Raw genomic sequence first — 55,166 nt, 5'->3', positions numbered from 1 at the left:
GTCCGTGTTCAACGGCAAGAACTTCGGCCTGACCATCGTCAGCCATACCGAACCGATGGACATCGGCATCTACGCCAACCCCGATTACTATTTCCAGTATGACAATGCGGCGCTTCAGGAGCTGATGAAAACGCTCAACGCCACGACCGATCCCGCCAAACGGACCGAGTTGCTTACGCAGGCGCAGAACATCATCGCCGAAGACTACGTCAACGCGTATCTGTTCCAGCTTGCAGCCCTTTCGGTCGCCAAGGCCGGCCTGCAAGGGCTGTGGTCGAACGCGCCGACCCAGGCCAATGATCTGACGGCGGTCAGTTGGGCGGAATAAGGCGCAATTCGCCCAGAAATAACCCCAAAAAGGCCCCGCAACGCGGGGTCTTTTTTCATAAGCTGATGCCCAATGGCAGCAACACGGCTTTAATTGATGGCACTTTCGGTACTCTTTGCACTTCTCTACATTGGCTTCATCAATACGGTGACCTATCGCGCTTTCGCCGCGGACAAGCGCAGCGCAATCGCGGATGAACAACGTATCCCCGAAGCCGACCTGTTGTATCTGGCCCATATCGGCGGATGGAGCGGTGCGAAATTCGCCCAGCACAGATTGCGGCACAAGACCCGGAAACAGCCTTTCGCCCATCGGCTCAACGTCATCGGCGTGTTGCATGTCGCCTTGGTAATGACCTTTCTGGGTGTGATCGGCCTACTCGCGCTTGTGCCAGCGCCGGGCGCGGTTATCGCAGGGACCGCGCAGGCAACGGCTGCCGTGCAAGGACTGCCACCCGCTGAAGGACAGCTTGCGATATCTCTGCGTCCTCCTGCGGGGCGTCCCGCAGAGTTTTGAACCAGTGCTCCGGCGGGTTGCGCCCGCGCCGGTTTCCCTCAAACGTCAGCGCGCGCAGGACCGTCTGCGCCGCCTGCGGCACCGTTCCGGCGGGATCATACCCGTTCAACACGCCCCAAATCCCCGTCCACAACCGCCCGACGGTCCAGGGGTTGTAGCCACCGCCGCCCAGCACCAGCAGACGCGGCGCGCCCAGATCCATCAAGCCGCGCAATATCTCCCAATGCGCATTGTTGCTCAGCGACAGATGCGCAAGCGGATCTTCCTCCACCGCATCGGCACCGCACAGGAAAACGATCGCCTCGGGACGGAACGCAGCTACCTTGGGCAGGATCAGCTCTTCGCGCACAAAGGCCATTTCGGCATCGTTGAACCCGCGCGGCACCGGCAGGTTCACGGCATTGCCGCCCGCATCGTCCTCAAGCACACCAGTCCGGGGCCACAAGCCTTCTTCGTGCACCGAAACCATCAGGCAATCGGCATCCCCCGAAAACGCCTCGGCCACTCCGTCGCAATGATGCGCGTCGATGTCGATATAGGCGATGCGCCGCACGCCATGGTGGCGCAGGGACAGCATCGCCAGAACCGGATCGTTGAGATAGCAAAATCCGTTCGCCCGCGCGCGCATGCCATGATGCGTACCGCCAGCCGGGTTGTAGATGACACCACCCCCGGCCAGCAGTTCACCGGCAAGGATCGACCCACCCGCCGCCGTTGCGGGACGGCGAAAAATCTCGCCGAACACCGGATTGGTCACACTGCCGATGTCGTAGCGCGCCAGATCATCGGGCGTTGCATGCTGCTCCGCCTCGATCCGCTGAAGCGCCGCGATATAGTCGGGATCGTGCCAGCCGGTCAACGCCTTGGGCTTGGCGCGCGGCGATGTGATGTATTGCGTATCGGGCAGCCACCCCATCGCGCGCGACAGATCCATCACCGTCGACACGCGCGGCACCCGCAACGGGTGCCATCGCCCATAGCTGGAGCCGCGAAAGATCTCGTGCCCTATGAAAATCGGGGTGTCCACGCGCGAAACCTAAACCGCGTGCGCCAAAAGAAAAGCGGGCGCATCGCTGCACCCGCCTCCCGTCACTCAGTCGTCAATCGCCCTTCGGCGCAAGTCGGACTGTCTTAGTCGGTGCCGGCCTGACCGGAAGCCGCCTCGATCACTGTCGCGTCGAGGCTGCGTTCGCATGTGCGCATCAGCAGTTCGGCACGACCTTCATCGCCGCCTTCGCCGATTTCGGACAGGGCCATCTCGGCCACTTTCGCCTGATCTGCGGCTTCCAGTTCGTTGAACTCGGCGCAGTTCATGGTGCTTGCATCAATGTGTGCGGCTGCGAATGCGGGTGCTGCAAGTGTTGCCATCAAGGATGCGGCGGCGGCTGTTTTCAGAAACGTGTTCATTGTTAAACTCCAGTAAATTTTATGTTGTTTGCTTGTCATTGCGAAAGGAGAACGTCACCTCTCAGCACTTCGTTCCCGCGAAAAGAGGCTTGAGATATAACGATTTATTGACCACCCCTGCCCTTTAATCTTTCGACGGCGCGCTACTGGCTGGACGGCGGGTGGAACTTGGGCATAACCTCCGCCTTATGCTGCGGTATTTTCTCAAAAGACTGCTTTCACTGATCATCAGTCTCGCCGTTGCGTCGCTGGTGATTTTTGCCGTGATCGAGGTCGCGCCGGGCGATCCCGCGGCATTCATGCTGGGCATGAACGCCCAGCCGGAGACCCTTGCCGCGCTGCGCAGCGAACTGGGCCTCGACGCCTCCAAACCGCAGCGGTATCTGGCATGGGTCGGCGGTATGCTGACCGGTGATTTCGGCACCTCCTACACCTACCGCACGCCGGTCGCCGATATGGTGGCGCAGCGGTTGTGGGTGTCGCTGCCGCTGGCGCTTTATGCTCTGGCGCTGTCCACGCTCATCGCCTTTCCCGCCGGAATCTACGCAGCGGCCCGTCGCGGGCGCGCGGGCGACATGGGCGTCATGGCGGCGACGCAACTGGGCGTGGCGATCCCGAATTTCTGGTTCGCAATGATGCTGGTGCTCCTGTTCGCGATCAAACTGCGCTGGTTCGCCGCAGGCGGTTTTGCCGGGTGGCAGGATGGCCCCCTGCCCGCCCTGCGCTCTCTCACGCTTCCCGCGATCGCACTTGCCCTGCCGCAGGCCGCGATCCTCGCGCGGGTCATGCGCTCGGCGCTGCTGGATGTTCTGGGCGAGGATTTCATGCGTACCGCGCGCGCCAAGGGGCTCAGCGCGCGGCAGGCGCTGTGGCGTCACGGTCTGCGCAACGCCATGATCCCGGTGCTGACCATCATCGGCCTGCAATTTTCGTTTCTATTGGCGGGGGGCATCATCATCGAGCAGGTTTTCTATCTTCCCGGCCTGGGGCGGCTCATCTTCCAGTCCATCTCGGCGCGCGATCTGATCGTGGTGGAAAGCGTGACGATGCTCCTGGTCTTCGCCGTCATCTTCGTGAACTTCGCCGTCGATCTGGCCTATGCCTCCGTCGATCCACGACTGAGAGCGCGCGCATGAATCGCAACCTGATCCTCGGCGGGCTCCTGACCGCGGTTTTCGTGATCGCCGCGCTGATGTCGTTCGTCTGGACCCCTCATTCCTATACCGGCCTCGATATTCCCGCGCGCCTGCTGCCGCCTGGTGGCGCGCATCCGCTGGGCACCGATCACTTCGGGCGCGACATCCTCAGCCTGATCATGGTCGGCGCGCGCACGTCCCTCGCCGTGGCGGTGGTGGCGGTCGGCATCGGAATGCTGCTCGGCGTGCCCTTGGGTCTGTGGGCGGCGGCCCGGCGCGGATCGCTGGTGGACGAGATCATCATGCGCGGCAACGATCTGGTCTTCGCCTTTCCCAGCCTGGTCATTGCCATCCTGATCACCGCCGTCTTCGGCGCCGGTGCCATCAACGCGATCATCGCCATCGGCATCTTCAACATCCCCGTTTTCGCCCGCATTACACGCGGCGCCGCGCTGTCGCTGTGGGAACGTGAATTCATCCTTGCCGCGCGGGTCGCGGGCAAATCCAGCCTGCGCATCTCGTTCGAACACATCCTGCCCAACGTCACCAATCTGCTGATCGTTCAGGGCACGATCCAGTTCTCGCTGGGCATCCTCGCCGAGGCGGGGCTAAGCTATGTGGGCCTCGGCGCGCAACCTCCGACGCCAAGCTGGGGCAGGATGCTGGCCGACGCGCAGACGATGGTCTCGATCGCGCCGCACATAGCGTTGATGCCCGGTTTCGCCATCATCCTGGCGGTGCTGGGTCTCAACCTGATGGGCGACGGGCTGCGCGACTACCTCGATCCACGCCTGCGGGTGGCGCGGGTATGAGCCTTCTGTCCTTCGATAACGTCAGCCTGTCGATCCACAGCTACGCGATCCTGCGCGGCATCACCTTCGACATCGCGGCGGGGGAAATCGTGGCCGTCACCGGCGAAAGCGGGTCCGGCAAATCCATGACCGCGCTCGCCGCCATGCAGCTGTTGCCGCAAGGGGCGCAAACCAGTGGCCAGATCATCCTGGGCGACCGGGATCTGACGACGCTCAGCGAAACACAGCTCTGCGCAATCCGGGGCAATGAGATCGGCATGGTGTTTCAGGAACCGATGACCGCGCTCAACCCGGTCAAGACCATCGGCGATCAGGTCGCCGAAACGGTCCTGTTGCATGAACGCACCAGCAAGGCGGACGCCAGCAAACGCGCCGCCGAGACGCTCTTGCGTGTTGGTCTGCCACCGGAACAGTTCCCCCTGTCGCGCTTTCCGCATGAATTGTCGGGCGGCCAGCGCCAGCGTGTCGTCATCGCGATGGCGATCGCACGCCACCCGCGCCTGCTGATCGCGGACGAGCCGACGACGGCGCTGGATGTCACCACACAGGCGCAGATCCTCGACCTGCTCACCCGGCTGGCGCGCGAGGACGGTATGGGTCTTTTGATGATCACCCACGATCTGGCCGTCGTTGCCGACATGGCAGACCGCATCATCGTCATGCGGCAAGGCGAAATGGTCGAGCAGGGCGAGACCCGTGCGCTTCTGCGCGAGATGCACCACCCCTACACGCGGATGCTGTTCGCGGCCTCGGCCCACCGCGTCACCCTGCCACCGGCCAAAGCCAGCGGCCCGCTTCTCGAAGTGACCGGCGTCTCGCGCGACTATGCCACCCCCCGCAAGACATTATTTGGAAAACCGGGCCGCTTTCGCGCCGTCAACAACGTGAGTTTCACCCTCGATCGGGGCGAGCGGCTGGGGCTGGTGGGCGAGAGTGGCTGTGGGAAATCGACCCTGACGCGGGCACTTCTGGGCCTAGAACAGGCGCAGGAAGGGCAGATCACGCTTGCCGGTGCGCCCGTCTTTACCGCGACCAAGCCCAACCTTGCGGTGCGCCGCCACATGCAGGTCGTGTTTCAGGACCCCTTCGGCAGCTTCAATCCCCGGCACCGCGTCGCCCGCCAGATCTGCGAGCCATTTCACCTGCTCGACGATCCGCCCACCGGTGCGGCACGGCAAAAGGCCATCGACGAGGCGCTGGTTGCCGTCGGCCTGCACCCGTCGGACGCCACCAAGTACATCCACGAGTTTTCCGGCGGACAAAGGCAACGGATCGCCATCGCGCGTGCGCTGATCATCCGCCCGGACCTGATCCTGTTCGACGAGGCGGTGAGCGCGCTCGACGTTTCAGTGCGCGCGCAGATCCTTGATCTGTTGGCCGATCTTTGCACCGCCTACAACCTGAGCTATCTGTTCATCTCCCACGATCTCAGCGTGGTGCGCACCATCACGGACCGGGTTCTGGTGATGAAGTCCGGTGAAATCGTTGAACAGGGTCCGACGGAGGATGTATTCACCGCGCCGCAGCACCCCTACACCCAAACTCTGATCGACGCCGCCCCGACACTGCCCGACATTCAAGGACTGACCGCATGAAGCCGATAAACCTCGCAGACAAGCTCGATCTTGTGACGACGCACTGGGATCCGCACGTAATCGCGCAGTACAACGACAACGATGTGATGGTCGTCAAATTCAGAGGCGAATTTCCGTTCCACCTGCACGAGGACACCGATGATTTCTTTCTCGTGCTTGAGGGGGCGATGACCATGGACATCGAAGACAGCAGCCACACCGTGCGTGCGGGTGAGGTGTTCATCGTGCCGCGCGGCGTGACCCACCGGCCCCGTGCGGACACGGAATGCAAGGTGCTGCTGATCGAACCCGCGGGCACGCCCAACACCGGCGACGCAGCCACCGCCAGCAGCAAGCCACGGATATGACCATGACGCCCGGCCCCACCAACAGCCTGTCCGACATCGCCGGTCTGCGGGTCGGCAATGCGCAGGACGCAAATCTAAAATCCGGCACGACAGTCGTGGTGGGCGACGCGCCCTTTACCGCCTCTGTCGCGGTGATGGGCGGCGCTCCGGGCACGCGTGAGACGGATCTGCTTGCCCCCGACAAATCCGTAGCAGCCGTGGATGCGCTGGTGCTGTCAGGGGGGTCCGCTTTCGGGCTCGATGCCTGTTCGGGCGTCATGGACAGTCTGCGCGCCGACGGGCGTGGCTACGCCATCGGACCGGCCCAGATCCCGCTGGTGCCGGGTGCGATCCTGTTCGACCTGCTCAACGGCGGTAACAAGGGCTGGACCGAGAACCCGTACCGCGCGCTGGGACGCGCGGCCTACGCCAATGCCGCAGCATCGTTCGACATTGGCAGTGTCGGTGCGGGTTCCGGCGCGCTGACGGCGATGCTCAAGGGCGGGCTTGGTACTGCGTCGCTGGTGCTGCCCGATGGCAGCACTGTCGCCGCACTCGTCGCGGCCAACGCGGTCGGGGCCGTCACGACACCGGGCGACCGGCACTTCTATGCCGCCCCTTTCGAGATGGGTGCCGAATTCGGCGGCGTCGGCCCCGATCCGCGCGGCGGTCTGGGCCTGTCGCTCGACAGCCGCAAGACGCGTGCGATGGGCGCGCGCGCCAACACCACGATCGCCATCGTCGCCACCGACGCCGAACTGACCAAGGCGCAGTGCCACCGTGTAGCCACCGCCGCGCACGACGGCATCGCGCGCGCCTGTGTGCCCGCCCATACCCCGCACGACGGGGATCTGGTCTTTGCCCTCACCACCGCTGCGCGGCCCGCCGCCGATGTTATGCTGACCGGGCATGCGGCATCCCTTTGCCTTGCCCGTGCGATCGCGCGCGCGGTTTATGCCGCCACCCCGGCGGACGGCGATGTCATGCCTTGCTGGAGCAGCGCCAATGCCGACATTTGAACGCGACACCGTCAAGATACACTTCGAACGATCAGGCGATGGCCCGCCGCTGCTGCTGATCGCCGGCATGATGAGCGATCATGCAAGCTGGGCACCGCTGGTCCCGCTGCTGGAGCCGCACTTCACGGTGATACGTCTCGACAACCGCACCACCGGGCAGACCGTGCCGTGGAACGCGCCCGCCAGTGTCGACCTGATGGCCGCCGATTGCGCAGGCCTGATCGACAGCGTCAATCTGGGGCGGGCGCATGTCCTTGGTCATTCGATGGGGGGGCTGGTCGGGATGCGGCTAGCACGGCGGTTTCCCGAGACGGTCCGCTCGCTCACGCTGGCCGCCTCCGCACCGCTCAGGCTTGAGCGGAACATCGCGTTTTTTCGCACCTTGCTGGCGGTGCGGCAAAGCAATGCGGCCCCCGCAACCTGGCTGAACGCGCTGTTCCCCTGGCTCTTTTCACCCGCCGCCTACGAGGCCGACGGAATGATCGAGCAGGCGCTCGCAGCCTCGCTTGCCTATCCCTTCGCGCAAACGGCTCCGGCGATGGCGCATCAACTGGCCGCGCTTGACGGCTACGTTGTGGACGCGATCTGCGATCTGCGCTGCCCGGCGCAGGCGCTGCTGGCGCAGGATGATCTGCTGATCCCCGCCGCCCTTGCGCGGCCCGCGCTGGAGGGTATGCCGGTACACATGATCGAAGGTGCCGGCCATTCGATCCATTGGGACCAACCGCAGGCCGTCGTCGACCGCCTGCATGAATTCGCAAACGCCCACTGACATAGGAGACTGCCATGCCCGATGATCTCTATGGACTGCCCGTCACCTGCGACCGCCCCGAAACCCTGTCGGCGATCAACGATTTCATTCACGGCTTCCTCAGCTATCAGCCCAAGGCGGCGAGCGTGATGGCGGCGGCGGACGCCGATCCAGACTGTGCGGTTGCGAATGCCTATGCGGCGCTCTTGTGGATGTTTCTCGAAGCCCCCACCGCCCCGGAAAATGCCGCCCCCTATGTTGCGCGCGCCCGCGCGGCGGCAGATGACATCACGGCGCGCGAGGCTCTGGTGATCGACGCTGCCGCCGCATGGGTGGCGGGTGACGTTCCGGCGCTGCTGAAGATCTGTGACCGTATCACCACGGATCATCCCCGCGATATGGTTATGCAGAAACTGGCGCAGTACCATCTGTTCAACCTTGGCGATGCGCCCGGCATGTTGCGCATTGCGCTCAGGGCGCTGCCGCAGGCCGAGGACAACGCCTATGCCCACGGCATGATCGCCTTCGGCTATGAGCAATGTCACCTGCTGGACCGCGCCGAAGCCGCAGCGCGCCGGGCGATGGAATTGCGGCATGATGAGCCATGGGCGCACCACGCCATCGCGCACGTCATGCTGACGCAAGGCCGGGTAGCCGAAGGTGCGGCGTTCCTTGAAGGTGTGGCAGACACCTGGAGCGGGTTGAACAGTTTCATGCACAGCCACAACTGGTGGCATCTGGCACTGTTCTATCTCAGCCAGGGGCGGCATGACGACGTGCGCCGCGCTTATGACACTCATGTCTGGGGCCTTGAAAAAGGCTATTCCCAGGATCAGGTCGGTGCGACGTCCTTGTTGGCGCGGATGGAGTTCGCCGGTGTCGATGTCGGCGACAGGTGGGGGGACGTGGCCGATCATGTGGCGCAACGCGGCGCCGACACGGTCAATCCGTTTCTCTCGCTTCAATATCTCTACGCGCTTGGGCGGACCGGCAGGCCGGAGGCTACCGCGCTGATGCAGGCGATCGAGGCGCGCGCCGCGGACGTGCAGTGGCACGACCATATTGCATGGCGTGACGTGGCGTTGCCCGCCGCGAGAGGTATTCTTGCCCATGCGAAAGGCGACTGGAATACAGCAATCACGCAGCTTGCGCGGGCGTTGCCACGCATGGCGGAATGCGGCGGCAGTCATGCACAGCGCGATCTGTTCGAGCAGATTCACCTCGATGCGCTGGTGCGTGACGGACGTGCGTCATCCGCGCAGCAGATATTGGAAATGCGCCGGACCTACGATCCCGACGGAGTTCCGCTCAACCTCATGCTGGGTGATGTCTATGCCAGCACCGGCCTTCCCGCGCTGGCACAAGAGGCCCGCGCCCGCGCTGAGCGCACGCTGTCCGCGCAGCGGTCCTGAGGGCAATTGCCGCGCGCCCGAAGGACCGCTACCTTCGCGGAATTGGTATGATGGCTAATTAAAGGAGTCCTGCGCCATGGACAAAGAATGGTATTACGCCGAGGACGGCACGTCGAAAGGGCCGTTGAACCAAGCCGAATTTGACGCCCTGGTCGAGAACGGCACGATCCGCCGCGATACGCTGGTTTGGCAGGAGGGCATGGAAGACTGGCTTCCGCTCGGCACGACCGCGACCCGGACCGGCCAAGACCCGATGCCGCCGGGTGCGCCCCGTGTCGACGCCGAAGACCCCGCGCGCGAAGACGCCAACAGTTTCATGGGCGCGCTGAAGGACGGCTTTGCCCGCTATGTCGATTTCAGGACCCGTTCGACGCGCGCCCAGTTCTGGTGGTGGGTGGTATGGTCGGTCGTGCTCGGCTTTGCCGCATCGATCGTGGATTCGCTGCTGGGGTTGAGCGAGGTCGGCGCGGTGAACGGGCTTGTCTCGCTCGTCTTGTTCCTGCCTTCGATTGCTATATCCGTCCGCCGGCTGCACGACATAGGGCGCACCGGATGGTGGTATCTGATCATTCTGGTCCCGCTGGTCGGATGGATCGTGCTGATCGTTTTCTTCTGCACCGCGACCAAGGAGGAAGTGAACCAGTGGGGTCCGCCGCCGCGCCGTTGATTTGCGGTCAGGAAGTCGCACTTCGAAACATGAGGGGGCCAGCCCCCAGCCGTTCCCCAACGAGGGGAACGGCCCCCCGGGATATTTGGGGCCAAAAGAAATGGGCGCTGGTCAGCTTTGGAGGCCGACCGTCACTTCGAGATCGGCGATGCCGTCGACCCCTCCGGTTATGACATCGCCAGGAACAACCGCGCCGACGCCGGCCGGGGTGCCTGTCATGACCAGATCACCCGGTGCGAGGATCATCGCACGGCTAAGTGTCGAGACGTGTTCGCGTACAGACCAGATCAGATCGGCGATGTCCGCATCCTGCCGGATCTTGCCGTTCACGGCCAGCCAGATGCGTGCCTTGGTGAGGCTTGGGACCTGTGCGATGGGTTTGATCGGCGCGATTGGCGCGGAATGGTCGAAGGCCTTGGCCCAGTCCCAGGGGCGGCCTGTCTTCTTGGCCTCCGCCTGCAGATCCCTGCGGGTGAAATCAATGCCGACGGAGGCACCCCAGATGTGATCCATGACCGCGTCTTCGCGTAAGTCCTTGCCGCCTTTGCCGATCGCAAGGACCAGTTCGATCTCGTAGTGCAGATCCTGCGTAAGGGGCGGATAGGGGAAGGTGCAGGGCGTGTCCATGACCGCGTCTGCGGGTTTGGTGAAGAAGAACGGCGGCTCGCGGTCGGGATCATTGCCCATCTCGCGGGCGTGCGCCTCGTAATTGCGGCCGACACAGAAGATGCGGCGCACGGGAAAACGAGCATCGGTATCCTGAACGGCGAGGCTGGCCTGTGGCGGCGCTGCAAACACATATGACATCAGAGGGCCTTTGGATGGAATGATATGGATTTCAGATAAAGCGCAGGGCGTGTGCGATGTCCACCGCTTCTTTCGCACGCGAAAGGTTTTCTGATTATTAACAATCGGTTAATCGCCGAGTTTGGCGTGCACCTCGTCAAGGTCTATCTCGCCGGTGGGCATCTTGTTTGCCGGGTTCTCGAAGTCGTACTTGAACAGGTTGAAATCGCGTTTGTAGATCTCGTAGACCAGATGCATCGACAGGTCGTCGAAGTAATCTTCGACCGGATGGGCGCGTTTGGGGCCGTGGCCCTCGCTTTCGTTGAACCGGGGAATTTCTTCGAGGTTCAGCGATTTCGGCGTTTCAATGGCGTCCAGAACATCGCGCATGCCGTCGTTGAACGCTTCGGTCCAGATGATGTTGTCGTATTTGCCGCCGTTCACGATGAACGTGCTGACGTGGCCGGACATGGCAGACCAGTGGATGTCGGGATCCATCGGCCGGCGCCAGCGGATCGTGTCGCGCGCGAACAGCAGGAACCGGCGGAAGCTCGCGATCTGGTCGAACTCCTGCTTGCCGTCCTCGCCGCCTACTTCGATGCCGTATTTCTGGATCAGCAGGGGCACCAGATTGCCGCGATAGCGTTTGCCGTTGCGCTGGATCCCGCAAATCTTGTCGAAGAACGAGCTGAGGATGCGGGTGTACGGGTTGCGTACGCAGGTGAAGGAGTAGGAGGTATGGTTCTGCACATTCGTGCTGATCGGCTGCTGGCTCGGCTCCAGCGCCCATTTGTGGAGACCGGATTTCGCGTCATGAATGTCGCCGTCGAAAAACGCGCCGTGGTCGGAATAATACATGATCTGGCCGATGGTAGAGCACGCGCACTTGGGCACAACGCGGTACACCATGCTCTCGCTCTCGGTCATCCAGGTTCCGGGAAAACCCATACGTGCGCGCTCCTGCTCAAGGCTTGCTTCGCCGTCTGCGGCGCCTTTTCCATGACAAAACCAAATTATTGCGGTTTATTCAATCAGTGTTCACGATTATCTATGTAACAATCGAGCAAAAAACAGGTGACTGGTTCCTGAATGGCAAAAATCGCCTACATCCTTCTTTGCCATAAAGATCCCGACTCCATCATCAGGCAGGCGGAGCGTTTGACGGCTGTGGGCGACTACATGTCGATCCATTTCGACGCCTCTGCCGATGCCGCGCATTTCAGCAAGATCCGCGATGCCCTGCGCGACAATCCAAACGTGACCTTCGCGGCCAAACGGATCAAATGCGGCTGGGGCGAATGGTCGCTGGTGCAGGCGACGCTGCACGCGGTGGAGGCGGCGGTCGAGGCGTTTCCGCGCGCGACGCATTTCTACATGCTGTCTGGCGATTGCATGGCGATCAAATCGGCGGAGTACACCCACGGTTTTCTCGACAACGACGATGTCGATTACATCGAGAGCTTTGATTACTTCGAGAGCGACTGGATCAAGACGGGCTGGACCGAGGAGCGGTTGATCTATCGCCACTGGTTCAACGAGCGGACCCAGAAAAAGCGGTTCTACGCGATGTTCGAGTTGCAAAAGCGCCTTGGGCTGACGCGCGACATCCCCAGTGACATTCAGGTGCAGATCGGCAGCCAGTGGTGGTGCCTGCGCAGACGCACGATCGAATGGCTGCTGGAGTTCTGCAAGGAACGGCGCGACGTGATCCGGTTTTTCCGGACCACCTGGATCCCGGACGAGACGTTTTTCCAGACGGTGGTGCGCCACCTGGTGCCCGAAAGGGAGATACGCCCGCGCACGCTGACGTTTCTGATGTTCACCGACTACGGGATGCCGGTGACGTTCTACAACGATCATTACGATCTGTTGCTGGGGCAGGATTATCTGTTCGCGCGCAAGATCAGCGCCGATGCGCAGGATCTCAAGCGGCGGCTGGGACTGCTCTATTCAGCCAAGGGCACGCAGTTCCAGATCAGCAACGAGGGCCGCAGCCTGTTCAGATTTCTGACCGGGCGGGGCCGGATCGGGCGGCGGTTCTCCACCCGCTTCTGGGAGACGGAATCGACCCTTGGCCGCGAGCGCGAGCTATTGGTCGTGGTCTGCAAGAAGTGGCATGTGGCCAAGCGGGTGCTGGAGCGGATCCGCCAGACGACGAACGTGCCCGCCATCGAGTATGTGTTCAACGAAGAGGACGCGCCGCTGCCGGCTCTTGGCGGGATCGAGAAAACACTGGGCAAGCGCACGCGCCATCGCCGCGCCCTGATGCGGATGCTGTTCGATTATTTCGAGACCGACCGCCTGATCGTCTGCATGGACCCGACCAATCTCGAATTGCTCGAAGATTTTGCCGCAGACCGGTCGGTTACGCGGATCCTTGAGATTGAATGTACCTTTACCGACGAGTACCTGATCGGCCATTCGATGCGCGTGGGCCTTGCCGGGGAGCAGACATCGCAAGAGACGCTCGACAGGCTTTTGCCGACGATCCGCAATGACATGACGTTTGAAAGCGACGCGATCCGCGATGCGCAGTTCGAGAACCATAGCCGGATGCGCGAGAGCGCCTCTTCTGCCGAAAACGCGGAAGAGCTGGCCAAATTTCTGGGGGTGAGCGCCGAGAAAGCGCAAGAAATCACCAGTACCGACTACCTGTTTGCCGATTAAGGAATAACACCATGGCTTATCACTATGACGACCAGAATATCTTTGCCAAAATCCTGCGCGGGGAGATCCCCAACGATACCGTGCTGGAGACCGATCACACGCTTGCCTTCCGCGATATCGAACCGCAGGCACCGGTCCATGTGCTGGTGATCCCGAAGGGGGCATATGTCAGCTATGACCATTTTGCAGCTGAGGCGTCGGATGCGGAGATCGTCGATTACACCCGCGCCATTGCCAAGATCTGCGCGCAGGAAGGCGTCAGCATCGATGCCAACGAAGGCTACCGTATCATCAGTAACGCAGGTGCGCACGGCGTGCAGGAAGTGCCGCATTTGCACCTGCATATTCTGGGCGGGCGGCGCATGGGCCGAATGGTACAGCCCGCCAAGTAATGCGGCGGGGCGCCAATCGCCTGCCCGCCCGATCGTTTTGGGCGGGGTAGGCAGGCGGGTGTTGCCGTCTTGCGGTATCAGGCGCGCAGCGCAACAGTATGCGCGGACACCACATCGGGCAGTGGCGCGGCGGAATCGAACAAGCCGAAAGGCGGGACCGCACAGGTCTGTGCACAGCGAAGTACCGCGAAGGTGCGCAGCGAGCGGCGGGACCAGCTTTGGTTACAGGGTGTCGCTTCCGCGTTTCTTTTTCTTGCTGCCAAACCATCCCCGCACAGCCCCGGTGCGTACCGCCAGATCGTCCTCGATCGCTTCCATCGTTGGATCGATGCGCGCCTTTCGGAACCTGCGCCAGCGTACCCAGATGCCATAGACGACCGCCACGAACAGCGTGATGATGATGATATTGAGCCACGGAATGCCTTTGGACGCACCCGGCCCCGAAACGGGCCGGAGTGAGATGGCGTTGGGATAGACCGTCAGGAATTCATTGCGCCAGCCATAGTGTTTCATTGCAAACCACCGTGCGGTTTCGCCCGTCGACGCGGCATCCGCCGCTTCGGCCTGAAGATTGGCTGTGTCGAACTTGAAATACGGCGGCCAGCCCCAGCCGGTGTCTTCGTTGCGGTAGACCATCACATCGCCCTTGGCGCGGCGGGTCTGGATAAAGAAAACGTCGCGGTTCGTAACGGTCGGATCATTGCCGGTATTCGCCCCGGTCCAGAAAATCGAGTTTTCGCCGAAATCCTGTCTCTCTTCATAGGTGTTGATGATCCGCACGATATCCGTCTGCGGCAGTGTATAGTGAAAGAACGCCACCACCAGCGCCCAAACGGTCAACCAGAATGTCCAACGCAGAAGATTAAGCATCTAGGGCCTCTTTAACTAAAATTCGTCAGGTAGATGATCACTGACACAAGGATGACCGGAATGACATAGACCGCGAGGATCAATTTGCGGCGCAGTGACTTGTCGTAGTCTTCTAACCCCTCTTCGAGGAAATGCTCCAGCGGGACATCCTGCGGCCCCTTGTACCATGCCTCGCGCAACTTGTCTTTGCGCACCGCACGCGAATAGAGCGACAGGCACAGGTAAATGACCGAAAGCGCAAGGAAACCGACGACCATAAGGCGGGCAAGGGCAAACATTCTATCTCCTTTTCACAGCGCCCCCAGGGGCCTGACATTGCCACCCGAACGGGCACGGGGGGGTCTCGCGCCGGGGCAGCGGCGGCACCTCCAAAGGTGGCTCATGGCCGAGGAAACCATCGCGCACACCGGTTTTTTCCCACAAGATACTCCGCTGAGAGAAAATCCACCAGATAAGCCTTCTTTGCCTCAACCCAGCGCGCGTAGGTCGCGTAGAAAGATCCTTATGCCAGTTGAAAACCTGACGGATGTCCTTGGGCGCAAGCTTGGCCAGCAGCATGTTGACCAGTTCGGCGTCAGGCGTGTCCGCCGCGCGCAGGATGTGGAAATAGACCGGATCGCTGCTGTCTATCGCCGGAAAGGTACCGCCGATCTCGGCCCAGTTGACCAGCGCGCCCAGCTTGTGAAACTCGGGCGGCAGGATGTCGGCGGGTCGGCGCAGGTCGGCGTGGGTCAAACCGTCCAGCTTGGTCCCCTCCTTCGCCACCGCGTCCATCGTGATGAAATCTATCTTTTGGCGCAGGATCGCCGCCGGGCGAATTCCGCGCGCCTCCAGCACCGTCCCGACCAGCCCGTTGAGCCGCAGGAATTGCGCGATCTCGTTGCGCTGATCGAACGACATTTCCTTGAGCCGCACAGGATTGCGCAACACATCGCCGGTCTTGTGCGCCTGCGCGATCATGTCGAAGATGAGCCCGTCATCGTACCACCCGTCTCGCGGAATGTGTCGACCATCTCTGCCAGTTTGTCCGCGTTGCGCAGGGTGCTCTTGGAGGTGGAGAATCTCGTGTTGAGCAAGGGGTCGGTGCGCTGCTTCATGCTGAGCAGGATGCACTGCCGCTTCACGCCTTTGTGGTTGAGGTAGAGCAGGTCATCCAGTTCCTCCCCGATCTCGGGGGAGTAGCTGGAATTATCGAAGTAGAAATCAGTGAGGGTGGTTTTATGCCCCGTGAGGTGGTGTAGCGCGCTGTTGCACCGCTCGACCAGCGCCGGGAGGAGACATGCAAGAGATTGCCGAACATCAGACCGGCGCGGATGAGGCGGTTCATGTCAGCACCCCCACCCTAGATCTTAAATCGACTTCGATGGCCTTTACTGCTTTGAGTAAGTCTTCTTCAAATTGATCAGAACCACTTTTGCCCTCCAATACAGTACCCCATTCGGCTTCTAGTTGGCCAAGGATTGCACTGCGAAGAGTAGGCTGCATGAAGGGAACAGACGTATATATGGTCTTTAAGAAATTCGAAATCATGCCGACCGAAAAGAACACTTGATTGTACTCAACGCCAAGTTCATTTCCCCAAAGAAATCGTGCACGCTCTATAGATAACTGCAAGGCTCGGACCTTACCCTCTAGTATTCCAAAGCGGTGCTCTAATATTGGTTTAAGTCGTTCAAAGTACTCTAACATTGTACATTCGAATACTTCTTCACCACTCAAATACTGCCTAACCTCTTCACTAGTAACCTTGCGTGTCCGGAAACGAGAAATAGCTTCGCGATACTCTAGGAGGCTTTCAAAGACATCCGATGCCACCTCTCTGTTTATCTTCCATTCTTCTTGCCTCTTCCAAGAGCCCAATCCCTGCAGCGCGACGTATGCGCCAATCATCCCAAGAAAAATAAGTGATACATTTCTCGCGAGTTCAGAAATTTCTATCCAGTTCACCCTCGTCCCCCCCCAAGTACCGCTTCTTCGCCTCTTCCATCCGCAGCATCACCCGCACCGCTCCTTCAATCGCCACCTTGTCCGACTTGTCAGCATAGCGATTGATCTCTTGTATCACCATCTCAACTGCGATCGGCTGGCGCATGTCTTCGATCATCGCTTTCTTCTGGTCATGGGCTTTGAACAGGAACAGGTTGGGCTGTTCCATCCATTCATCGGGGAACCGCGCCGGTGATGTTCTTGATCGCGCGACCGATAAAGCCGTCGTTTAACGATGATCCAGTTTAATTCTCGGCTCCAGGTCCGGATGATCAGGATTGCACCAGATATACTGACCTCCCAATACCTAGCCCGAAGAATTCGAGCACTTGCGGCGGCAGGACGATCAGGAAAATTCCAACGACTAGATCCTTTATCCCCTGGGAAGAAAGCCACGCTTTGGGAATATCCGCCCCGGATTTACGCATCATTCCCCATACGCATTGCTGTCGTGTTTTCGATGATCGGGGCGAAACGCTTGTCGGCCTTGGCTTTTTGGTCCAGCACCTCGCGCTTGGCCGCTTCCATTTCGAGATACTTCTCCAAGTGTAAACGACGTAAGCCTAATCTACATCCACCCGACTGATACATCCCTTCCATGGCACGATGCATGCTGTGCGCGCCCCGAAACAACGTCTTTCGGAGCGTTGCCGCGCATCATTTAAGGCCAAGGGCCGCCTTGACCAGATCGCTTTCGGGGTCCTCAAGCGCGTCGATCACATCGAAATGGTGTTTGCCTTCGGGCACCACCCGCCGCGCGCCCCACGCGCGTGACAGCCCCTCGGCCTGTTCGAGAAACGCCGGACGCTCGTTCGCGCCGACCCATATCGTGACGTCCAGACCGTGCGGGGGCTGCATGTTGACCGGGCTTTCCACCTGCGCCTCTGCAGCGTCGATGCGCAAGATCTCGTTCATGGTCGTGTCCATCAGCGGCACCAGATCCGCCACCGGCGAAATCGGCACAATCTGTTTGATCCGGTCGCGGATCTCCGATGGCAGGATCAGCGGATCGGTCATCCGGCACACAAGCTGACCGCCCGCCGAATGCCCGACCAGTGCGAGCGGCCCGAACGTCCTCTCGGCGATCTTTGTGATGGCGGCGGCGATCTGGGTCGTGATGGTGCCAATCCGCACATCCGGGCACAGGTCATAGCCCGGCATCGCCACCGCCCAGCCGCGCGCCAGCGGACCTGCGGCGAGGTGCGACCAATCGCTTTGATCGAAGGCTTTCCAATATCCGCCATGCACAAAAATTACCGTGCCGCGCGCCACGCCTTCGGGCTGGAAGAAATCGAACGTCTGACGCTGGGACGGGCCATACGACACGCCGGTCTGCGCGCGCGCTCCCAGCTTCTTGCGAAACGCGGCCGCATCTTCGCTCCACCGCGGCGGATAGGCATCCGCATCTGGAATATGGGCCGCGTTGGCATAGGCGTCATCAAGCTTCATCACAGGGGTCCTTTCAAAAGCGAACTGGACAATCATACCCAGACTTGCTTTGGAGACCATAACGATTTGTGGAGATAGACCATGACTGCATCGACGACAGACCTGAAATCAATGCTCAACGACCCCTCCCTTCTGGAAACCCGCGCCTATATCGGAGGCGAGTGGGTGGACGGCGACGACGGCACATTTGACGTGACGAACCCGGCGCGCGGCGACGTGGTGGCAAACGTTGCCAACCTGAGCCGTGCACAAGTCGCCGATGCGATCGCGCAAGCCGAGGACGCCCAGAAGGAATGGGCGCGCTGGACCGGCAAGGAGCGCGCGGCGGTGCTGCGCAAATGGTTCGACCTGATGATGGAAAACCAGGATGATCTGGGCGCTATCCTGACCGCCGAACAGGGCAAACCGCTGGCCGAGGCGAAGGGCGAGATCGCCTATGGCGCGTCGTTCATCGAGTTCTTCGGCGAAGAAGCCAAGCGCGTCTATGGCGAAACCATTCCCGGCCACCAACGCGACAAGCGCATCATGGTGATCAAGCAACCCATCGGTGTTGCCGCGTCGATCACGCCCTGGAACTTCCCCAACGCGATGATCACCCGCAAGGCCGCGCCTGCGCTGGCCGCCGGCTGTGCCTTCGTCGCGCGGCCTGCCAAGGAAACACCGCTGAGCGCGATCGTGATGGGGGTTCTGGCCGAACGCGCGGGCATCCCGGCGGGCGTGTTCAACGTCGTCACATCGTCGTCCTCGTCCGAGGTCGGCAAGGAATTCTGCGAAAACCCTGCCGTGCGCAAGCTGACCTTCACCGGATCGACCGAGGTGGGGCGCATCCTGCTCAAGCAAGCCGCCGATCAGGTGATGAAATGCTCGATGGAGCTGGGCGGCAACGCGCCGTTCATCGTGTTCGACGACGCCGATCTGGATGCCGCCGTCGAGGGGGCGATCCTGTGCAAGTTTCGCAACAACGGCCAGACCTGCGTCTGCGCCAACCGGATCTATGTGCAGGCGGGCGTCTACGATGCGTTCGCCGAAAAGCTGAAGGACCGCGTCAGCCAGATGAAGGTAGGCGACGGGTTCGAGCAGGGCGTCGAGCTGGGGCCGCTGATCAACGGCGACGCCAGCGAAAAGGTTAAGGAACACGTCGAAGATGCGCTGTCGAAAGGTGCGGAAATCCTGCTGGGCTCCGCCGAGGAAAAGATGGAGGGCAACTTTCTTGCGCCGACGATCATCACGGGCGTTACGCAGGACATGAAGGTGTCCAAGGAAGAGACTTTCGGCCCGCTCGCGCCGCTGTTCAAGTTCGACGATGTCGATGACGTGATCGCGATGGCGAACGATACGATTTTCGGTCTGGCGTCGTATTTCTACGCCAAGGATCTCAGCCGCGTCTACAAGGTGGCCGAGGCGCTGGAATATGGCATTGTCGGCGTCAACACCGGCATCATCTCGACCGAGGTCGCGCCGTTCGGCGGCGTCAAGCAATCGGGCCTTGGCCGCGAGGGATCGCACCACGGGATCGAGGATTACCTCGAGATGAAATACATCTGCATGAGCGTCTGACCGGCGCTGTCGCCGCCGGGGCTGTCTGGTTCCGGCGGCGGATCTATTGCGGGAAAACTTGTGCCATCTGCGCGTCGAATCGCGCCCACGTCATGCTCGCCTTGTTGCCCGCATAACCTTCGTAATGGGATTTTCCGGTATCGTTCGGCAGTCCGGCCCAGATCTTTGCAAGGTTGTTCATGAAGCCGCGACGGCTCAACCTTCCGCTTTGCGCCTCGTGATATCCCGCTTCCGCCAGCAATACATCCGCAAGCCGGTCCTGCAACTGCGGTGAAAAGCGTTGCTGCGGCGCGGCGTCTATTTTTTTCATCACACGGCGCAGGGTTTGCGGGATGAATTGGTAGCGGCCTATGGCGTGCGGCTGGCCCGGCGTCGCCTTGATCCAATCGTAAATTTCGGCAACCGTCATTTGCGTGGGCAGATCGCGCGGCTTGATCCGGGCGCCATGCTGAACCGCATCATAGCCCGCACGGTGCGATTCCGCCTGTCCGATGATCTGGCGGACCAGCGTAACGGCGTCGCCTGTCATGCCGGATGCCGTTGCGTCCGCGAAGGCGGGGGCGGTCTCGGGCCGGTCCGCAAACAGGCTGCTGCCTTCGCGCCCGATGAAAAGGCTGTTCGCGCCCAGGGCTGCCGTGCGCGCCGCCTGCGGGGCCACTTCGTACAGCGGGCTGCGCACGGCGACACCGGCGCTGAAAAGCGATACTGCTTCCGCCTGTAGGCCAGTACCCGCGAGCAATGCGCAAATCGTACAGATCCCTCCCAACCATTCCCGCATCACACCTGCCTGCATCATTCCGACATGCGCAAGGTGCCAGCAATGGGTTGAGATTCAGTAACGGTCGGAAAACTTAGGGGGCAGAACGAAAAATGCCCGGCGCAATCGCGCGCCGGGCACCCCTAGTCAAAGCTCAGGTCGATCAGTTGACGGATTTCGCATCCACGACGTCTTTGCCGATGGCGCGGGTTTTCGACGCGATCTCGATCTGGCGCGGCTTCAGGGCGTCGGGCACCTGACGCTCCAGCTCGATGTGCAGCATGCCGTCGGCGTGGGTGGCGCCCGTGACGATCACATGATCGGCCAGATGAAAGCGACGCTCGAACGCGCGGGTGGCGATACCACGGTGCAGGTACGTCTTGTCGTCGGCATCATCCTCGGCCTTGCGGGCCGAAACGATCAACGCCTTCTCGCGGACTTCGACGCTGAGATCTCCATCGGCAAAACCAGCGACCGCGATTGAAATGCGGTACGCATCGTCATCCAGTTTTTCGATGTTGTAGGGCGGATAGGTCGGCTGTGCATTTTCCGCGGTCAGCACGCGGTCCATCATGTTGGCGATCTGGTCAAAACCGACAGTAGACCGGTAAAGGGGTGCAAGATCAAAGTTACGCATTGTGTCATCCTCATATCGTAGAGCGATTGTTGATCGGGTCTTCCGCAACCGGACAGACCCTGCTTTCAAATACCAGAACCCTCTATAGGCATCCTGGTCCTGTAAATGTGGGGATTGTTTTGCCGCTTTCAAGACCCGCCGGGACGGATGAATTTCGCACCACCCGACGTGCGCCCACCCACGCCGATGCGGCGCACGTTGGCGACGGGCGGGGCCCCTTCTGCGATCAGTTTTGCCCTGAGCGATGCAACGAGCACCGGTAGCGCCATGCCGACTGTCAGATGCTCGCCGTTCACCTGCGCCGCACCCGACACGATGGACGCAATGCGCACGCGCTCCCCGTCGCGCCGGAACACCGGTGCCCCCGAGGAGCCGAATGTGGTGTTGCAATCCATCGCCACGACGCCGCGAAAGCTGGCCTTGACGTGGCATGTCTGTTGCAGTGACGGCAGCGTCTCGCGGCCCCGACCGTAGGACACCACGCTGACCGGCCCGTCGGTGACGGCGTGCGGCTCGACCACGAAAGGCGCGATCACATGGGTGGCTATGGGCTGGTGCAGGCGCAACAATGCAACGTCATTGGCGATGCGAACGGCGGACGAGTCGTCAGTGTAGCTGTACGCGTCGGGGCGTGCGATCTGCACCACCTTGCGCTCTGCCGCCACGCGCCCCTCGCGGAAACCCGCACGAAACAGCAGCGCCTGCGGGCGCAGAGCCGTGCCGTCGGTGTCATAGGTACAATGCGCGGCCGTCAGCACCAGATCCGGCGCGATCAGCGACGCGGTACAAAATCCGCTTTGCCCGATCTCCAACCGGCCGACGGCCGTCCATGGGCTGGCCTTCTCAATCCGGTCAAGCCCGACAAGCGGGGTTTCGGCGACGGCGGGACCGCTCAGCAGGATCGCGGTGAGAAGGGCTTTAAGGTTTGACAAATTTCGCGCCGCTCCCCTGTTTTGCCTCACCGACACGGATTCGCCGCTCACCGGGCTTGCCGTCCAGAGACACAGCTTTGCCCGCGATGAGTTCCGCCTGCAGTTCGGCGAGCGGCTGCCCCAGCGCGGTGCCCAGCGAGACCTGCGCGCCGCGCACTTCGGCCTTGGCCGAGACCACGGACACGATTTTGGCCTCGCCGTCCTGAACAACAAAGATCGGCGCGCCACTGGCCCCGAAATCCACCGTGCACGACGTGACCAACACGCCCTCCTGCCGGGCCAGAACCTCACAGACCTCCTGCAGCGACGGTGCCTCCGACCGGTCGAGCGCGTAACTGACGACTCCGACGCTGTCGCCCTCGCGCGGTCGGGCCGCGGTTTTGAATGGCGTGATGGAGCCATTGCGGATCGGTCTCGACAGTTCGAGAAGCGCGAGGTCGTAACGCACCCGCTTGGATGAAAGCGCCTCGTCGAAAATATAGCTAGGATGCACCACCACGCGGGACACGTCGCGGTAGGCACCCGCCCGCCCGTTTCGCCAGCCGGCCAAAAACTGCACCCGGCCTTCGGTGATGCGTGCGCGGGTTTCGCGATCGAACAGACAATGCGCCGCTGTCAGCACCAGTTTCGGCGCGATCAAGGCACCCGTGCAAAAGCCGGTACCGTTGATGTCTATGCGACCGACGGCTTCCCACGCTTTCGCATCATCGCCATTGTCCAGACGCCGCAGAACCGCGTTCTGTGCCGTCGCACCGGTTGAAAAAATCAATCCGATCAGAGACAAAGCCATCCATCGCCGCACGCCAATTCCCCCGAACCATTTGACAGACCGTTCCTATACGGGCCGGATAAGGCAAGAATAGGGCAGTTTTCTCAGCGCAAGCGGGGAACGGCGTCTTTCCGCAGTTCCGCACCGCAAAGCGCCGGCGGCTTGGGACCGCCCCACGCCCAATCGAGCAATTCAACGGTATGGACAATCGGTGTCTTGGCCGCCGATCCGATCTGCATCATGCACCCGATGTTGCCTGCCGCGATCACATCGGCGTTCTTTGCGTCAAGCGTTCTGACCTTGCGGTCCTTGAGTTGCCCGGAAATCTCCGGCTGCATCAGGTTATAGGTGCCGGCGGACCCACAGCACAGGTGCGGATCCGACGGCTCCACCACCGTAAACCCCGCCCGCTTGAGCAGCGTTTTCGGATGCGCCTTGATCTGCTGGCCGTGTTGCAGCGAGCAGGCCGCATGATACGCAACCACCATGCCTGCGTCAGGCCCCGCGGGGGCAGCGCGCGCGTCGATGCCTGCAATCTCTTCTTGCGCGGGTCGCCACACCGCATCCTGTCCATCCGCGCCGGTCAGATCCACAAGCACCTCCGATACGTCTTTGGCGATGGCGGACACCCGTGCGGCATCAGCAGCGAGCGGATCGTTGCGGAACATGTGACCGTAGTCCTTGACCGTCGTGCCACAGCCGGACGTGTTGATTACGATGGCGTCAAGGCCCCCGGCATCCATTTCGCGCACCCAGGCACGGATGTTCTTCGCTGCGGTCTGGTGGCTTTCCGTCGTTTTGCCCATGTGATGGGTCAGCGCACCGCAGCATCCCGCCCCCTCGGCCACGACCACCTCTGCCCCCAGCCGCGTCAGCAGACGGATCGTCGCATCGTTGATATCGGTGTTCAGCGCCTTCTGCGCACAGCCGGTCATCAGCGCCACGCGCATCTTTCGCTCCCCTTGCGCCGCAAAGCTTTGCGGATCGTCGTTCCGGCTTACCGGAGGAATGGACTTCGGCGCCATCTCAAGCATCGCGCGCAGCCGTGCATCGGGCATCAGTCTTGCAAATGGGCGACCGATCCTGGCACCGATCAGCGCCACCCGAAACCGCATCGGATAGGGTAGTATCCGCGCCAGCACCCACCGCAGGGCGCGATCGCTGAAAGGACGTTTGTACGTCTTTTCGATGTAGTCCCGTGCATGGTCCACCAGATGCATGTAATGCACGCCCGAGGGGCACGTCGTCATACAGGCCAGACAGCTCAGACAACGGTCGATGTGCTTGACCGTCTTGGCGTCCGGAACACGCTCGTTCTCCAGCATATCCTTGATCAGGTAGATCCTGCCCCGGGGGCTGTCCAATTCGTCGCCCAGCACCTGATAGGTCGGGCAGGTCGCCGTGCAAAACCCGCAATGAACACAGGATCGGAGGATTTCATTACTGCGCCGGACTGCCGGGTCTTCCAGCTGTGCGTCTGTAAACGTCGTCTGCATACCTGATCCCCTAGCCCGCAATCAGACTGGCGGACGCCAGACCGAACCAGGGCACCGTCGTCCCCACTGCACCCATCACGGCTGTCCACTGTCGCATCGCACGCCCGCGGTCCAACCGTCTGAGCGCCTGCGCCCCGTAGGCAAGCACGCCGATCCATCCCCCCCAGATAAACAGCATTCCGGTCCCCGTAAGCAGGTAATCAAGCCCCCAAAGGTCCGCGAACCCATAGCGCAACGTCAGCCCCGTAGCGGCACACAGGGCAGTGAAGAGAGCCAGCCGCCGGAACGCCGTCCGCGATGGACCCGCCCGGGTCAATGAACGAAACGCCACCGGCCCACCGACGAAAGCGAGCACGAACAAGGCAATATAAGTCATCCCATTAGCCCCGCATTCAGGATACCGCGTGGATCGAAACGCGTGCGCAAACCGGACGTCAACCGCGCCAGCGCCGCGCTTTCGGGTTCGAACCGCGCGAACCCGTCGCCCCGCACCAGCGTCGCATGCCCGTCATAATCGCCCAGCGCCGCGCGAACGTCATGGCCCACAGCACACCTTAACCATATCAGCCCGCCAGCCCAATCGTACAGGACGCCCTGCGCACCCGCTCGCGCAGCCAGCACCGGCCCGTCCGACGGCTTGCACGAAACCCGCCAGAGATCGCCTGCCACGTCCTTGAACCAATCGACATCCCGAATGGCGCACCAATGCGCAGCACTCGCATCGGCGTCCAGAACCGTCATATCCGCAACGGACAGTAGGTTCTGTAACGCCCCGGTGCGATAGTGAACCGACGCGCGGAACCCTTCAACCCGCAGCGAGGTCTGCTTCTGCGACGGGTCATGCGCCGCACCTGTGACTTCGAACGGACTGCCCAGCGCACGGGCAAGCGTGGAAATAGCCGCCCCATCCTCAAGACCGTGCAGAACCAACGTCGCCTCCGTCTCGGGGCAGGGCAGCACCTTCATCGAAATCTCACTCAACACCCCCAGAGTGCCGAACGAGCCCGCCATCAATTTGACCAGATCATAGCCCGTCACGTTTTTCATCACCCGGCCGCCGTTCTTTATTGTCCGGCCCATGCCATCGACATACCGAACGCCCAATAGAAAATCGCGCGCACTTCCTACCGATATCCGGCGTGGTCCGCTTACGTTCGCCGCCATCACACCGCCGATGGTCGGTGTGCCCGTCCGCCCCAACAGCCGACGGTGATCCATGGGCTCGAATGCCAGACGCTGGTTCTCGCGCGCCAAAGCGTCCTCGATCTCGGCCACCGGCGTTCCGGCCTTCACCACCATCGTCATGGCACCCGGCTCATACAATGTTATGCCCGACAGCGCAGAGGTTTCCAGTGGCGCGCCGGCTGTATGCACACCACGCGTGCCACCGCCCACAATGTGCAAAGGCTCCCGCGCAGCTGATATGATCGCGGCCAATTCGGCCTCCGTAGTCGGTCTGTACATATTTCTTTTGGCCCCAAATATCCCGGTGGGTTTGGGAGGCTGGCCTCCCAATGATCTCTCTATTCCGCGGCAACCGCAGGCTGGCGACGCGACCGCGAAGCATCCAGCGGAAACACCTTTGCCGGATTGAGAAGCCACGCCGGGTCAAATACATCCTTCACCGCCATCTGCGCCTCCAGATCCGCTGGTGCGTATTGCTCTCGCATCAGGTCGCGCTTCTCGATGCCCACTCCGTGCTCGCCCGTCAGGCATCCACCGACTTCGACACAAAGCTTCAGGATGTCGGCCCCGAATGCCTCGCACAGCTCCAGATCTCCGGGCTTGTTCGCGTCGAACAGGATCAGGGGGTGCATGTTGCCGTCGCCCGCGTGAAAGACGTTGCCAACCTTCAGGCCGTATTCCTTCGACATTTCTCCGATCCGGCGCAGCACATGCGGCAGGCTCGATACGGGGATCGTGCCGTCCAGACACATGTAGTCGTTGATCTGCCCCATGGCACCAAAGGCGCTTTTGCGGCCCAGCCAGATCGCGGCGCTTTCCTCCGTCGAACGGCTCTGGCGCAGTTCGACCGGGTTGTGCCGCCGCGCGATTTCCATGATCAATTCCAGCTGGTGGTCAATCTCCGCATCCGATCCTTCCACCTCGACGATCAGCAGCGCCTCGCACATCGGATAGCCCGCATGCGCAAATGCCTCTGTCGCTTCGATACAGGGCCGGTCCATGAATTCGATCGCAACCGGCAGCACGCCCGCCTTGATGATGTCGCTCACACAGGCGCCCGCCACTTCGTTGTCGTCGAACCCCATCAACACCGGCCGCGCGCCTTCGGGCTTGTGCAGAATGCGCAGCGTCGCTTCGGTGACCACGCCCAGCTGCCCTTCGGAGCCGCAGACGAGGCCCAACAGATCCAGCCCAGCCGCGTCCAGATGCGCACCGCCGATCTTAACGATCTCGCCTTCCATCGTGACCATCGTCACGCCCATCAGGTTGTTCGTCGTCACCCCGTATTTCAGGCAATGCGCGCCGCCAGAATTCATCGCGATGTTGCCGGCAATCGCGCAGGCAAGCTGGCTTGACGGATCGGGCGCGTAGAAGAATCCGCCCTCCTCCACCGCGCCTGTTACGCTCAGGTTGGTACGTCCGGTCTGCACCCGGATAAAGCGATTGTCGTAGTCGGTTTCCAGAACGTCGTTCATCCGCGCCACGCCAAGGATCACGCTGTCCGCCGTCGGCAGCGCGCCGCCGGCAAGCGAGGTTCCCGATCCGCGCGGCACCACCGGCACGCCTTCCTGATGGCAGATGCGCAGGACCTGCGCGACCTCTTCGGTCGTCGATGGCAGCACCGCCACCATCGGCGCGCAACGATAGGCGGTCAGAGCGTCGCACTCATACGCGCGGGTTTCCGCCTCTTCGTGAATGACCGCGTCAGATGGCAGCACTGTCAGGAGGCGCTGAACGACGCGCCCCTTTCGGGCGAGCACGGCGGCATCTGGGACAGGCATTTCCATGACAGGCATCCTTCGCTCCGGGCAGGCTGCCCGCAATCTGGTAAAATTATATTACCAATCTTCAAAATTCACAACCCTTGCGGCATCCCGCCCGCGTCGGCACCGGCGTCCCGTTCAGCCCGCCCGGGTGTAACGGGGATCGCTCTAGATTGGGTAAACGTGGCTCGTTGTGGCTGCACGCGCCAACCGCGCAGAAACGATGATGGGTTCCCCGGCGCACTATTGGATGACGCCCGAATAAGATGTTCAGCGGTTGCGCAGGGTCCTCTTGGATCGGACGCTGCAAGCATCTATATATAGATTGGTAATCATTGGACCTGATATCATGATCAAAAAAACACTGATCGCGTTTGCTCTTCTGGCGGCGCCGGTCTCGGCAGAACCCGCGAAGATCAACAACGTCACTGTCGAAAAGCTGGGAGGCGGCTACACCTTCAATGTGACGATTTCGCATCCGGATACCGGATGGGAACATTACGTCGACAAGTGGCAGGTGCGCGATCTGAACGGCACCACTTTGGGAGAGCGAAGCCTTTCCCATCCCCATGTAGAAGAACAACCTCTTACACGGTCGTTGTCGAACGTGCAGGTGCCCGCAGGCGTGGGAACGGTCGAAATCATCGCGCACGACACGGTCAGCGGTTGGGGGCCGGATGTGAGGCAGGTCAATCTGCCCTGATGCAGTCAGGTCCGGTGGTACGGACCACCGGCCAGAATAGTGGCGGCGCGGTAAAGCTGCTCCGCCAGCATGACCCGCACCAGCATGTGCGGCCAGACCATTTTTCCAAACGACAGAAGGTGATCCGCCTCGGCACGCAACGTCGGGTCGATGCCATCCGCACCGCCAATGACAAAGGCGAGATCGCGTGCGCCATCATCCCGCCAGCCGGTCACACGATGCGCAAAGTCGGGCGACCCCTCGATTGTGCCCCGTTCGTCCAGAGCGCAGACGACCGCTCCCTCAGGGATTGCACGCCTGAGCAATGCAGCCTCCCCCGCCATACCGCCGCCCTTGCGCTCGTCCACCTCAACGACAGAAACCGGCCCAAGGGAAAGCCCCCGACCGGTTTTGTCAAAACGATTCGCATAGTCGTCAATCAGCAATTTCTCCGGCCCCGGACGCAGTCGTCCGACGGCACAGATATGGACCCTCATAAACGGTCAGGACGCCGGTGTCGTGTCACCCTGAGGCGACCACATCTTCTCTAGCTGATAGAATTCACGCACTTCGGGACGAAAGACGTGGACGATCACATCGCCGGTGTCGATCAAAACCCAATCTCCCGAATCCTTGCCTTCGGTCCGAACCGCGTGGCCGAATTCATCCTTGACCCGCTGGGCAAGTTTTTCAGCGATTGCAGTTACCTGACGGGTGGACCGGCCCGAACAGATGACCATGTGATCACCGATCTCGGTCTTGCCGCGCAGATCGATCTGCACGATATCTTCGGCCTTGTCGTCATCAAGTGAGGAAAGAACGGTCGCCAAAAGCAGATCGCTGGTGGCGTTTTTCCGGGCACCGGCCATTACCGCCGCACCGTTGTCCGCAGACGTGGCTGCGCTGGTGTGTATAGACAGGACATTGTCCTCCTTAAATCGCGTCGCCGGGCCCCCGACGCTGGGGCTAATGGGAAAATAGCAATCGCAGCGCCCGTTTTCAATGACAAGGGGCCGGCACGCTGCGTTACCACCCTTCTTCGGTGATAATCTTGTCGCCGTCGGCGCCAAGCTCTTTCAACGCGTCGCGCACATCGTTGACGAATTCCTGCGGACCGCACAGATAAAACGTCCGGTCGAACCGTGAAAGGTGCTTTTGCAGGAACGCCTTGTCGACTTTTTCTTCTTCGACTTGCGCGCCCTCCTGATCGGTAACGGTGAAAACCGTCGTCAATCCGTCCATGCGTTCCCACTTTTTGCGCAGGATGATGTCTTTCTCCGTGCTGTTGGTGAAGATCAAAGTGCAATCCATCTTGCCGGTTTCAGCATGTTTTTCGAGGATCGGGATGAACGGTGTGATGCCTGCACCGGCGGCGATGAAGACGCCCGGACCGTGGTCCCTGATCGCACCGAAGGGTTCCGCGATCTCGACCCGGTCGCCCGGTTCCAGCCTGGAAAGCTGTTCGGTGACGCCGTCGTGATCGGGGTAACTCTTGATGACGAATTCAAGCGCATTTTCATCCGGCAGGGACGTGAATGTGAATGGGCGGCCCTCGTCAGTCCAGCCTTCCTTTTTCAAGGTCAGTTCGGTCGCCTGTCCCGGCTCGAATTCCAGCCCGTCCGGGCGCTCGAAGAGGTACCGGTTGGTGTCGGGTGTTAGTCGCGTTTTCGATATCAACGTGATCGTCTGGGTCATGGTGAACTCCTTCGAAAACCAACGTACCGGTGGCATCGCAAGTTCCCGCCGCAAGCTCAGTCGGCAAGGCCCGGTTGCGCCTCTGTGTCCTGCCGGTTCAGCATACGTACCTCGCGCTGCGGGAATGGGATGGAAATATCGTTCTCTTTGAAGGCATCCCAAAGCGCCAGATACACGTTGCCCCGAATGTTAGTCAGCCCGCCCGTCGGATCGCGAATCCAGAACCGCAGGATGTAGTCGACGCTGCTGTCCCCGAATCCGACGATATGACAAACCGGCGCGCGGCTTTTCAGCACCCGGTCGACACCCGATGCCGCTTCGATCGCCAGCTTGCGGACCGCGTGTGGATCATCCGCGTAAGCGGTGCCGAAATAGATATCGAGGCGCACGAAGTCATTGGAATGGGACCAGTTCACCACCTGTCCGGTGATCAGGTCTTCGTTCGGGATCAGGTACTCCTTGCCGTCGCGCGTGACGACGGACGCATAGCGCGCGCCCAGCGTCTGAATCCAGCCGAACGTCTCGCCCAGCGAAATGACATCACCCGGTTTGATCGATTTATCCAGCAGGATGATCACACCGGAAACAAGGTTCGATACGACTTTTTGCAAACCGAAACCGAGGCCCACGCCGATCGCACCGGACAGGACGGCAAGGCCGGTGAGGTCGATTCCGACCGCCTTGACCCCCAGATAAAAGGCAACGCCGTAAAGCGCCAGTTGCACCCCCTTGACGGCGAGCACCTGCATCGACGGGCTGATGTCTTCGTTCTTGCGGATCGTGGTGGCGCTGGCGTGCGACGCCACGCGGGCCAGTGTGAGCATCATGCCGATCACCACCAGCGCGGTGATCAGCGTCAGCACCGACAGCCGGAAATCACCGACCTGCAATGCGATTCTGTCAAGAAAGACGGCCACGTCGTCGGACACATTGAGGAAATAGAGCGTCGCGTAGATCCACAGGGCCCAGGTCACGGTCCGCCGCAGCGGGCGATTACGCACCAACCGCGATGCGAAGGCGATGCCGACCCAAACGGCGGCAAGCGTCGCCGCCAGTCCGATCAGATACGAGCGCGACGGCCAGGTGATGTTCTGCATGACCAGATACACGCCCCACGCCATCGCCGAGAACCAGATCAGGCCAAGCCGACGTTTGAGTTGCACGACCGCGCGCAACTGCCATTTCGCCCAGCCCTCGCGGGCACGGACACGGTTTTCCAGCCACGTTCCGGATTTGCGGTGCAGCAGCCAAGAAAGGATCGCCAGACCGAAAACGATCAACAGCTGGTTCTGCCGCCACCCCGGTTGCGCCACACCTTCGACGAAGCCAAGCACATTGACCCAAATTCCCTGAAGCGTGAACAGGAATTCGGCAAACGGGTCTACAGCTTCGTCCATCGAATCTCCTTTTGTGCGAATCGTCGCACGATGCAGTACCCCCCGCAAGCCTTGCAGCATTGCACCGATGCCTGTAACTGATAGCGCCATGAGACCTGTTTTCAACCAGACCGACCGCACCCGCCTGCGCGAACGCTTTTTCGGCGCGACGCATACCGTGCTTGCACGACTATAAGCGTGCCGCACCGTGCATCGCCGCGCGGCCCCGACTGTTTTCAAACAACCTGACCCAAGGGAGAGGACCGCATGTCCCCCAAAACGCTCTATGATAAAATCTGGGATGCCCATGTCGCGCATGAAGCGGACGATGGCACCTGCCTTCTGTATATCGACCGGCATCTCGTACACGAGGTGACGTCGCCGCAGGCCTTTGAAGGACTGCGCATGACGAATCGTACCGTGCGCGCACCCGATAAGACGATTGCCGTGCCCGATCACAACGTGCCCACGACGCTCGACCGCGCGAACGCCGAGACGATGACGGCGGACAGCCGCATTCAGGTCGAGGCACTGGACAAGAACGCCAAGGATTTCGGCATCCACTATTACCCCGTGTCCGATGTCCGTCAGGGCATCGTGCATATCGTCGGCCCCGAGCAGGGTTGGACCCTGCCCGGCATGACCGTGGTGTGCGGCGACAGCCACACCGCCACGCATGGTGCGTTCGGCGCGCTGGCCCACGGCATCGGCACATCCGAGGTCGAGCATGTTCTGGCTACCCAGACGCTTATTCAGCGCAAAGGCAAGAACATGAAGGTGGAAATCACTGGCAAGCTGCGCCCCGGCGTGACCGCCAAGGACATCACCCTGTCCGTGATCGGTGAAACCGGCACGGCGGGTGGCACCGGCTATGTCATCGAATACTGCGGCGAGGCGATCCGCGACCTCTCGATGGAAGGCCGCATGACCGTGTGCAACATGGCCATCGAGGGGGGCGCACGGGCGGGCCTGATCGCCCCTGACGAGAAGACGTTTGAATACTGCATGGGCCGCCCCCACGCGCCCAAGGGCGCCCAGTGGGAAGCCGCCCTTGCATGGTGGAAGACGCTTTATTCCGACGACGACGCCCATTGGGACAAGGTTGTGACCCTGAAAGGCGAAGACATCGCGCCCGTGGTCACGTGGGGTACATCGCCCGAAGACGTGCTGCCCATTACGGCGAAGGTACCGTCGCCCGCCGATTTCAAGGGCGGCAAGGTCGAAGCCGCACAGCGCAGCCTTGACTACATGGGACTGAAGGCGGGCATACCGCTGAACGAGGTGACGATCGACACCGTGTTTATCGGGTCCTGCACCAACGGTCGGATCGAGGATCTGCGCGCCGCCGCCGAAATTCTGAAAGGCAAGAAGATCAAGGACGGGATGCGCGCGATGGTCGTCCCCGGATCCGGCCTTGTGCGTGCGCAGGCCGAAGAAGAAGGCCTTGCCGATATCTTCAGGGATGCCGGTTTTGAATGGCGGCTTGCGGGTTGTTCGATGTGTCTGGCGATGAACCCCGATCAACTCGCCCCCGGCGAGCGGTGTGCGGCCACGTCCAACCGCAACTTCGAAGGCCGTCAGGGCCGCGGCGGACGCACGCACCTGATGAGCCCCGCGATGGCGGCGGCGGCGGCAGTGACGGGCCACCTGACCGACGTGCGGGAGATGATGTAGCATGACGGCGCGCCCCGATCCACGGCTTCGGAACGGGAACCGCCGCGTGTGGATGCACGTTGATCCAGCGAAAGCAACTTCGCTGGAGACACCCCATGAGCAATCGCATTTTCTTTATCCTGTCCGGAATCATTCTGCTGATCGGTGGCATCTGGGCGCTGTTCGCGCCCTTTGCCGCGTCGTTGGCCGCAACGATCTATGTCGGCATCGCCTTCATCGCGGCGGGGATCCTGCACATCGTACAGGGGCTGCGGGACGCAGAGGACCGGTTCTGGAACATCGGCTTCGGTATTCTCGGGGTGCTCTTGGGCGTCTCGTTCCTCTTCAATCCGTTCGGCGGGATGCTCTCGCTTACCAGCCTGTTCGGTGTATTGTTCATGGGTTCCGGCCTGATGCAGCTGTATCTTGCGTGGAAACGGCGGATGGCGGACCGGACGCTGTTTCTGGTACTGTCAGGCGTCGTCTCCGTCGCACTGGCACTGATGATTGCTTTCAACCTGTTTACGGCGTCTGTCACGCTGCCCGGAATTGTATTGGGGATCGAGTTGATCACGACAGGATTTGCCCTGCTTACCCTGCGTCCGCGCGCGCCGAACGCCCGCAATCTGCCGGACGATACCACCGTCTGAGCCACCCGAACAGCCTGCCCCGACCTGATGGCCGGACACCCAAACGGGTGCCTGGCCCATTTTTGCGCGCGGTATCCTGCGCGCCTTTCTCATTCATATACGACCGGGACCTGTGCCGGTCGGACAACAGGAGTTCTTTGACATGAACAAGTTCACCACACTCAGCGGCATTGCCGCACCCATGCCACTGATCAACATCGACACCGACATGATCATCCCCAAGCAGTTCCTCAAGACGATCAAGCGGTCCGGTCTTGGCGTGAATCTGTTCGACGAGATGCGCTATGACGACGACCGCAACGAAATTCCCGATTTCGTCCTCAACAAGCCACAGTACCGCGAGGCACAGATCCTCGTCGCCGGCGACAATTTCGGCTGCGGTTCGTCGCGCGAACACGCGCCCTGGGCCATCGCGGATTTCGGCATCACCTGCGTAATCGCACCCAGCTACGCGGACATCTTCTACAACAACTGTTTCAAGAACGGCATCCTGCCCATCGTGCTGCCACAGGAGCAGGTGGATTTGTTGATGAAGGACGCTGAAAAAGGCGCAAACGCGCGCATCGAGGTGGATCTGGAAAGCCAGAAAATCACCTCGTCGGACGGTGACGTTTTCACTTTCGACATCGACCCGTTCAAGAAACACTGCCTGATGAACGGTTTGGACGACATCGGCCTGACGATGGAAAAGGAGACATCCATTGACGCGTTCGAGGCGACGGCTGCGCAAAGTCGCCCTTGGGTTTAACCTTTCCGTAAACTTCGTTCAAATTGAACCGGATTTCCTTGTGGGCGCGCATGCAGCGCCCACAAGATGTTGCGCTTGCCTAAATCTTGCCTCGGAAATGATGCAAGAACGCACCACCCCTTCCCTGAAAACGCCCCGACAATACAGCCAGATACAGCAATGGTCTTGAGCATTAAGGCGAAAGAAGGCACGATTGTGACAACAATGAGGCAGGCCTTCCGTACCCTGAAGGCATCAAGTTGGAACAAGTACGCGGCATCGAATCGCGGCTGGCCAGTTTGAAGGGATAGAGTTTTGATAGCACGTATGATCAGTGCCGCTGCGCGCGGACTGCTGGTGGCGATTTTGATAATGACACCGGCCCTCATGTTGCCGGGTCTTGCCAGCGATTCGACTCAGATCGTCCTTCTTGCGGCGTTGCTTGCGGCTGTTCTGACCTTCGTCGAATACAACTCCGTCTTTCCCAGCATTGTCGAATTCCGCGACGCGGCACCGTTCAACCGCCTGCGCTTTCTCGCCCTGTTTTTCATCGTATTCCTGCTCAGCGCGATCCTCAAAGGTCTCACCCAGCCAACCGTTCTGACCGGAGCCTTCACCTCGATCGGTACGATCGTCGGCAACAGCATCGATTTCCCGTTCTCGCCGGTGCGGTTGATGGTTCTGATGCTGCCCGATAACGCGTCGCAGCAGACGATCGATTTCGTGCGTACCGCCGCCGGGCTTTCCTATGTCATTTCGCTAATTGCCATGACGGCGTTCCTCGTTCTGGTGCGGGTACTGAACTGGCCCGCGCGGGGGCGTGCATTCAACGTCTGGGTCAATCTCCCGCTGTTCGATCCAACGGCAGGCGGAGATGTGCTGGACCGGCTGCACCGCGATGCACGGATCAACATCGCGCTTGGCTTCCTGCTGCCTTTCCTCGTACCTGCTGTGGTCAAGATGGCGGCGGATCTGATAGACCCGATTACATTGCAGAATCCGCAAACTCTGATCTGGACAATCGCAGCATGGGCCTTTCTTCCGGCAAGCATCATCATGCGCGGCATCGCGATGGGCAAGATCGCAGACATGATCCACAAGAAGCGTCGCCGCGCATATGCGGATGCCGACGCAGAGGGTATGCAACCCGCCTGATCGCGGTTGCAGTCGCATTGGTTTTCGCCGGTGCGCCGCTTTGGGCCGAGCCGCTGAGGATCGCCACGTTTCACACCGACGCCTCGCGCAAGGGTCCGGGCCTGTTGCTGCGCGATATCCTGCGCGGCGACGACCCGCAGATTACTGCTGTGCAGGATACGATCATCCAGGCGGACGCCGATATTATCGTGGTTCAGGATTTCGATTTTGACCTGCGCGCCACTGCGTTGAACGCTTTCGCCGACACTCTGGCAGCGCGCGGGCTGTCCTATCCGCACCGTTTCACGCGGCCGACGAACGCCGGCAGGCAAAGCGGTCTGGACCTGAACGCGGACGGGCGATTGGGCGATGCCGACGACGCGCAGGGTTATGGCCGCTTCTACGGCGCAGGGGGGATGGCGATCTTGTCGCGTTTTCCGATCGTGGGAAACGAGGTCGAAGATTACACCGCGCTCCTGTGGCGCGATCTGCCTGACAATATCTATCCACAGGTTGACGGCGCGCCCTTCGGCGGTGCGCAAGTTCACGCAGCGCAGCGTTTGTCATCCAAAGGCCACTGGATCGTACCGGTCGCTACGCCCGATCACGGCACGGTGCGGGTGATGACCTTTCACGCGGCCCCCCCCGTTTTCGACGGTGCTGAAGACCGCAACGGACGGCGCAACCATGACGAGGCTGCGTTCTGGCTCGACTATCTCGCCCGCGCCGACAGCGCCCTGCCTTTCGTCTTGCTGGGCGTGGCCAACATGGACCCCGACCGCGGACAGGGGCGACCCGAAGCGATACGCGCGCTACTGACCCATCCGCAGTTGCAAGATCCGTTCCCGGACACGCCGACGGCGGATTTCGATGATCCCGATCCCGGCGATCTGCGGGTTGATTATCTGCTGCCGTCAAGCGACTGGAAGGTCGAGAATTTCGGCACGATCCGCACCCCTTCGGCCAGCCGCCATGACCTGCTGTGGGCAGACCTCGAACGCCGCGATCCTTGACGCTTCTGGCGCGCCGCGCTACGCCCTGAACCAACTATTTTCAGGAGCGACACATGGCAAACCCCACCCTTTTGATCCTCGCCGGTGACGGCATCGGCCCCGAAGTCATGGGGCAGGTCACACGCATCATCGACTGGTTCGGCGCCAAGCGCGATCTTGCCTTCGACGTCGAACATGATCTGGTCGGGGGGGCGGCTTATGACAAACACGGCACGCCCCTGCACGATGATACGATGGCCAGGGCGCTGGCGGCGGATGCGGTCCTGTTGGGGGCCGTGGGTGGACCAAAATACGACAATCTGGACTTTTCAGTAAAGCCCGAGCGCGGCCTGCTGCGTCTGCGCAAAGAGATGGATCTGTTCTCCAACCTGCGCCCGGCGCAATGTTTCGACGCGCTGGCGGATTTCTCATCGCTGAAAAAGGACGTCGTGGCGGGTCTGGACATCATGATCGTACGCGAGCTGACCTCTGGCGTCTATTTCGGAGAGCCGCGCGGCATCTTCGAGGAAGGCAACGAGCGTGTCGGCATCAACACCCAGCGTTATACCGAAAGCGAGATCGACCGCGTGGCGCGCTCGGCGTTCGAGCTGGCCCGCCGCCGTGGCAATAAAGTGTGTTCCATGGAAAAAGCCAACGTGATGGAAAGCGGCATCCTGTGGCGCGAAGTGGTGCAGAAGGTACACGACGAGGATTACCCTGACGTCGAGCTGAGCCACATGTACGCCGACAACGGCGCGATGCAGCTCGTCCGCGCGCCCAAACAGTTCGACGTGATCGTCACGGACAACCTCTTCGGTGACATCCTGAGCGATTGCGCGGCGATGCTGACAGGATCGCTCGGCATGCTGCCTTCTGCGTCCCTCGGCGCGCCCAATGCCGATGGCCGCCCCAAGGCGCTGTACGAGCCGGTACACGGCTCTGCGCCTGACATTGCGGGTCAGGGCAAGGCCAATCCAATCGCCTGCATCCTGAGCTTTGCGATGGCGTTGCGCTATTCCTTCGATCAGGGGGACGAGGCGGCGCGGCTGGAAAAGGCCGTGGAGCAGGTGTTGGCGGACGGCGCGCGCACCGCCGATCTGATGGGCCCCGAAGACGGAACGCCGATCACCACCGCCGAGATGGGCGACGCCATCCTTGCCGCGCTGGACGCGTCCCTTTGAAACCTGTCGCCTGCCCCCGCTTGGGATGGCGGGCGACATTGCCGGCCCTTGAGCACCGGCTTCATCAGGTGCAGGATCGGGCCAGAAGATCCGGAGCACCTTGCCGATGAGCCAAGACATCCTTGCAGAGTTTCTGCTGCCCACCGACGAGCTGCGCGACGACCTGCCGTTCTTTACCAAGACGTTGGGCATGCGGCTGGAAAACATATTTCCGGCCGACGATCCTTCGGTGGCCAGCTTTTCCGGCCACGGCCTGCGCCTGCGCATCGAAAAGGGCGCGGACGTGCCGCCCGGACATCTGCGCATCCTCACGGATGATCCCGACAGCTTTGCGGATGGCCTGCGCGAGATGACCGCGCCCAACGGCACGCGGATCTCCGTCGTGCCGCGCACGCCTCAGGTCGACGCGATCACGACACAGCATGAATTCGCCGTGCGCCGCCTGCGCGACGAGGCGCCTTGGGTGATCGGGCGCGCGGGCATGCATTACCGCGATCTGATCCCCTCGCGGCTCGGCGGTTCGATCATCGCCAGCCATATCCGCATTCCCGACGGCGGTCCGGTGCCCGACATGGTGCATTACCACACCGTCGGGTTTCAACTGATCTTCTGCTATCGCGGCTGGGTGGACGTGCTCTACGAAGACCAGGGCGACACGATCCGCCTGCACGCGGGCGATTGCGTCACCCAGCCTCCTGGCATCCGGCACCGCGTGGTCGAAGCCTCCCCCAACATCGAAGTGATCGAGATCGGCGTTCCCGCCGAGCATGTGACCACCATCGACCATGAGTTTACCCTGCCCAACGGCAAAGGCGATCCGGCGCGCGAATGGGACGGCCAGACCTTCGTGCACCATGTCAAGGACCGTGCCGAATGGCACCCCTTCCACGTGCCGGGTTTCGTCGCCCGCGACACCGGCATCACCCAGGGGACGAAGGGCGTGGCAGGTATTCAAGTGGTGCGCCGGGCGGAGGGCGATGCACCAGCCTTTACCCACGATGCCGATATCTATTTTACCTTCGTGATGGACGGCACCATGACGCTGCATGCCGATGGTCAGCCGGACCGCGACCTGCAAGCGGGGGACGCCTTCGTGATCCCGCCGGGCATGGTCGCGCAATACCGCGACGCCTCCAAAGATCTGGAGCTGCTCGAAGTGGCGCTGCGCGGCGATTTTAGGACAACGCTGGTCTGATCATCCGCCGTTGCGGGAAAGCGCAGAGAAAGCGGGATAAAGCCTGCGAAACCGCGCATAGGCCGCATCGTACGCGTCGCGCAACGCAACATCCGGCGTGATCACATCGCCCGTGGCGGGTGCGGGCATGATCCGGTCGGCCGGCTGCCCTGTCGCCGCCGCCTGCCCCAGCCGTGCAGCGCCAAGCGCGGCACCGAATGCGCGCCCCTGAGGCACATGCAGCGGTGTATCCAGAACTGTCGCGAGCATCTGCAACCAGTAGCGCGATGCCGACCCGCCACCGATGACATAAAGCGTTTCAAACCGTCCGCCGGTGGCGCGGATTGCCTCGTATCCGTCCCGCAGTCCAAAACAGACGCCCTCCAGAACCGCATGGGTAAGATCCACCTGCGTGGTCGCGGTGCTGATCCCCGCAAACCCGGCCCTGATCCGTGAATCATTGTGCGGCGTCCGTTCGCCGGACAAATAGGGTGCAAACCCGACGTCGCCAGGGGGCCGCAGCGCATCGCCAAGCGCCTCCGTCAGGGCGGCAGGGCTGCGCCCCGTGACCGAGGCCAGCCATGTCAGGCTGTCGGCAGCGGACAGCATCACGCTCATCTGGTACCAGGTGTCGGGCACTGCGTGGCAAAAGCTGTGAAGCGCGGAGTCCGGCGCGGAGCACAGCCGATCGCGTGCCATCAGGATCACACCAGAGGTGCCCAGGGACACGAACCCGCTGCCCTCGCGCAGCGCGCCCATCCCGCAGGCCGCCGCCGCATTGTCCCCCGCACCGCCCGCGACGCAGACCTGCGAACCAAGCCCCCAGCGATCCGCCACAGCGGGCCGCAACGTGCCCGCGCGCGCAGTCCCTTCGACAAGCCGTGGCATCTGCGCGCGGCGCAAGCCGCAGCGGTCAAGCAACGGATCGGACCAGTCGCGTGCCGCAACGTCGAGCCAGGCCGTCCCGGAGCAGTCGGACAGGTCAGACACATGCTCACCCGTCAGATAGTGATTGAGATAAGCCGCTGGCAACAGAACGCGGGCGACGCGCGCGAAAATCTCAGGCTCATGCTGGCGTACCCAGGCAAGTTTCGGCGCTGTGAAGCCGGGAAATACGACATTGCCGGTGATCTCTCGGAATGCGGGGTCGCTGTTCATCCGTGCGGCCCAGGCGTGGCTTCGCGTATCGTTCCACAGAATACACGGGCGCAGCACTGCATCCTGCGAATCCAGAAGTGTCGCACCATGCATGTGCCCCGCGACGCCGATGCCGGACACCCGCGCAAAGTCAGGATATGCATCACGTATCTCCGCGACGGCCTTCTCCAGCGCCTCGATCCAGTCCGCCGGATCCTGTTCGGACCATCCCGGATGGGGATGCGACACGCCGCAGGACGCCTCTGCCGAAGCAACCGGCGCACCGTCTTCATCCATCAGAAGAACACGCACCCCGGACGTTCCCAGATCAATGCCAAGAAAGCTCATGATGACGTCCCATGTTCACGCACGAAAACCTAGGATGATTACCTGACCTGGTACAAGCCACTATCCTGCGACCGCGAATATGAAGGATGTCAAATGTCGCGCGTCTTGCCCCGATGCGTTCAATTTTCTGAATTGTCTCCGCAGACCGTGTCAAGCAAAGCTGACCCAACTGCCAAGCATTTGTGACCCAAACCGGACCTACGACGCAGGACGCGCGGAAAAAGTAGCGGGTGGAAGGGCTCATGCGTGCGGACGGGTGCGACTTCCAGCGGAACCGAGGAGCGGCAAAGGGAATCGCAGTTTTTCGGAAGTTTTTGTCGGCGCAGCGACCGACAGTTTCGGGTCCAATTTCCCTCATAGTGCGGACACATTCTGTCGCTAAACCTCAAAATGACCGTAAATGAAAATGAACAATAAGGTAGGCAATATGCTGATCTCCGTGGTTGTGCCCTGTATGAACGAAGAAGCATCAATACCGGTCTTGGTGGAGCGTTTGTCGAAAGTGGTAGCCCCATACGGAGATCGCGCCGAGGTTTTACTCGTCGATGACGGCTCCACGGATGCAACATGGTCAGCGATCGAGAGGGCACGCGCAACTTTTCCTTGTCTTCGTGGCATAAGACTATCGGCCAATCGCGGCCATCAGATAGCATTAACTGCCGGGCTTGAGGCCGCCCAGGGTGAGCGTATCTTTATGCTCGACGCTGATCTGCAAGATCCTCCGGAGTTGCTCGGCGATATGATGGGTATGATGGACCGGGGCTATGATGTGGTCTATGGGCGGCGCAACGAGCGGCAGGGCGAGACGCTGTTCAAGCGCGCGACCGCTTGGGTGTTCTACCGCGTGCTTAACGCGATGTCCGACATTGAAATACCACGCGACACCGGTGACTTCCGGTTGGTCAGCCGCAAGGCGCTCGACGCAATCCTGTCGATGCCGGAGCGCGCGCGCTTTGTACGGGGCATGTTTGCCTGGGCTGGGTTTAGTCAGATCGGAATCGAATACGCCCGTGCGCCACGCGAATTGGGCGATACGAAATACCCCCTTAGGAAAATGATACGCTTTGCCGTTGACGCAATGACCGCGTTTTCCACGAAGCCTTTGAAATTCGCCACGCGTATGTCATTTGCCAGCCTCGGCTTTTCCGCCTTGATGATGATCTACGTGGCCCACTCTCTGATCGTCTACCAAACGGCTCCGGGCTGGGCCTCGGTTGTGCTGGTGATCAGCCTCTTTTCGGGCGTCCAGCTGCTGACCCTGGGCATCCTGGGCGAATATATCGGACGCCTCTACGTAGAGGCCAAGAACCGTCCTCTCTACTTCGTGTCAGAAGACACGCGCAGTGCTGATTTGCTCCCGCTGCGCAAAGTGGTCTGACCTCGTAATGCAGCTCAACCGCATATTTTCCTTTGCCTTGGTAGGCGTCGGAATCGCTCTGCTTTACGTGGTGCTTTACCTCGCATTCCTGCACGTGGGGCTCGTGCAAAGCGCCGCCAATGCGCTGGCATTCGGTCTTGCCGTGATGGTGCAATATGCCGGACAGGCGCGGTTCACATTTCAACGCCAATTGAATGATCTCCGCCAGATGCTGCGCTTTGGCTTCATGATCGCCTGCGGCTTTACCACCTCGGCGTTGATCACCGGGATTGTTGCCCCCTACTTCATGCTGCCTCCCTTGATCGCCGCCCTCGCGGTCACGGTGATCCTACCGGTACAGAACTTCATTCTCATGTCGCTCTGGGTATTTTCCAAGCGTGCAATCTGAAAGCAGAACTCACATGACACATATCTATTCCGACACATTTTTCGATTACATCGATCAGGGCGCGCGTCGTTCTGCCCAGCACTTTCTGGGGGTGTTGGGGCCTCTATTGACGCCTGCGTCTGTGATTGATCTGGGGTCCGGGCGCGGTGTGTGGCTGGATGAATGGCGCAAAGCAGGCGTAAGCGATGTCGTCGCTGTTGACGGCGATTATGTGAATCGAGATCAGTTGGCCATCGGACGTGAACAATTCATGGCCGCTGACTTGACCGCACCGGTCATCACCGATCGCCGCTTTGATCTGGCGCAGAGCCTCGAAGTAGGAGAGCACCTGCCCACATCCGCGTCGGCAACGCTGGTGGACAGCCTCACACGTGCCTCTGACCGGGTGCTGTTTTCAGCAGCAGTGACGGGCCAAGGCGGAGAATTTCACGTCAACGAGCAGCCTCTGTCCTTCTGGCAGGATCTGTTTTCAGCGCGCGGATACACTGCCTACGACTGCATCCGCCCGCATCTTTCAAATAATCGCGAAATTGAGCCTTGGTACCGCTACAATGCGGTGCTTTACGTGAATGAGGCGGGCCTCAAGGGTTTGCCTCAGGCCATCACCAAACATAAGGTTCCCGAAGGCACACCCGTCAAGAATGGCGGCGATGCGCTGTGGAAGCTGCGCCGCTCTGTCGTGTCGCACCTGCCGCGCGGCACTGTAACGCGCATCGCACAGACCCGCGCCAGCATCATCGCAGCGCGCGCGGGCAACAGGATGGGCACCGCATGACATCCTCCGTAGGTTTTGCAGAATACGCCTCGCCACTGTCTGACCACGTGGCCGACCGCGCCGCAGCACTACCCCTCGGGAGGGTGCTAATAGTCACACTGCTGGCAGTCTGTGTGGTGTCTCTGCCGAACCTCATCGACCCCTTCGTTCGCCACGATGATTATCCTGCCCTTTTTGGGGAAGCGCATTTGTACTGGGGCAAAACCCTGCATGAAGGTCGCTGGCTCAACTACATTTGGCATCTCCGCGAGGTCGTAACGCCTGCATGGCTGAACTTCGCGCTATATCAGGTGCTTTGGGCTGTGCTGGCCGCCGCCCTCGCCGTTGCTGCAATGGGACCTGAAGGGCGTCCGTGGTTCGCAAGCGTGCTGGCCTTGTTCATCCTGGGGTCAGCACCCGCCACACTGATTTCGACGTGGTTCAACACATTGATCCCGGGTCTGGCCATCGTCACGCTCTATGCAGTATTGGGATGTCGGCTATCGCAGCGCACCCATCGCGCTTTGTTACCCTTGTTCGTCATCCTCAGCTTCTTGGCCTACACAACCTATCCGCTCATACTGCTTGCCGTGTGCCTGATGCGCACGCAACAGCGATCACTACGTGACCTGTGCCTCTTGATGGCGCTTTTCGTACTCAGCTTTGCCGCCGCCGTCCTGCTGACCTACACCATTAACTGGCAGATCCACGGTGTATTTGGCGTACCGCTGGACGCCTGGCGAAATGCGACGCCTGCCGCCGATATGGCGGGTATGATCGCGAACCTGTCCATGTTGGGTGAAACATTCAAGACGCTGATGGTTCTGACGGCCTATTCCTTTATCCCCGCCGCTTATTTTCACGTCGGCATACTGCTCGTAGCCACGATTGTTATGATCCGCATTGCTCCGAAAGAGGCGCTTTATCTGCATGCAGGGCTGTGGGCCGGTATGGCTCTGATCGTGCTCCAAGTGCTGAAGCTTGGCGTTCTCGTCCCACCGCGCACGTTCATTTTTGCCTGGGTGTTCTATGCCGTGATCGTGGTACGCGCAGCGGCCCTTCTCAGCGAAACCCCTGGTCCGGGGGGCCGCATCATGCGCAATCTTTCGCTGCTGGTGGTCATCAGCTATCTGCTTTTGACGTTTTACCAATACACCATCTATCGCCCATGGCAGGCAGAGACCCGCGCGTTGAGTGCAGCATTGGAAGACGCTGATCCAGAGGGCACACGTCCTGTCTTGGTCACCGGCGATGTGATGACGCTGGGCAGCGCCAGGGCGGGCTATATTCAATCCGAATTGGCGCTGACCTTTCGCATGGAGCAGTTGAATGGGCGGAGGGTCGTACTCTGTGATAGTGCGCCTGAGACCTGCGCAGAGGTCGAAATATCACGCGCTACCGCGGGCTTGTCTCCTGCCATGAAGGTGGAGGTTGCGACCATCGACGGCGACGTTCGCATTAATACGCTGCTGGAATAAGTGAAGATGGCGCTCAGCAATAAATGATCGTTGTAGGAACGTGCACCATTCATCTTCATTCGCGCTTCCAGGAGGCCCGTTTCAAACCTATCGAGTTGGCGACAGTTTTTGCTAACCTCGCAAAAGCAGACTTTCGCGCCGTCCGTAGCATTTGTCAGTAAGGGGTCGCACCCAATAGCCCTTAGTCTCCGTTTCAAATGCTCAGAAGCCATCCCGCTGACCCCACTGCGATGCAGAAGGCGTTCCGGAGGCCTGCCGTCTAACGGTGCACTCTACCAATTCCTCGCCGTAGCTGATCCCCTGTTGACAAAACTAGTTTTGTAGTTATAAAAATTGTCTATGACTGTTTCATCCCGTTCCGCCATCACCGCCCGCGCCCTCGCCGCCCTTGGACATGAAGCCCGGCTCGACGTCTATCGACTACTCGTGCGTGCGGGCGAGGAGGGTCTGGTGGTCGGGGACATCGCGAGCCATACGAAGTTGCCGCTCTCGACGCTCGCCCATCACTTGCGCACACTCGTCGGGGCACGCCTCGTTGTGCAGGAGCGGCGCGGACGCGAGGTCGTGAACCGGGCTGACTTTACTGCCATGAATGCTGCACTCGCCTTTCTGACAGACGAGTGTTGCCAAGGCGTATCCCTTGTGCAGGAAAACGCCGCCTGACATTCGAACGAATTTCTTTGCTTATAAATAACTACATAACCGGATATATAATATGACAGAAGCAGCTATACGACTTACCGAACAAGGAACCCTAATCGCCCGTCGTCTATGGTCAGGTCAGTGGGTCTGGCTCGCTACCGCCGCGATCTTGGCTCTCGTCTGGGGTCTCGACCCCTCCCAAGGCCAGAAAAGCCTGTTCTTTGTTGCCGCGAACCTGCTCCAGACGGCCCCCTACCTGCTGCTTTCCATTGGCCTCGCCGCCTACGCAGGGGCGACGGGTGCCGACAATCTCATCGCCCGCGCCTTTACCGGTGCGCCAGTTGTCATGATCCTCATCGCCGCCGCTTTTGGCGGTCTTTCGCCTTTCTGTTCTTGCGGGGTGATCCCACTGATCGCAGCGCTTCTCGCAATGGGTGTGCCACTCTCCGCTGTCATGGCGTTCTGGCTGGCTTCGCCGGTCATCGACCCGTCGATGTTTGCGTTGACCGCAGGGGTCCTCGGTCTGGAGTTCGCCATCGCCAAGACACTGGCGGCTATCGGGCTGGGCCTGTTTGGTGGTTACGTGACGCTTATTCTCACCCGGTCGGGGACTTTCGCCAATCCGCTGCGCGAGGGTGTGGGTAACGGCGGCTGCGGCGCATCGGGTATCCGCAATCCCAAACCGCCTGTCTGGGCGTTTTGGCGCGATGAGGTACGGCGCACGAAGTTCGGGCGAGAAGCTTTGAAGACCTCGCTGTTTTTGTTCAAGTGGCTCTCTCTCGCCTTCGTCCTCGAGAGTCTGATGATTGCCTTCATTCCGGCCGAATGGGTGGCGCAGGCCGTTGGCGGGGACAGTTTCGTCTCGATCCCAATCGCCACGCTGGTTGGCGTGCCGGCCTATCTCAACGGCTATGCTGCATTGCCGCTCGTCTCAGGCCTGGTTGATCAGGGAATGGCCCCCGGTGCGGGACTGGCGTTCCTCGTCGCGGGCGGGGTGACATCGCTTCCGGCGGCCATCGCCGTATGGGCGCTGACGCGTCGCGCAGTCTTCGCTCTCTACATCGCTTTCGCGCTCACCGGGTCCATGATGGCGGGGCTGCTGTTCCAGCTCTGGCTCGCGTGATGGGTGCCGTGTCGCACACCGCATCGTTCCGGCACATCCTCGTCGGCGTCGATGGATCGGCTCCGGCCTGCCGGGCGGCGGTTTCAGCTGCGCGTCTCGCGCTGGCGCTCAATGCAAAGCTGACCTTTCTTGCCGTTGCACGGGAGGTTCGGGCCTCCAAGGAAATCGAGGACTACGCAAAGCTGGAAGGAATCTACGCGTCAAGTTTTCCACTGCTGCGAAAGGAAGCCGAATTCTGTCTCGCTGCGGCGGTTATATCTGCGCGTGAGTTGGGCCTGAAAGGTACGGAACGCCTCGTTCAGACTGGGGATGTGGCGCAGACGATCGCCCGCGTCTCGCACACGCACGGAGCCGACTGCATCGTCCTCGGGCGCAGCTCCCATGGGGCAATGCGGACTCTCTTCACGAGGTCCGTCGTCAAAACAGTGGAGGAGATTGCTGACAAAGCACTACTGCTGATCCCTTGAAATGCCCATCTGGAACTCCGGACGAAAGCGGACCTTCAGTTCCATATGTCGAGCGGCAGCTTTGCGTTCAGAAGCTATGCATTACAAAGTGTCACGCAGTTGTTTGAGCAGCGCCGGAGAAAGGCAAAACAAAGTATGACCCAATCTCTTGACCGCCTCGTGGAGCGGCAAATCCAGAAGGCCCTCGCCCAGGGTAAGCTGCGTGGCATTGAAGGCGAAGGGAAACCGTTGCCCGACCGTTCGGGTGAGGTTTACACCGACATAGCTACATCGGTGGCGTTCCGAATTATGGCAGAAGCTGGCGCACTGCCCGAGGAGTTCAAAATCAAAAAGCTGTTGGAAACGGCGCAGCAAAGCTACGCGGAGGCAACGGACGACGATGCCAAACGCGTTGTGATGGCTTTGATCGCCGACCTCCAGCAACGTTACAATATTGCTGTGGAGGCAAGGCGTCGGTTCATGGCGCCTTAGGCTGAAACAGCTATTCTTTGACCGCGCAGTATTCGTGACTTTGGGCTCGTTACCGGATTTTCGCTGCGCAAAAGCCCACATCGCGGGACGAAGAAGCCCGTAAAAGTGGTATCACAAATTGCGCTTTCGGCGGATGAGCAAAACGACAGAAAGACCGAGGACAGGAACAACGATTGTGCGGGTGAAATCCAATGCACTTGCACGCCACCGCCATGCACCCAACGATTGTATGTCGTCCCTCATGTCCAGAACCTCCATCGCAATTCCCAAGAAGCAAGCGATTGCAAGTGTTATCAAGAATGGCATTAGTCGCATTGATTTTCGCGCGATAGCGACTGCTAGCACAGTCAGCAAGAACCCTATCACCACATGCAGAATGTCCCTATCAATAGGCACATATTGAGCGAGTAGGATTTTCAGCGATTGATAGCCTGATGAGCTTTGCTCCATAACCGAAGAATAATCGTATCGAGCGTATCTGCAAAGGATGAAGTGGGGTTCTTTCCGTCCGTCGCTGCGCCTAGCACGAACGACTGACTATCCTTCTCAACACGCGATCTGGATCAGCCATCTGTCACAAAAGTCGGTTTTGTCCGTCATTCGGCAAATGGAAAAGTGGTGAGCCCTGCAGGATTCGAACCTGCGACCCACTGATTAAAAGTCAGTTGCTCTACCAACTGAGCTAAGGGCCCACTGGTGCGGTGTTTAGAAAGACCACGGGGGGCGGTCAACCCCATAATTCGCCAATCCGTGGGCAAGTGCTGGATTACGCTTCGGACTCTCGCTATATGCGCCTTATGACCTCATCCAATACCACAAATTTGCCGTTCATGAAAATGCACGGGCTTGGAAACGACTTTGTCGTGATCGACGCCCGCGCGCTGGAAATACCGCTGTCTCAGGCACTTGTGCGGGCCATCGCGGACCGTCACACCGGCGTGGGGTTCGACCAACTGGCCGTCATCAAAGCGGGCGATGCCGACGCGCACCTGACTTTCTACAATGCCGACGGCTCGACTTCGGCCGCTTGTGGCAACGCGACCCGGTGCATTGCGCGCTTTCTGATGGACGAGACCGGCCAGACCGCGCTGCACCTGACGACGGACCGTGGTGATCTGTTCGCGGTCGATGGGGGTGGTGGGCTGACGTCGATCAACATGGGCCATCCCCAACTGGATTGGGCCGACATACCGCTCGCGCGCGAGATGGACACACTTGCGCTGCCGATACCCGGATCGCCAACGGCCACCGGCATGGGCAATCCGCATTGCACCTTTTTTGTCGAGGACGTCGCCGGAATGGACCTTGCGCGCTTTGGTTCCGCGCACGAGCATCACGTTCTCTACCCCCAGCGCACCAACGTGCAGATTGCCCAGATCGTCGGCCCCGATCACATCCGTATGCGCGTGTGGGAGCGTGGCGTGGGCATCACGCTTGCTTCGGGCTCGTCATCCTGTGCTACGGCGGTTGCCGCGGCACGACGCGGGTTGACCGGGCGCCGCGTGCGCATTGATCTTGATGGAGGCACACTTGACATTGACTGGCGCGACGACGGGGTCTGGATGACCGGTCCGACGATGCATGTGGCAGATGGCACGTTCACGGCCCAGTTCATCGGGGCCTTCACATGAGCGCGCCGGTCTTCTCCAATCACGGCTGCCGCCTGAACCAGTACGAGCTCGAAGCGATGAAAGAGCTTGCAGCCGATGCGGGGCTGCAAGACGCAGTGGTCGTCAACACCTGCGCCGTCACCGCCGAGGCGGTGCGCAAGGCGCGTCAGGACATCCGCAAGCTGCGCAAGGCCAACCCCGATGCGCGTCTGATCGTGACAGGCTGCGCCGCCCAGACCGAGCCCGCGACATTCACTGCGATGCCTGAAGTGGACGCGGTGATCGGTAACACCGAAAAGATGCAGGGCGATACCTGGCAGGGACTTGCCGCCGACTTCATCGGAGAAACAGAGGCGGTGCAGGTCGACGACATCATGTCAGTCACGGAAACCGCCGGGCACCTTATCGATGGTTTCGGCACCCGAAGCCGTGCCTATGTTCAGGTTCAGAACGGCTGCGACCACCGCTGTACCTTCTGCATCATCCCCTTTGGCCGCGGCAATTCGCGGTCCGTTCCTGCGGGCGTGGTGGTGGATCAGATCAAGCGGTTGGTGAACAAGGGCTTCAACGAGGTCGTGCTGACCGGCGTCGACCTCACCTCTTGGGGCGCCGACTTGCCCGCCGCTCCGCGTCTGGGCGATCTGGTGATGCGCATCCTGCGGCTGGTGCCGGATCTGCCGCGCCTTCGGATCAGTTCGATCGATTCGATCGAGGTGGACGAAAACCTGATGCAGGCCATTGCGACGGAACCGCGTCTGATGCCGCACCTGCACCTGTCACTGCAACATGGCGACGACATGATCCTGAAGCGGATGAAGCGGCGGCATCTGCGCGACGATGCTATCGCATTCTGCGCGCAGGCGCGGGCGCTGCGCCCCGACATGACCTTTGGCGCGGACATCATCGCGGGGTTCCCGACAGAGACGGACGCGATGTTCGAGAACTCGCTGAAGCTGGTCGAGGACTGCGATCTGACCTGGATGCACGTGTTCCCCTACTCTGCTCGCGAAGGGACACCGGCCGCAAGGATGCCCGCTGTGAACGGCACAGCGATCAAGGAACGCGCGGCGCTGCTGCGCGCCGCCGGGGCGCAACAGGTCCTGCGGCATCTAAAGGACCAGGTGGGCAAGCGCCACAAGATCCTGATCGAAAACGAAAAGATGGGCCGCACCGAACAATTCGCCGAAGTACATTTCGACATGCCGCAACCGGTTGGGCAGATCGTCGAAACGGACATCACGGGGTGCGATGGGACTGCTCTGACAGCGTGATGGTTCACTTACCCTGTGCGGTTTGCTAGCGTCGCAGCAAGACAACAGGGGTTCGAACCAGATGCGCGATTTAGGCCCGATCAACGCCGGTTTCCTTGCCGACGCATCACCTGCATTGAAAGATGCGGTGTCACGACTGGCGCAGGAAACTACACTGGATACCGGCACCGTACTTTTCCGGCACGGCGATCCCGGCGACAGCCTGCACGCGATCCTGTCCGGCTCTTTCGAATTTAGCGTAATTTCTTCCGGCGGGCGCAAACTGACGCTCGACGTGATGCACAAGGGTGCGATCTTTGGCGAAATCGCATTCTTCGATCCGGGGCCGCGCACCGCAACCGTTATTGCGCTGGAACCCAGCAACCTTTGGACCGTCAGCGGTTCCGATTTTCTCGGTGCGATGCGTGATGAACCCGAACTCGGGATCGAAATGTTGCGCCTCGCGGGCAAGCGGATGCGCTGGATGGGACACCAATTGAGCGAGCAGGTATTCCAACCCCTTGCGACACGGCTTGCTGGCAAGGTGCTGTACCTCGCGGCACATGACAAAGACGACGCGCCGTTGCTGGCGCTGTCCAAGACTGAATTGGCGGAGTTCGCAGGTGCCAGTCGTGAGGCGGTATCCAAAATTCTTTCAGGCTGGGCGCGCTGCGGCTACGTCGAATCCACGCGGGGAGGGCTGCGGCTTCTCGACCGTCAGGCTCTGGAGGAGCTTTCTAAATTCGTGGAAACCTGAAGTTTCTGTGATCGAGTTCACAGACCGCCATGTGTTTCATTGACTAGGTTATGCCCATAGTAAGTCCTGCTTTGACTCTCGGACCTCCTTTTTCTTCGGATCGTCCCAAGGCGGATATTTATTAACGGGGGATCGGATTGGCGGGAATGGGTGCTAAGCACATATGAACCGCACGTCGGGGGCGATACACGCCTGATCCGGTCCCGCCTATTAAAGCTTGCCCAAAGATCGCTCACGCTCCGGCGATCAGGTCAGCCTAAAAGAAAGGCCCTCCCGCGCACTGCGAGAGGGCCCATTTATTTGGGACGCACCGGAATCACCGGGCAAATCGGCTCAGGCTTTGTATTTAACCCGTGCCCACAGCCGCTTGTTCGTCAGGTACAACAGAACCGAAAGCAGCGTGAGGAAGATGACACCGGCAAAACCAGCCTGCTTGCGCGCGCCGAGCTTGGGCTCCGCTGTCCACATCAGGAACGCAGAAACGTCTTCCGCCATCGCTTCGATGGAATTGGCGTGGCCGTCTTCGTACTCCACCGCTTCGTCGTACAGAGGCGGTGCCATGGCAATCCAGCCACCCGGCATCACGGTGTTCTCGTACAGGATCACGCCGGCCTGCTCTTTCTCTTCGCCGGTATAGCCTTCGGCTAGCAACGCCGCGATATACTCGGGGCCGCCGGTGCCTTTCAAAAGCTGGTTGATCCCCAGACCGTAGGGGCCGTGGAACGCGGCGCGTTTTTTCGCCATCAACGACAGGTCGGGCGCGTTCTCAAGCGCCGACCCGGGGAAATGATCGACAGGCGTCCCTTCGCGGAAATCATCGAGCTCCGCGTCATAGACATCGTACCGCTTGGAATACTCGATGACCTGCTCTTCGGGCAGCGCAGGGCCGCTTTCGGCTTCCAGCGTGCGCAGTGGAACATACCTCAGTCCGTGGCAAGCCGAGCAGATCTCGGTATAAACTTGCAGCCCGCGCTGCAGCTGGTTCACGTCGTAGGTGCCGAACGGTCCGTCGAACGAAAAGTCGATGTTTTCGATGTGGTGGGTCGCCTCCCCTGCCGCGAACACGGCAGGAGCGGTAAGCGCGAGGACAGCGCCGAGGAGTGTTGTTTTTATCATGTTCATTTTCGTTTACTCCGCCGGATTCACGAGTGTTTTCGTGCCACCGGTTTTAGGCGCATAGTGCTCCGCGAAATCGGCTTCGATCGTTTCGGGTTCCGGCAGCGGTTTTTCGATCACGCCGAGAAGCGGCAGGATGACGAAGAAATAGGCGAACCAGTAGGTTGATGCGATCAGCGAGAAGGACGCGTAAGGTTCTTCCGCCGGCATCGCTCCCAGCCACATCAGCGCAAAGAAGTCGAAGACCAGAAGCGCGAACCACCATTTGAACATCGGACGATACCGACCGGACCGCACGCGGCTGGTGTCGAGCCACGGTGTCGCCGCGAGGGCTGCAATCGCACCGAACATCGCCAGAACACCGAAGAACTTCGCATCGACGATGCCACCGGTCACGAACGACGCGATCTGCACGACCCAAACCTCGGCCGTGAAGGCGCGCAGGATGGCGTAGAACGGCAGGAAGTACCATTCAGGAACGATGTGTGCAGGCGTCGCAAGCGGGTTCGCCTCGATATAGTTGTCGGGGTGGCCAAGGTAGTTCGGCATGAAGCCCACGACCGCGAAGAACACCACCAGAATTACCGCCAGCGCGAACAGATCCTTGATCACGAAGTAGGGCCAGAACGGCAGCGTATCTTTCTCTGCCTCTTCCTTGGATGTCGTCCGGACAGGCACACCCGTCGGGTTGTTGTTGCCCGTGGTGTGGAACGCCCAGATGTGCAGGATCACCAGACCGGCGATCACGAACGGCAGCAGATAGTGCAGCGAGAAGAAGCGGTTCAGCGTCGCGTTGTCGACCGCAGGGCCGCCAAGCAGCAGTGTCTGGATCGCGTCACCGACAAAGGGAACGGCACCGAAAAGACCGGTGATCACGGTCGCACCCCAGAAGGACATCTGCCCCCATGGCAGAACGTACCCCATGAACGCCGTGGCCATCATCAGCAGATAGATAACCATGCCGATGATCCAGGTGATCTCGCGCGGTGCCTTGTACGATCCATAGTAAAGACCGCGGAAGAGGTGCGCGTACACCGCGATGAAGAACAACGAAGCGCCGTTCGCGTGCATATACCGCAGCATGTAGCCGCCGTTCACATTGCGCATGATGTGCTCGACGCTGGCAAACGCTTGATCAACGTGCGGTGTATAATGCATTGCCAGAACGATGCCGGTGATGATTTGCAGCACCAGACAGAAGGTCAGGACAATGCCCCAGATCCACATCCAGTTCAGGTTCTTGGGCGTTGGGATCATCAGCGTGTCGTACATGAGACCGACGACCGGCAAACGGCTGTGCAGCCACTTCTCGCCTTTCGAGTTCGGTTCGTAATGGTCGTGAGGAATTCCAGACATATGCGTTTCCTTTAACCGAGTTGAAGAGTTGTTTCGTCGAGAAACGCTGCGACCGGAACCGGCAGGTTCGTCGGCGCAGGGCCTTTGCGGATGCGGCCCGCCGTATCGTAGTGCGATCCGTGACAGGGGCAGAACCAGCCGTCGAAATCGCCCGCCTCGCCCAGCGGCACGCAACCCAGGTGCGTACACACACCCATCATAATCAGCCATTCGCCGGCTTCGTCCAGGGTGCGGTTCTCGTCTGTCGCAATCACATCACCGGTAAGGTTCGCGTTCTGCGCAATGGGATCGGGCAGATCGGAAAGCTCGACCGCGCGGCCCTCGGCAATCTCCTCTTCGGACCGGCGGCGGATGAACACCGGCTTGCCCAGCCATTTGACCGTCAACTGGGTTCCGGTCTCGATACCGCTTACGTCCACCCGGATCGAGGACAGCGCAACCACGTCCGCCGACGGGTTCATCTGGTTAACCAACGGCCAGACGGCGGCCCCGACGGCCACAGCGCCGGTCCCGGCTGTCGCGTAATAGAGGAAATCCCTCCGGTTGCCTGCGGTATCATCAGCTTGAGACACGATGCTTTCTCCATTTTGGGCCATTGGGCGGCCAGCAGGGATGGCGGCGCGCTTATCCCAGGGCGCCCGTTATTGCGGGTTGTCTAGCTTGCCCGCGCGGACACGTCCAGATGGTTTAGGCGTGCAAAGGGTCGCAGTTTGCGCATTTCAGACAATGATTTGATGCATTCGGCGTCTATCAGGACGTTGGCGGCACCGTGGATTTCATCCAGTCACGCGATTCGAATTTCTCGAACCAGAGGGCCAATGCATCGTTCCCCTTGCGCCATCCTCGGGCATCATGGCGGAAATCGACGTAGGCCAACGCGCAGCCGATGGCGATCTGACCCATGTCGAGCGGCCCTTCCAGATGGCTCATCCAGCGGGTGTTGAGCGCGGCACAGGTCCGCGCGACCTTCTCCCACTGGCCATCGACCCATTCCGGCATCCGCTTTTCCTCGGGGCGCAGCCGCGTTTCGTATGTCATCAACAACGCCGCGTCCAGAATGCCGTCCGCCGTCGCCTCCAGCGTCAGCGTATCCCAGCGCCGCGCGCCGGATGGGTACAGTCGGTCACCGCCGCGCGCATCCAGATAGGCGCAGATCACCCGACTGTCATAAAGCGTCGGACCGTCCGGCCGCTCAAGTGCGGGCACCTTGGCAAGCGGATTTTTCGCCAGCAGCGCGGCATCGGCGGCAACTGGGGTCGTCGCAGTGTTGATCAACTCGACATCCTCGCGCTGTCCGGTTTCTTCGAGGACGATCATGACCTTACGGACATAGGGCGAGGTCGGAGCGTAGTAAAGTTTCATCGGAGCCATCCTTGTAGTGAAGCGTTGCGCGCCACTGTTCACCCGTTCGCCGCGCATGGCAAGCGTCGCTAATCGCGCGGCAGATCCCGCATCAACGCGGCAAGATGCGCGATTTCACTGCCGATACCGTGCTGTGCCAGCTCTCGTGCCGCAGCGATCCGCACCGCCTCCGGCTTGTTCTGCCCCAGCTTCCACGTGCCGTCGATGCCCGTCACCGTGAACCGAAACGGCACGATCATCCGCATCATCTTGTCCAGCACCTCCGGAGACATTTTCCGGGTCTGCCACGGTGGTTTTGGCGCTAGGCGACCTTCGAAACCTGCCGACTGCCGGTCCAACATGTCGCGCATCGTTTCTTGCGGCAGGCGGACGAGTGTACCGGACAGATGCACGGCGATGTAGTTCCACGTCGGGACTTGATCGGCCACCCCGTACCAGTCGGGCGACACATAGCTGTCGGGGCCCGATACGGCAATGGTCGCGGCAAACGGCCCTTCCCCCATCCGCGCAATCGGGTTGGAGCGCACCAGATGCAGATCCGCCGCTGTACCCTCTGCGTTCAGCAAGAACGGCACATGGCTCAGGTGCGGCGCCGCATCGGTGCTGACGGCCAGAACGCCAAAACTGCGCGCGCGGGCGAAGGCCAGATTGCGCGCCTGCGCCGCGTCGTGAAAAACCGGATTTGGGTGCATCGGGCGCCTCCTTCGGGGGTGTGACCAATAAGCTATTGCAGAGGCGGCGGGCGCTTGGCAATCTGCGATCATTCTCAGGGCGGGGTGAAACTCCCCACCGGCGGTATGAGGGGATCCCCTTCGAGCCCGCGAGCGCTGCCGACCTCTCTGCGAGAGGCGGCAGGACAAGCAGATCCGGTGCGATGCCGGAGCCGACGGTCATAGTCCGGATGGAAGAGAATGCAGGACCGACCCCGCGCCCCTCCGGTGCGGCGCGCGAGCCTGTGATCGCCTTGGGTGGACGTGTCGAACCTAAAGGAGAACATCATGACAGACACCCCCGCCCGCTTCGCCTTCGTCAAAGCACGCTGGCACGCAG

62 protein-coding genes, 1 tRNA gene, 1 pseudogene and 1 riboswitch (2 of these 65 running past the window's edge) are annotated in these 55,166 nt (G+C 60.9%); of the genes and pseudogenes, 34 read left to right on the top strand and 30 right to left on the bottom strand.

Annotation, left to right across the window (positions count from 1 at the left end):
- Both Q1A06_RS13920 and Q1A06_RS21055 read left to right on the top strand, forming a co-directional pair.
- A protein-coding gene (locus Q1A06_RS13920) for an ABC transporter substrate-binding protein (protein ID WP_299564700.1) crosses the window boundary here: on the top strand, positions 1–328 show its 3' portion. Its footprint begins 1,151 nt before the window's first position; 328 of the gene's 1,479 nt are visible here — the last part of the coding sequence; the start codon falls outside the window, past its left edge; its stop codon occupies positions 326–328.
- 96 nt (positions 329–424) lie between these two features.
- The gene (locus tag Q1A06_RS21055) at positions 425–844 is read left to right on the top strand and encodes a DUF1294 domain-containing protein (protein WP_366523525.1); all 420 of its coding nucleotides are present in this window, start codon (positions 425–427) and stop codon (positions 842–844) included.
- Here Q1A06_RS21055 and Q1A06_RS13915 read toward each other — a convergent pair.
- Both Q1A06_RS13915 and Q1A06_RS13910 read right to left on the bottom strand, forming a co-directional pair.
- Positions 735–1,871, bottom strand: coding sequence for an acetoin utilization protein AcuC (locus Q1A06_RS13915; protein WP_299564697.1), 1,137 nt, complete (start codon positions 1,869–1,871; stop codon positions 735–737). The two genes, Q1A06_RS21055 and Q1A06_RS13915, sit on opposite strands and share 110 nt — an antisense overlap.
- A 104-nt stretch (positions 1,872–1,975) precedes the next feature.
- Positions 1,976–2,251 (bottom strand): hypothetical protein, encoded by a 276-nt coding sequence (locus Q1A06_RS13910; RefSeq protein WP_299564694.1) that lies wholly within the window; start codon positions 2,249–2,251, stop codon positions 1,976–1,978.
- Between the two features lie 188 nt (positions 2,252–2,439).
- Here Q1A06_RS13910 and Q1A06_RS13905 point away from each other — a divergent pair, with 188 nt between their 5' ends.
- From Q1A06_RS13905 to Q1A06_RS13870, 8 genes are all read left to right on the top strand, one after another.
- The gene (locus tag Q1A06_RS13905) at positions 2,440–3,387 is read left to right on the top strand and encodes an ABC transporter permease (RefSeq protein WP_299565004.1); all 948 of its coding nucleotides are present in this window, start codon (positions 2,440–2,442) and stop codon (positions 3,385–3,387) included.
- Positions 3,384–4,199 carry an ABC transporter permease gene (locus tag Q1A06_RS13900; protein ID WP_299564691.1) on the top strand — a complete coding sequence of 272 codons (816 nt, stop codon included), beginning with the start codon at positions 3,384–3,386 and terminating at the stop codon, positions 4,197–4,199. Before Q1A06_RS13905 ends, Q1A06_RS13900 begins: the two co-directional genes overlap by 4 nt.
- Entirely contained in the window at positions 4,196–5,794 is a 1,599-nt protein-coding gene (locus tag Q1A06_RS13895) for a dipeptide ABC transporter ATP-binding protein (protein ID WP_299564688.1), read from the top strand. Before Q1A06_RS13900 ends, Q1A06_RS13895 begins: the two co-directional genes overlap by 4 nt.
- Positions 5,791–6,141, top strand: a complete 351-nt coding sequence (locus Q1A06_RS13890) for a cupin domain-containing protein (RefSeq protein WP_299564685.1) — start codon at positions 5,791–5,793, stop codon at positions 6,139–6,141. The genes Q1A06_RS13895 and Q1A06_RS13890 overlap by 4 nt, the downstream gene beginning before the upstream one ends.
- A gap of 2 nt (positions 6,142–6,143) precedes the next feature.
- On the top strand, positions 6,144–7,139 hold the full coding sequence (locus Q1A06_RS13885; protein WP_299565002.1) for a P1 family peptidase: 996 nt from the start codon (positions 6,144–6,146) through the stop codon (positions 7,137–7,139).
- Positions 7,126–7,911: an alpha/beta fold hydrolase gene (locus Q1A06_RS13880; protein ID WP_299564683.1), complete on the top strand. Its 786-nt coding sequence runs from the start codon at positions 7,126–7,128 to the stop codon at positions 7,909–7,911. Before Q1A06_RS13885 ends, Q1A06_RS13880 begins: the two co-directional genes overlap by 14 nt.
- 14 nt (positions 7,912–7,925) lie before the next feature.
- Positions 7,926–9,302, top strand: a complete 1,377-nt coding sequence (locus Q1A06_RS13875) for a tetratricopeptide repeat protein (protein ID WP_299564680.1) — start codon at positions 7,926–7,928, stop codon at positions 9,300–9,302.
- A 76-nt stretch (positions 9,303–9,378) separates the two neighbouring features.
- Positions 9,379–9,969 (top strand): DUF805 domain-containing protein, encoded by a 591-nt coding sequence (locus tag Q1A06_RS13870; protein WP_299564677.1) that lies wholly within the window; start codon positions 9,379–9,381, stop codon positions 9,967–9,969.
- 111 nt (positions 9,970–10,080) lie between these two features.
- On the opposite strand, the gene Q1A06_RS13865 is transcribed toward Q1A06_RS13870, so the two are convergent.
- Positions 10,081–10,776 carry a fumarylacetoacetate hydrolase family protein gene (locus Q1A06_RS13865; RefSeq protein ID WP_299564674.1) on the bottom strand — a complete coding sequence of 232 codons (696 nt, stop codon included), beginning with the start codon at positions 10,774–10,776 and terminating at the stop codon, positions 10,081–10,083.
- 108 nt (positions 10,777–10,884) lie between these two features.
- Complete coding sequence (locus Q1A06_RS13860) at positions 10,885–11,703, bottom strand: sulfotransferase family protein (RefSeq protein ID WP_299564672.1); 819 nt, start codon at positions 11,701–11,703, stop codon at positions 10,885–10,887.
- Between the two features lie 141 nt (positions 11,704–11,844).
- On the opposite strand from Q1A06_RS13860, the gene Q1A06_RS13855 reads away from it, so the two are divergent.
- Complete coding sequence (locus Q1A06_RS13855; protein ID WP_299564669.1) at positions 11,845–13,422, top strand: DUF5928 domain-containing protein; 1,578 nt, start codon at positions 11,845–11,847, stop codon at positions 13,420–13,422.
- Between the two features lie 11 nt (positions 13,423–13,433).
- The gene (locus tag Q1A06_RS13850) at positions 13,434–13,814 is read left to right on the top strand and encodes a histidine triad nucleotide-binding protein (RefSeq protein ID WP_299564666.1); all 381 of its coding nucleotides are present in this window, start codon (positions 13,434–13,436) and stop codon (positions 13,812–13,814) included.
- Between the two features lie 222 nt (positions 13,815–14,036).
- Here the strand turns inward: Q1A06_RS13850 and Q1A06_RS13845 are convergent, their stop codons facing one another.
- From Q1A06_RS13845 to Q1A06_RS13815, 7 genes and pseudogenes are all read right to left on the bottom strand, one after another.
- Entirely contained in the window at positions 14,037–14,684 is a 648-nt protein-coding gene (locus Q1A06_RS13845) for a DUF1523 family protein (RefSeq protein WP_299564663.1), read from the bottom strand.
- A gap of 11 nt (positions 14,685–14,695) precedes the next feature.
- Positions 14,696–14,962 carry a hypothetical protein gene (locus Q1A06_RS13840; RefSeq protein ID WP_299564660.1) on the bottom strand — a complete coding sequence of 89 codons (267 nt, stop codon included), beginning with the start codon at positions 14,960–14,962 and terminating at the stop codon, positions 14,696–14,698.
- Between the two features lies 1 nt (position 14,963).
- On the bottom strand, positions 14,964–15,644 hold the full coding sequence (locus Q1A06_RS13835) for a DUF6638 family protein (RefSeq protein WP_299564657.1): 681 nt from the start codon (positions 15,642–15,644) through the stop codon (positions 14,964–14,966).
- Complete coding sequence (locus tag Q1A06_RS21050) at positions 15,641–15,949, bottom strand: DUF6638 family protein (RefSeq protein ID WP_366523534.1); 309 nt, start codon at positions 15,947–15,949, stop codon at positions 15,641–15,643. Before Q1A06_RS21050 ends, Q1A06_RS13835 begins: the two co-directional genes overlap by 4 nt.
- Before the next feature lie 58 nt (positions 15,950–16,007).
- On the bottom strand, positions 16,008–16,631 hold the full coding sequence (locus Q1A06_RS13825) for a hypothetical protein (protein WP_299564651.1): 624 nt from the start codon (positions 16,629–16,631) through the stop codon (positions 16,008–16,010).
- Positions 16,609–16,900 (bottom strand): annotated as a pseudogene (locus tag Q1A06_RS13820) (AAA family ATPase); the annotation flags it as partial. The pseudogene Q1A06_RS13820 and the gene Q1A06_RS13825, both read right to left, overlap by 23 nt.
- A gap of 427 nt (positions 16,901–17,327) precedes the next feature.
- Positions 17,328–18,119 (bottom strand): alpha/beta hydrolase, encoded by a 792-nt coding sequence (locus tag Q1A06_RS13815; RefSeq protein WP_299564648.1) that lies wholly within the window; start codon positions 18,117–18,119, stop codon positions 17,328–17,330.
- Positions 18,120–18,200: 81 nt separating this feature from the next.
- Between Q1A06_RS13815 and Q1A06_RS13810 the strand changes: the two genes are divergently transcribed.
- Positions 18,201–19,676, top strand: coding sequence for an NAD-dependent succinate-semialdehyde dehydrogenase (locus Q1A06_RS13810; protein WP_299564645.1), 1,476 nt, complete (start codon positions 18,201–18,203; stop codon positions 19,674–19,676).
- 43 nt (positions 19,677–19,719) lie between these two features.
- On the opposite strand, the gene Q1A06_RS13805 is transcribed toward Q1A06_RS13810, so the two are convergent.
- From Q1A06_RS13805 to Q1A06_RS13770, 8 genes are all read right to left on the bottom strand, one after another.
- Complete coding sequence (locus tag Q1A06_RS13805; protein WP_299564642.1) at positions 19,720–20,472, bottom strand: hypothetical protein; 753 nt, start codon at positions 20,470–20,472, stop codon at positions 19,720–19,722.
- A 124-nt stretch (positions 20,473–20,596) separates the two neighbouring features.
- Positions 20,597–21,070, bottom strand: a complete 474-nt coding sequence (locus tag Q1A06_RS13800; protein WP_299564639.1) for an Hsp20 family protein — start codon at positions 21,068–21,070, stop codon at positions 20,597–20,599.
- A 128-nt stretch (positions 21,071–21,198) separates the two neighbouring features.
- Positions 21,199–22,002: a trypsin-like peptidase domain-containing protein gene (locus tag Q1A06_RS13795; protein WP_299564637.1), complete on the bottom strand. Its 804-nt coding sequence runs from the start codon at positions 22,000–22,002 to the stop codon at positions 21,199–21,201.
- The gene (locus Q1A06_RS13790; protein ID WP_299564634.1) at positions 21,989–22,792 is read right to left on the bottom strand and encodes a trypsin-like serine protease; all 804 of its coding nucleotides are present in this window, start codon (positions 22,790–22,792) and stop codon (positions 21,989–21,991) included. The genes Q1A06_RS13795 and Q1A06_RS13790 overlap by 14 nt, the downstream gene beginning before the upstream one ends.
- 83 nt (positions 22,793–22,875) lie before the next feature.
- Positions 22,876–24,267, bottom strand: coding sequence for a glycolate oxidase subunit GlcF (gene glcF / locus Q1A06_RS13785; RefSeq protein WP_299564631.1), 1,392 nt, complete (start codon positions 24,265–24,267; stop codon positions 22,876–22,878).
- A gap of 10 nt (positions 24,268–24,277) precedes the next feature.
- The gene (locus tag Q1A06_RS13780) at positions 24,278–24,643 is read right to left on the bottom strand and encodes a hypothetical protein (protein WP_299564628.1); all 366 of its coding nucleotides are present in this window, start codon (positions 24,641–24,643) and stop codon (positions 24,278–24,280) included.
- A complete protein-coding gene (locus tag Q1A06_RS13775) occupies positions 24,640–25,731 on the bottom strand; it encodes an FAD-binding protein (protein ID WP_299564626.1) in 1,092 nt (363 codons plus the stop codon). The genes Q1A06_RS13780 and Q1A06_RS13775 overlap by 4 nt, the downstream gene beginning before the upstream one ends.
- A 59-nt stretch (positions 25,732–25,790) precedes the next feature.
- Positions 25,791–27,239, bottom strand: coding sequence for an FAD-linked oxidase C-terminal domain-containing protein (locus Q1A06_RS13770; RefSeq protein ID WP_299564623.1), 1,449 nt, complete (start codon positions 27,237–27,239; stop codon positions 25,791–25,793).
- Positions 27,240–27,564: 325 nt separating this feature from the next.
- Here Q1A06_RS13770 and Q1A06_RS13765 point away from each other — a divergent pair, with 325 nt between their 5' ends.
- Positions 27,565–27,918, top strand: coding sequence for a hypothetical protein (locus Q1A06_RS13765; RefSeq protein WP_299564620.1), 354 nt, complete (start codon positions 27,565–27,567; stop codon positions 27,916–27,918).
- 5 nt (positions 27,919–27,923) lie between these two features.
- Here the strand turns inward: Q1A06_RS13765 and rlmH are convergent, their stop codons facing one another.
- From rlmH to Q1A06_RS13745, 4 genes are all read right to left on the bottom strand, one after another.
- Positions 27,924–28,394 carry a 23S rRNA (pseudouridine(1915)-N(3))-methyltransferase RlmH gene (rlmH, locus tag Q1A06_RS13760; protein WP_299564617.1) on the bottom strand — a complete coding sequence of 157 codons (471 nt, stop codon included), beginning with the start codon at positions 28,392–28,394 and terminating at the stop codon, positions 27,924–27,926.
- Positions 28,395–28,400: 6 nt separating this feature from the next.
- Entirely contained in the window at positions 28,401–28,766 is a 366-nt protein-coding gene (gene rsfS, locus Q1A06_RS13755; RefSeq protein ID WP_366523524.1) for a ribosome silencing factor, read from the bottom strand.
- 157 nt (positions 28,767–28,923) lie between these two features.
- On the bottom strand, positions 28,924–29,592 hold the full coding sequence (locus Q1A06_RS13750) for an FAD-binding oxidoreductase (protein WP_299564614.1): 669 nt from the start codon (positions 29,590–29,592) through the stop codon (positions 28,924–28,926).
- Positions 29,593–29,648: 56 nt separating this feature from the next.
- The gene (locus Q1A06_RS13745) at positions 29,649–30,989 is read right to left on the bottom strand and encodes a mechanosensitive ion channel domain-containing protein (protein WP_299564611.1); all 1,341 of its coding nucleotides are present in this window, start codon (positions 30,987–30,989) and stop codon (positions 29,649–29,651) included.
- A 67-nt stretch (positions 30,990–31,056) separates the two neighbouring features.
- On the opposite strand from Q1A06_RS13745, the gene Q1A06_RS13740 reads away from it, so the two are divergent.
- The 8 genes from Q1A06_RS13740 (at position 31,057) to Q1A06_RS13705 (ending at position 38,500) form a co-directional block, all read left to right on the top strand.
- Positions 31,057–31,164, top strand: coding sequence for an isopropylmalate isomerase (locus tag Q1A06_RS13740; protein ID WP_299564608.1), 108 nt, complete (start codon positions 31,057–31,059; stop codon positions 31,162–31,164).
- 71 nt (positions 31,165–31,235) lie between these two features.
- Positions 31,236–32,642, top strand: coding sequence for a 3-isopropylmalate dehydratase large subunit (leuC, locus tag Q1A06_RS13735; protein ID WP_299564606.1), 1,407 nt, complete (start codon positions 31,236–31,238; stop codon positions 32,640–32,642).
- A 95-nt stretch (positions 32,643–32,737) separates the two neighbouring features.
- Complete coding sequence (locus Q1A06_RS13730) at positions 32,738–33,271, top strand: HdeD family acid-resistance protein (protein ID WP_299564603.1); 534 nt, start codon at positions 32,738–32,740, stop codon at positions 33,269–33,271.
- 142 nt (positions 33,272–33,413) lie between these two features.
- Entirely contained in the window at positions 33,414–34,019 is a 606-nt protein-coding gene (gene leuD / locus Q1A06_RS13725) for a 3-isopropylmalate dehydratase small subunit (RefSeq protein WP_299564600.1), read from the top strand.
- A 306-nt stretch (positions 34,020–34,325) separates the two neighbouring features.
- Positions 34,326–35,153 carry a hypothetical protein gene (locus Q1A06_RS13720; protein WP_299564597.1) on the top strand — a complete coding sequence of 276 codons (828 nt, stop codon included), beginning with the start codon at positions 34,326–34,328 and terminating at the stop codon, positions 35,151–35,153.
- 17 nt (positions 35,154–35,170) lie between these two features.
- The gene (locus tag Q1A06_RS13715) at positions 35,171–36,145 is read left to right on the top strand and encodes an endonuclease/exonuclease/phosphatase family protein (protein WP_299564595.1); all 975 of its coding nucleotides are present in this window, start codon (positions 35,171–35,173) and stop codon (positions 36,143–36,145) included.
- Positions 36,146–36,198: 53 nt separating this feature from the next.
- Positions 36,199–37,305: a 3-isopropylmalate dehydrogenase gene (gene leuB, locus Q1A06_RS13710; RefSeq protein ID WP_299564592.1), complete on the top strand. Its 1,107-nt coding sequence runs from the start codon at positions 36,199–36,201 to the stop codon at positions 37,303–37,305.
- A gap of 106 nt (positions 37,306–37,411) precedes the next feature.
- Positions 37,412–38,500: a cupin domain-containing protein gene (locus Q1A06_RS13705; RefSeq protein WP_299564589.1), complete on the top strand. Its 1,089-nt coding sequence runs from the start codon at positions 37,412–37,414 to the stop codon at positions 38,498–38,500.
- Here Q1A06_RS13705 and xylB read toward each other — a convergent pair whose 3' ends face one another.
- Positions 38,501–39,964, bottom strand: coding sequence for a xylulokinase (gene xylB, locus Q1A06_RS13700; protein ID WP_299564586.1), 1,464 nt, complete (start codon positions 39,962–39,964; stop codon positions 38,501–38,503).
- Positions 39,965–40,391: 427 nt separating this feature from the next.
- Between xylB and Q1A06_RS13695 the strand changes: the two genes are divergently transcribed.
- From Q1A06_RS13695 to Q1A06_RS13660, 8 genes are all read left to right on the top strand, one after another.
- Positions 40,392–41,342 (top strand): glycosyltransferase family 2 protein, encoded by a 951-nt coding sequence (locus Q1A06_RS13695; RefSeq protein WP_299564583.1) that lies wholly within the window; start codon positions 40,392–40,394, stop codon positions 41,340–41,342.
- A gap of 7 nt (positions 41,343–41,349) precedes the next feature.
- Entirely contained in the window at positions 41,350–41,730 is a 381-nt protein-coding gene (locus tag Q1A06_RS13690; RefSeq protein WP_299564579.1) for a GtrA family protein, read from the top strand.
- 13 nt (positions 41,731–41,743) lie between these two features.
- Entirely contained in the window at positions 41,744–42,505 is a 762-nt protein-coding gene (locus tag Q1A06_RS13685; protein WP_299564576.1) for a class I SAM-dependent methyltransferase, read from the top strand.
- Complete coding sequence (locus Q1A06_RS13680) at positions 42,502–43,962, top strand: hypothetical protein (protein ID WP_299564574.1); 1,461 nt, start codon at positions 42,502–42,504, stop codon at positions 43,960–43,962. The genes Q1A06_RS13685 and Q1A06_RS13680 overlap by 4 nt, the downstream gene beginning before the upstream one ends.
- Positions 43,963–44,301: 339 nt before the next feature.
- Positions 44,302–44,625 carry a metalloregulator ArsR/SmtB family transcription factor gene (locus Q1A06_RS13675; RefSeq protein WP_299564571.1) on the top strand — a complete coding sequence of 108 codons (324 nt, stop codon included), beginning with the start codon at positions 44,302–44,304 and terminating at the stop codon, positions 44,623–44,625.
- A gap of 52 nt (positions 44,626–44,677) precedes the next feature.
- Complete coding sequence (locus Q1A06_RS13670) at positions 44,678–45,727, top strand: permease (RefSeq protein ID WP_299564568.1); 1,050 nt, start codon at positions 44,678–44,680, stop codon at positions 45,725–45,727.
- Entirely contained in the window at positions 45,727–46,194 is a 468-nt protein-coding gene (locus tag Q1A06_RS13665) for a universal stress protein (RefSeq protein ID WP_299564565.1), read from the top strand. The genes Q1A06_RS13670 and Q1A06_RS13665 overlap by 1 nt, the downstream gene beginning before the upstream one ends.
- 45 nt (positions 46,195–46,239) lie before the next feature.
- Positions 46,240–46,665 carry a DUF1992 domain-containing protein gene (locus Q1A06_RS13660; RefSeq protein WP_366523523.1) on the top strand — a complete coding sequence of 142 codons (426 nt, stop codon included), beginning with the start codon at positions 46,240–46,242 and terminating at the stop codon, positions 46,663–46,665.
- 616 nt (positions 46,666–47,281) lie between these two features.
- On the opposite strand, the gene Q1A06_RS13655 is transcribed toward Q1A06_RS13660, so the two are convergent.
- Positions 47,282–47,357 (bottom strand) — tRNA-Lys (locus Q1A06_RS13655).
- Positions 47,358–47,462: 105 nt separating this feature from the next.
- Here Q1A06_RS13655 and dapF point away from each other — a divergent pair.
- From dapF to Q1A06_RS13640, 3 genes are all read left to right on the top strand, one after another.
- The gene (gene dapF / locus Q1A06_RS13650; protein ID WP_299564563.1) at positions 47,463–48,296 is read left to right on the top strand and encodes a diaminopimelate epimerase; all 834 of its coding nucleotides are present in this window, start codon (positions 47,463–47,465) and stop codon (positions 48,294–48,296) included.
- Positions 48,293–49,546, top strand: a complete 1,254-nt coding sequence (gene mtaB, locus Q1A06_RS13645) for a tRNA (N(6)-L-threonylcarbamoyladenosine(37)-C(2))-methylthiotransferase MtaB (RefSeq protein ID WP_299564560.1) — start codon at positions 48,293–48,295, stop codon at positions 49,544–49,546. The genes dapF and mtaB overlap by 4 nt, the downstream gene beginning before the upstream one ends.
- A gap of 61 nt (positions 49,547–49,607) precedes the next feature.
- Positions 49,608–50,282 carry a Crp/Fnr family transcriptional regulator gene (locus tag Q1A06_RS13640; RefSeq protein WP_299564557.1) on the top strand — a complete coding sequence of 225 codons (675 nt, stop codon included), beginning with the start codon at positions 49,608–49,610 and terminating at the stop codon, positions 50,280–50,282.
- A 333-nt stretch (positions 50,283–50,615) separates the two neighbouring features.
- Here the strand turns inward: Q1A06_RS13640 and Q1A06_RS13635 are convergent, their stop codons facing one another.
- The 5 genes from Q1A06_RS13635 to Q1A06_RS13615 all read right to left on the bottom strand — a co-directional run bounded on the left by Q1A06_RS13635 (position 50,616) and on the right by Q1A06_RS13615 (position 54,808).
- On the bottom strand, positions 50,616–51,398 hold the full coding sequence (locus Q1A06_RS13635) for a cytochrome c1 (RefSeq protein WP_299564996.1): 783 nt from the start codon (positions 51,396–51,398) through the stop codon (positions 50,616–50,618).
- 12 nt (positions 51,399–51,410) lie between these two features.
- Positions 51,411–52,754 carry a cytochrome b gene (gene petB / locus Q1A06_RS13630; RefSeq protein WP_299564554.1) on the bottom strand — a complete coding sequence of 448 codons (1,344 nt, stop codon included), beginning with the start codon at positions 52,752–52,754 and terminating at the stop codon, positions 51,411–51,413.
- An 11-nt stretch (positions 52,755–52,765) separates the two neighbouring features.
- Complete coding sequence (gene petA / locus Q1A06_RS13625; protein ID WP_299564551.1) at positions 52,766–53,326, bottom strand: ubiquinol-cytochrome c reductase iron-sulfur subunit; 561 nt, start codon at positions 53,324–53,326, stop codon at positions 52,766–52,768.
- A 178-nt stretch (positions 53,327–53,504) separates the two neighbouring features.
- Positions 53,505–54,116 (bottom strand): glutathione S-transferase, encoded by a 612-nt coding sequence (locus Q1A06_RS13620; RefSeq protein ID WP_299564548.1) that lies wholly within the window; start codon positions 54,114–54,116, stop codon positions 53,505–53,507.
- A 68-nt stretch (positions 54,117–54,184) separates the two neighbouring features.
- The gene (locus Q1A06_RS13615; protein WP_299564546.1) at positions 54,185–54,808 is read right to left on the bottom strand and encodes an FMN-binding negative transcriptional regulator; all 624 of its coding nucleotides are present in this window, start codon (positions 54,806–54,808) and stop codon (positions 54,185–54,187) included.
- A 66-nt stretch (positions 54,809–54,874) separates the two neighbouring features.
- Positions 54,875–55,033: riboswitch (FMN riboswitch) on the top strand.
- Between the two features lie 81 nt (positions 55,034–55,114).
- Between Q1A06_RS13615 and Q1A06_RS13610 the strand changes: the two genes are divergently transcribed.
- Positions 55,115–55,166, top strand: partial view of a 6,7-dimethyl-8-ribityllumazine synthase gene (locus tag Q1A06_RS13610; RefSeq protein ID WP_299564543.1) — the start only. It continues 374 nt past the right edge of the window; 52 of the gene's 426 nt are visible here — the first part of the coding sequence; the start codon lies at positions 55,115–55,117; its stop codon lies beyond the right edge, outside the window.

It is taken from the genome of uncultured Sulfitobacter sp. (assembly GCF_947497275.1).
Lineage (GTDB): Bacteria > Pseudomonadota > Alphaproteobacteria > Rhodobacterales > Rhodobacteraceae > Sulfitobacter.
The sequence above is the reverse complement of the archived record's forward strand: the minus strand, read 5'-3'. Positions and strand labels throughout refer to the sequence as shown.

Coding starts and splice junctions, on each gene's coding strand:
- rlmH (WP_299564617.1), bottom strand. CDS start 28,394: ATGAGGGTCCATATCTGTGCCGTCGGACGACTGCGTCCGGGGCCGGAG.
- glcF (WP_299564631.1), bottom strand. CDS start 24,267: ATGCAGACGACGTTTACAGACGCACAGCTGGAAGACCCGGCAGTCCGG.
- Q1A06_RS13750 (WP_299564614.1), bottom strand. CDS start 29,592: ATGACCCAGACGATCACGTTGATATCGAAAACGCGACTAACACCCGAC.
- Q1A06_RS13675 (WP_299564571.1), top strand. CDS start 44,302: ATGACTGTTTCATCCCGTTCCGCCATCACCGCCCGCGCCCTCGCCGCC.
- petB (WP_299564554.1), bottom strand. CDS start 52,754: ATGTCTGGAATTCCTCACGACCATTACGAACCGAACTCGAAAGGCGAG.
- Q1A06_RS13765 (WP_299564620.1), top strand. CDS start 27,565: ATGATCAAAAAAACACTGATCGCGTTTGCTCTTCTGGCGGCGCCGGTC.
- leuD (WP_299564600.1), top strand. CDS start 33,414: ATGAACAAGTTCACCACACTCAGCGGCATTGCCGCACCCATGCCACTG.
- Q1A06_RS13900 (WP_299564691.1), top strand. CDS start 3,384: ATGAATCGCAACCTGATCCTCGGCGGGCTCCTGACCGCGGTTTTCGTG.
- Q1A06_RS13680 (WP_299564574.1), top strand. CDS start 42,502: ATGACATCCTCCGTAGGTTTTGCAGAATACGCCTCGCCACTGTCTGAC.
- Q1A06_RS13720 (WP_299564597.1), top strand. CDS start 34,326: ATGATCAGTGCCGCTGCGCGCGGACTGCTGGTGGCGATTTTGATAATG.
- Q1A06_RS13805 (WP_299564642.1), bottom strand. CDS start 20,472: ATGATGCAGGCAGGTGTGATGCGGGAATGGTTGGGAGGGATCTGTACG.
- Q1A06_RS13840 (WP_299564660.1), bottom strand. CDS start 14,962: ATGTTTGCCCTTGCCCGCCTTATGGTCGTCGGTTTCCTTGCGCTTTCG.
- Q1A06_RS13660 (WP_366523523.1), top strand. CDS start 46,240: ATGTCGAGCGGCAGCTTTGCGTTCAGAAGCTATGCATTACAAAGTGTC.
- Q1A06_RS13670 (WP_299564568.1), top strand. CDS start 44,678: ATGACAGAAGCAGCTATACGACTTACCGAACAAGGAACCCTAATCGCC.
- Q1A06_RS13815 (WP_299564648.1), bottom strand. CDS start 18,119: ATGAAGCTTGATGACGCCTATGCCAACGCGGCCCATATTCCAGATGCG.
- Q1A06_RS13845 (WP_299564663.1), bottom strand. CDS start 14,684: ATGCTTAATCTTCTGCGTTGGACATTCTGGTTGACCGTTTGGGCGCTG.
- Q1A06_RS13890 (WP_299564685.1), top strand. CDS start 5,791: ATGAAGCCGATAAACCTCGCAGACAAGCTCGATCTTGTGACGACGCAC.
- Q1A06_RS13905 (WP_299565004.1), top strand. CDS start 2,440: ATGCTGCGGTATTTTCTCAAAAGACTGCTTTCACTGATCATCAGTCTC.
- Q1A06_RS13790 (WP_299564634.1), bottom strand. CDS start 22,792: ATGGCTTTGTCTCTGATCGGATTGATTTTTTCAACCGGTGCGACGGCA.
- Q1A06_RS13885 (WP_299565002.1), top strand. CDS start 6,144: ATGACGCCCGGCCCCACCAACAGCCTGTCCGACATCGCCGGTCTGCGG.
- Q1A06_RS13695 (WP_299564583.1), top strand. CDS start 40,392: ATGCTGATCTCCGTGGTTGTGCCCTGTATGAACGAAGAAGCATCAATA.
- dapF (WP_299564563.1), top strand. CDS start 47,463: ATGACCTCATCCAATACCACAAATTTGCCGTTCATGAAAATGCACGGG.
- Q1A06_RS13635 (WP_299564996.1), bottom strand. CDS start 51,398: ATGATAAAAACAACACTCCTCGGCGCTGTCCTCGCGCTTACCGCTCCT.
- Q1A06_RS13875 (WP_299564680.1), top strand. CDS start 7,926: ATGCCCGATGATCTCTATGGACTGCCCGTCACCTGCGACCGCCCCGAA.
- Q1A06_RS13810 (WP_299564645.1), top strand. CDS start 18,201: ATGACTGCATCGACGACAGACCTGAAATCAATGCTCAACGACCCCTCC.
- Q1A06_RS13895 (WP_299564688.1), top strand. CDS start 4,196: ATGAGCCTTCTGTCCTTCGATAACGTCAGCCTGTCGATCCACAGCTAC.
- Q1A06_RS13690 (WP_299564579.1), top strand. CDS start 41,350: ATGCAGCTCAACCGCATATTTTCCTTTGCCTTGGTAGGCGTCGGAATC.
- Q1A06_RS13640 (WP_299564557.1), top strand. CDS start 49,608: ATGCGCGATTTAGGCCCGATCAACGCCGGTTTCCTTGCCGACGCATCA.
- Q1A06_RS13615 (WP_299564546.1), bottom strand. CDS start 54,808: ATGCACCCAAATCCGGTTTTTCACGACGCGGCGCAGGCGCGCAATCTG.
- Q1A06_RS13870 (WP_299564677.1), top strand. CDS start 9,379: ATGGACAAAGAATGGTATTACGCCGAGGACGGCACGTCGAAAGGGCCG.
- Q1A06_RS13880 (WP_299564683.1), top strand. CDS start 7,126: ATGCCGACATTTGAACGCGACACCGTCAAGATACACTTCGAACGATCA.
- Q1A06_RS13775 (WP_299564626.1), bottom strand. CDS start 25,731: ATGTACAGACCGACTACGGAGGCCGAATTGGCCGCGATCATATCAGCT.
- Q1A06_RS13865 (WP_299564674.1), bottom strand. CDS start 10,776: ATGTCATATGTGTTTGCAGCGCCGCCACAGGCCAGCCTCGCCGTTCAG.
- Q1A06_RS13860 (WP_299564672.1), bottom strand. CDS start 11,703: ATGGGTTTTCCCGGAACCTGGATGACCGAGAGCGAGAGCATGGTGTAC.
- leuB (WP_299564592.1), top strand. CDS start 36,199: ATGGCAAACCCCACCCTTTTGATCCTCGCCGGTGACGGCATCGGCCCC.
- Q1A06_RS13910 (WP_299564694.1), bottom strand. CDS start 2,251: ATGAACACGTTTCTGAAAACAGCCGCCGCCGCATCCTTGATGGCAACA.
- Q1A06_RS13620 (WP_299564548.1), bottom strand. CDS start 54,116: ATGAAACTTTACTACGCTCCGACCTCGCCCTATGTCCGTAAGGTCATG.
- Q1A06_RS13770 (WP_299564623.1), bottom strand. CDS start 27,239: ATGGAAATGCCTGTCCCAGATGCCGCCGTGCTCGCCCGAAAGGGGCGC.
- xylB (WP_299564586.1), bottom strand. CDS start 39,964: ATGAGCTTTCTTGGCATTGATCTGGGAACGTCCGGGGTGCGTGTTCTT.
- Q1A06_RS13855 (WP_299564669.1), top strand. CDS start 11,845: ATGGCAAAAATCGCCTACATCCTTCTTTGCCATAAAGATCCCGACTCC.
- Q1A06_RS13780 (WP_299564628.1), bottom strand. CDS start 24,643: ATGACTTATATTGCCTTGTTCGTGCTCGCTTTCGTCGGTGGGCCGGTG.
- leuC (WP_299564606.1), top strand. CDS start 31,236: ATGTCCCCCAAAACGCTCTATGATAAAATCTGGGATGCCCATGTCGCG.
- Q1A06_RS21055 (WP_366523525.1), top strand. CDS start 425: ATGGCACTTTCGGTACTCTTTGCACTTCTCTACATTGGCTTCATCAAT.
- mtaB (WP_299564560.1), top strand. CDS start 48,293: ATGAGCGCGCCGGTCTTCTCCAATCACGGCTGCCGCCTGAACCAGTAC.
- Q1A06_RS13665 (WP_299564565.1), top strand. CDS start 45,727: ATGGGTGCCGTGTCGCACACCGCATCGTTCCGGCACATCCTCGTCGGC.
- Q1A06_RS13835 (WP_299564657.1), bottom strand. CDS start 15,644: ATGATCGCGCAGGCGCACAAGACCGGCGATGTGTTGCGCAATCCTGTG.
- Q1A06_RS13745 (WP_299564611.1), bottom strand. CDS start 30,989: ATGGACGAAGCTGTAGACCCGTTTGCCGAATTCCTGTTCACGCTTCAG.
- Q1A06_RS13740 (WP_299564608.1), top strand. CDS start 31,057: ATGCCTGTAACTGATAGCGCCATGAGACCTGTTTTCAACCAGACCGAC.
- Q1A06_RS13800 (WP_299564639.1), bottom strand. CDS start 21,070: ATGCGTAACTTTGATCTTGCACCCCTTTACCGGTCTACTGTCGGTTTT.
- rsfS (WP_366523524.1), bottom strand. CDS start 28,766: ATGGCCGGTGCCCGGAAAAACGCCACCAGCGATCTGCTTTTGGCGACC.
- Q1A06_RS13730 (WP_299564603.1), top strand. CDS start 32,738: ATGAGCAATCGCATTTTCTTTATCCTGTCCGGAATCATTCTGCTGATC.
- Q1A06_RS13850 (WP_299564666.1), top strand. CDS start 13,434: ATGGCTTATCACTATGACGACCAGAATATCTTTGCCAAAATCCTGCGC.
- Q1A06_RS13685 (WP_299564576.1), top strand. CDS start 41,744: ATGACACATATCTATTCCGACACATTTTTCGATTACATCGATCAGGGC.
- Q1A06_RS13705 (WP_299564589.1), top strand. CDS start 37,412: ATGAGCCAAGACATCCTTGCAGAGTTTCTGCTGCCCACCGACGAGCTG.